The following is a 57,671-nucleotide window of genomic DNA, read 5'->3' as shown; positions in this document are numbered from 1 at the left end:
AACTCCACTTTTGTAAAGGGAGTTAATAATTCAATTGCCATAGGTTAATCTCCTTTACTCTTCTGTAAAAACAGCTTTTGGGAGTATCGTTCTTAGATTTCTTTAACTTTTTTAGAAATCTTGCGATTTTCTTTCTTGCTTGATTGTTTATACAAAATCAAGATGCGGCCGATTTTTTGGACTGTATCCACACCGATTTCTTCTTCCAAGATTTCAGCTACTTCGTGGATATTTTCGTCTGTGTTTTGCAAGAGAGTAACCTTGATCAATTCGCGAGCATCAAGTGCTTGTCGAACGCTGGTTTTGATTTGGTCGTTGAGTCCATTTTTCCCGATTTGGATGATAGGTTTGAGGGTGTGTGCCTGGCTGTTGAGGAAGGCACGTTGTTTTGATGTTAGTGACATATTCTTTCTTCCTTTTTTGATAGTTATTTTAGGTGGTGAGGGACGGTCGGAACTAATTTTTCAATGATTTCATCTTTGAAAAATGGATTTCCTGACCTCACAATTGAGCCTAGGTCTCAATTGTGCCCCTTGCCAATCTAAAGATTGGCAATCACACCAGGGCAATAACTATCTTTTTATGAGCTCACTTTGTTCGCTCGGTGATTTTATTTTAAATAATTGCTTTTCTTGTGACGACGGCGACGCCTTCTGGTGCCCAGACTGCGACTTTGGCGGTGCCTGTTACACGGATCCAGCCTAGGCCTGAGATGACCAGGTCTGTTTTGTCCTTGATGGTAAATACATGTTGGACTAGTTTTGGAAAATCTTCTTTTTCCTTGCTATTTGGTGGTGTGAGGAGGGTTCCAAGGTGCTTGTCGTAAAATGCACTAGCTCCCTCTAGCTTGGTACGATGAAGCTTGAGTTCATTGTCAAAGAAGGCTGTAAAACCTTGCTTTTCTCCTGCAATAAAGTCAAAGCGTCCCAATCCACCTAAAAATAGGGTTTGCTCAGGATTGAGCTGATAGGTTTTAGGTTTGATTTCCTTTTTAGGGCTGACATATTTGAGATTTTTAGCAGTCAAGTAGTGAGCCATCTGGTGACGATGGATAATTCCTGGCGTATCGTAGATATAAGAACCATCATCGAGTGGAATTTCAATCTTATCCAAGGTTGTTCCTGGGAAGCGTGAAGTTGTGATGACGTTCTGGTCACCCGTGATTTCCTGGATGATGGCGTTGATGAGGGTTGATTTACCAACATTGGTCACGCCAACCACGTAGACATCGCGGCCCTTACGGTAGTGTTCAATCTTGTCAATGACTTCCTTAATTGCATGCTTGTTTTGGGCTGAAGTCAGGACGACATCCACAGGGCGAAGACCTTCTTCGTGGGCACGCTCCATGAGCCATTGGCTAATCTTGCCCGGTTTAACAGACTTGGGCAGGATATCGTTTTTATTTCCAACCAAGAGGACATCATTGCCCGATACAAAGCGTGGCAAGCCTGGGATGACAGAGCCATTAAAGTCAAAGATATCAATGACATTGACCACCAAGGCATCGCTATCTCCCACCTCATGCAAGAGTTTGAGGAAATCATCATCCGTTAACTGAACATCAGTGATTTCATTGTAGTGACGAAGACGGAAACAACGCTGGCAATAAACTTCTCCAGTTTCCAAACCTTTTTCAAGTGCTGACTGAGGTGTAAAACCTAAACCAGTCTTATCTTCCGTCTGAATGGTTGCTCCACAACCAATACAGAGAATTTCTTCCATAATTAGATTCCTTTTTTATATGTAATCGGTCCGTATTTTTCAGCGATTTTTCTCATCACACGACGCTCACGAGCTCGGTTAATCTGAGTCTTAATAGAGTCGTGCTGAACCAAGGGTTTAACCAAAATCGAGCGAATACCTGCTCGATGGGCTGCTCGAATATCCGTCATCAGCTGGTCGCCTACCATGACAACTTCGTTCTTTTTATAGTGGAAGTGTTTCATGGCACGGTTAATTCCTAAAGTAAAGGGCTTCAGTGCCCAGTAAACATAGTCAATATCAAATTTTTCAACTGCTCGTTTGACACGTTTGGGTGTGTTATTGGATACTACAATGATACGAATCCCAGCATCCCGAAGGTCATGTAACCATTGCTTCATCTCTACTGTTCCATCTGGATTATTCCAAGCAATCAGGGTATTGTCCAAATCCACCAAAACAGCTTTGATTCCCTGTTTTTGCAGGCTTTGAACTGTCAGATCATAAACTGCTTCCACAGCAAAATCTGGCATGTAATTTTCAATCGCCATTCTGGCTCCTTTTCTTTCTATTTTTTAGTTTCTAGCAATTTTCTTTAGATACTGAGCCAAGATTGCCCATAAAATTAAACTAGCAATTAAAATATATATCCAGGCATTAGGCTCTTCTGTAAATGGCAGAGGGACATTCATTCCGAAAAATCCTGTAATGACTGCAAGAATGGCTAGCAAAACAGAGATAATGGTCAAGGTTGTCAAATTATCATTCAGGTTATTGTTTAGGATATTATTGTAAGATCCTGAGAGTTGTTGTAAAACCTGAGAAATCAAATCTGTCATGGACACCAACTGATGAGCTTCAATCATAGCATCATCAAACTGCTCTCTTTCCACTTCGTTAAAGTTCCGATAAAGCGCATGTCCCTGGATATGCTCCAAGAGGAGGCGATTTTGTTTAGCCGCAGCTGTCAAGTAAACCATACCAGTTTCCAAGTCAGAGAGGGCAAAGAGATTTTTTTTAGTGGTTGTTTGACGCAACAAGGCACTGATTTCATCCTTACTTTTATCCATCTGTTCAATGACAGGATAATAAGCATTGCTGATAAGCTCTAAACCGGCAAATAGAAACTTGTAGATTGAAATGATTTCATGATTTTCAAGATAGCCTAGCATCTGATCAATGACATAAGCGTTCTTATGATTGCTGATGGTAATCATTCGCTGTTTTTCAACGATAAAGGTCATAGGAATGGCTTCATAGTATTCCTTGTCCTTCTCTAAGTCAAGAACGTTATAGATAAAGGTTACTGTCCCGTTTTCACGATTATAATCCATGTGGGCTCGTTCGTTTCTATCCAGCGCATATTCGATGGTTTCTTTATCCAATCCATAGATTTCTGATAGGTCTTCGAGATTTTTAATGATTTCCACATCTAGATTAATCCAGGTACAACCATTTCCTAACTGCTTATCTAAAAACATCGTTTCTCCTTTACCAAACTCTTTCTATTGTACCATAAATCAAGGAAAATTTCAGTTCTCTTCTTTTCTTGAAAAATTGCTAACGACGGTGATATTGCGGTTAGGAACAAAGTGGAGGGCTTGGTCATCACTTCTCAGTTGAGTCGTTCGAATTCCAACACTAACGACTTTTCCCGATACAGTAATAGGCCCATTGGTCAAAACAACTTCATCTCCTACATCCAACTGGCGCTCAAAGAGAATAAAGAAGCCGTTGATGACATCTGATAGAAAGCCTTGTGCCCCCATACCGATAGCCACTCCAGCAATCCCAGCCCCAGCAAGCAAGCTAGAGACAGGCAAACCTAGAATAGATAAAATACAATAAATCAAGAAGAAATAAAGCGTGTAGTTAAAAATATTCTCTAGCAAACGAGAAATGGTCTTCTGTCTACCTGCATCTCGATTTGAAAACTTAAGTGAAGGTTTAACAATCTTTCGTACAGCAACATGGAGGAACTTTTTAGCTATATAGAATAGAAGGATAAGAAGTAGAAGAGAAATCACCTTGGTCAAGAGATTTTCTAAAACAGTTGTTACATCTAATTTATCCAGATAACGTTGAAAAAATTCTTGCATATAAAACTCCTTTTCTATTCATTATACCATAAATCCTTCCTCGCCATCCTTTTCATAAATATTCATTTATTCTAATAAAATCTATAAGACACTTGCTTTTCAAGTATATTTATACTATAATCATAAACAATACACAAAAAGGAGACCTTTATGAAAAGAATTATTCGTGCTTGGAACAAAACAAATCTGATCAAACGGATCGGAATCGGAATGACCTTGGGAGCTATTCTAGGTCTACTCGTTCCTAATCTAACTGGCATTGGTTTATTGGGAGATTTATTTGTAGGAGGACTAAAGGCCATCGCCCCTGTCCTGGTTTTTGCTTTAGTCGCTAACGCCCTTTCCCAACACCAGAAAGGTCAAGATAGCAATATAAAAAAAGTCATTTTCCTCTATTTGCTTGGGACCTTTGCTGCGGCTCTTGTAGCAGTTTTGGCTAGCTTTCTCTTCCCTGTTCAGATGGTCTTGAGTAGTGCTAGTACAGAAGTTACTCCTCCAGACGGCATCGGACAAGTACTCAGTAATCTCCTACTAAAAATAGTAGACAATCCTGTCAATGCCATCATCGAAGCTAACTATATCGGAATTCTCTCTTGGGCTATCGTCTTTGGAGTTGCCATGCGAGAAGCTAGCAAAAATAGCAAGGAGCTACTCAAAACAATGGCCAGTGTGACTTCAAAAATCGTCGAATGGATCATTAACCTTGCGCCATTTGGTATCCTCGGGTTAGTCTTCGAAACCATCTCTGGTCAAGGTATTGCGAGTTTAGCAAATTACGGAATCTTACTCGGACTTTTGATTGCCACTATGGTTTTCGTTGCCCTAGTGATCAATCCTCTGATTGCTTTTCTCTTTATCAAGAAAAATCCTTATCCACTTGTTTGGAAATGTTTGCGTATCAGCGGAGTCACAGCCTTTTTCACCCGAAGCTCAGCTGCAAATATCCCTGTTAATATGAAACTCTGTGAGGATCTAGGTCTTAATCCAGATACCTATTCTGTCTCTATCCCACTTGGATCAACTATCAATATGGCTGGAGCTGCTGTTACCATCAACATCTTAACCCTAGCTGCTGTCAATACCCTTGGAATCTCAGTTGATTTTGCAACAGCCTTTGTACTCAGTATCGTTGCAGCCATCTCTGCCTGCGGTGCTTCAGGAATTGCCGGAGGTTCTCTCCTACTTATCCCGGTTGCTTGCAGTCTCTTTGGAATTACCAATGATATTGCTATGCAGGTTGTGGGTGTCGGATTTGTCATCGGTGTTATTCAAGACTCTTGCGAAACAGCCCTCAACTCCTCAACAGATGTCCTCTTTACAGCAGTAGCCGAATTTTCCTCTGCTCGCAATAAATAATCAAGACAAGCCTATTTAGGGCTTGTTTTGTCTGGTTTCTATCATTCATTTTAGGAAATGTCTCATGTCTATCACTCAACGTACTTTTAAACTCGTTCTGGCAACCTGTTTAGCCTGTGTTCTAGCCTACTTTCTGGATTTATCTTCAGCAGTATCCGCTGGTATCATTGCCCTATTGAGCTTATCGGATACCCGTAGAAGCACCATTAAGCTAGCTCGCAATCGTTTATTTTCAACCCTTCTTGCTCTTTTCATTGGTGTCCTTTCCTTTCATCTGACTGGCTATCACATCTGGAGTTTTGGTCTCTATTTGGCCCTCTATGTCCCTCTGGCCTATAAACTGGGCTGGGAGATTGGCATTACCCCGAGTAGTGTCCTAGTCAGTCATCTCTTGGTTCAGAAGTCTACATCACCAGATCTGCTAGTGAATGAGCTCCTCCTATTTCTGATCGGTACGGGATTTGCCTTGACTGTCAATCTTTACATGCCTTCTCGGCAAGAAGAGATCCATCTCTATCATCTCAAGGTGGAAGAAAAACTCAAACACATTTTACAACGTTTTGAATATTATCTTGGAAAAGGTGATGGCCGAAACCGTGCCCAACTCGTTGAAGAACTGGATCAGCTTCTTGAAGAAGCTATCAAACTGGTCTATCTTGATCACTCTGACCACCTCTTTCATCAGACCGACTATCATATCCACTATTTCGAAATGAGACAGAGACAGAGTCGCATTCTTCGTAATATGGCCCAGCAAATCAACACCTGTAATCTAGCCGCAAGCGAAAGCCTAATCCTTGCCCAGCTATTTGCTAAAATTGCGGATCAACTCAGCCAGACCAATCCTGCCAACGATTTATTAAATGATATTGAAAGCTACCTGCAGGTATTTCGCAATCGCAATCTCCCTAAAACAAGGGAAGAATTTGAAACACGCGCAACCTTACTTCAACTCCTGCGCGAATTGGAAAACTTTATCCAACTGAAAGTTGACTTCTATCAACGCTATTCTGAAGAAAAAAGCAATCTATCATCATAAACAAAACACCTTTCGATCAGCAAAAACTTGCCATTCGAAAGGTGTTTTTCTGTTTCGAACCTAGCTAACTAGTGAATCTTACTGAGTAGCAAAATTGCTATGAATTCCTAATGATAGACTTATCTTTCCCTTAAGAAGTATAGATAGAATTTCTAAACTCATTTGATTCTTTGAGGTAGGCTTTATATATAGCTTTTTTCAACTTCTGAACAGGAGTTTCAATGAAACGGTATTGTTTTTGACTGATATTTCCTGCTTTAATCTGAGCAAGTTCTTCCTTTACCGCTTCTTCCATCAATTGCTTCATTCGTTCAGGACTGGAAATCACTTCTTGCTTACCTTTGTAGTCAATGGTAATCGATTTTAACTTACTGATATTAGCAATCCGTTCATCCATTTGTTCCTTCTTGAATTGAGCATAGGTCTTACCAGCTAAGATCTTTTCAAAGATGTATTGGTCTGACAAGGGACGATTCTCTTTTTCAGCATCTTGCTTGTACTGATTAGAGGCATAAGGAACGAAACCTTCGTAATAGCCTAGACCTGCCATGAGTTCAAAGGCTTGTTTTCTAAAGCTGATATCACCACTCATCCCCTTGTCATTTTCGTTGACACCATAAATCGTATCAAACATATCAACGGTATAATAACCATTGGCATCTACTTTCCCTGTAGCCGTGAATCCTTTAATGATATAGCGATTTACTACGATGTGGTTGTCAATCAAACTATGAACATCTCCTAGCTTGCTTGCATCCGCCTCAGTTAAAGCCTTGATTTCCTCACTCTGGTGAGTTGGTTTGACCGATGGATTTGGATAAGAAACAGGAGTTCTTGAACCACTTGTCGCACTTGGTAAGAGTTGCTTGAAGTAGACTGCCTTATCCGCAGCTGACAATCCTCGACTTGCCTCAGCTTCTAGATAATCTAAAGTATAGAGAACATCGAAACTACCGTGCATATATACTTTCAAATCTGCGGCTGATTTAAAGCGTTCTGGTGTTTTGTTGTAAAAACTTTCTTTGTCACTCTCATCATAGACAAAGTTCAAGTTAAAGTAGGTATCTGTTTCAGGAGTGTAGGAGTTTTCAAAGATTCCACGCGCATAGAATTCTGCTCCTGTACCATCTCGTCGACCATAATTATTAAATAGGACTGTGCGATCCAACAAGTGAGTCATTTCATGAGAATAGGTCGCTGATCCTCGATCGTCCAAAACCCTATCAATAAAGTAGCGAACACCAGCCCCATTAGCCTCAGCACCTACTGATTGAGACGGAGAATACATGCCTAGCGGAGACATGAAGTCCTTTACTCCCTTATCCGCCTCTGATCCAAACTCCTTAGACCAGGTTTCCTTGATGCCTGTATTTTGCTTGCTAGTATACTTTTTCATAGTATCCACAATCAAACGGTTGGTTACTAGTTTTGATTGATTGTCTTTTTTAGTGATTCTATAAAGCGTATCAACATAAGCAGCCTGACGCTCAGCTGTCAATTCAACCAAAGCCTTCACTTTTTCCAATTCAGCCTTATATTGACTAGGATTGCTCTGAGCCAGTGAGGTGTCCATATAAGTTCCGATATTCCCGTAAGAAACGGTTGCCATATTTGTAATAGCATAAATACTTGGTTCCTTGATATTCACTAGTCCTAGAAGGGTAGCCATGTTATATTGTTTGCGATTATCAATCTGTTGAGGTTCTGCCCCATACTTGGCAGGGTCAGAGGTTAATTTCGTGTAGAGACTTACATTTTCGTCTGTTTTTTCTTTAGATTGCTTCTCTACAACGATAGCTTTTGTAGCATCCTTCAACCAAGTATCGCCATCCATACTTGTAAAGGTAGTTCGGTTATAGTCAAGAAAGTCTAATAGGGTTGACTTATCTGTTACCTTTCCAAAGTATTTTTCAAATGTTCGTGGACTATTGACCAGCTTCATCTCATCATAGCTCATTGAACCCAGAGATGTTAGCCACTCTAGTGATGTCACCTTCTTGCCAAAGGAGCTTGGATTGTAGGCAAGAATATCACGGATGTTGGTCTTACCAAAATCAATATTGTAGAAACGATTGATATAGGTCAAACCTAGGAGAATTTTTTCCTTATTAGCTTCTAGATCTGCCTGAACCTTAGATCTGGTTTCAGCTGTATTTCCGAGCACACTCAAGCTATGAGCTACAATTTTTTTAAGGTCTGTATCTATGGTCTTTTTCGTTTCTTCAAGCGCGTCTTTAATAGATAATCTCTCTAGATATTCTTTGCGAAGGACTTCTTTAACCTCTTCATCTGTAATAGTAGGATTTGTCTTTTTAAGTTCAATCTTCTTACTAATCACATCTCGCCCCAGAATATTTGGCCTGAGGGCATTTGTCACGTAAGCATTGGAAAGCAAATCCACAGCCTTCATTCCTTGGCTAGCAGGTCGTACATCGATAGCATTTTCTAACTCCGTATTCACTGGAAGAAGATGTGGTTTGTTTTCTTTGGTTCCCACCAAGATGACATTTGGTTTCATTGCTTTTGTCACAGTACTTGTTTCCGTGTGTGATAGCATTTCACCTGTTTGAGGATTCACTTCATAAACTCTGGTAGTGGTTGTCTCCCCAGGCTCTCCCTGACTTTCTACTTTTTCAAAGTCCTTATCAAGTCTTGGATCCTGACGGCGTTCCTCCTTGATTGGAATTGGTGTCACGACGATTTCGACATTTCCGACTTTCATAACTTTATCAATCGGAACTGTTACTTCTTTTTGGTGATCTCTTTCTGTAACCTGACCTGTCTGAGTATCTACTTGGTAGGTGGTAGTCGTTTTTTCGCTTCCTTCCTTACCGGAAACAGCAACTTTTTCTGTTTGATAAGGAAGTGTTGGGTCCGCTTCATATATCGTTTTATTAGCGATAACCTTCGTTTCCACACTTGGTTTGCTTCCAACTAGAATAATCTCATCTACCTTTTCCACCAAGTTTTTTGATGTACTAGACTCTGTAATCTGGCCACTTGTTTGATCTCTTGTATATCGGGTAGTGGTTTCTACTTGTCCATTGACACCATGAATTTTCGTTTTTCTAGAACCGACCTCTTGACTGTCATCTGCTTGATAAATTGTTTTATATGGGATCGTTTGGGTTTCAACTTTTGGTTGTGGTACAGGCAAAGGCTCTTTTTTAGTCCCTACAAGGATGATTTCTGAAACCGGGGCTCTTGTTATTTCATTAGAAATCAGTTTGCGACTTTCCTTGCCGTTAGGTGTCGTCACCTCGGTTAAGATGGTACGTTCACCATCGACTCCAGCTTGAACAAGTCTAACTTGGTCGTCAGATAAAGTTGAGTCTTCCTTTCGAATAGTCTCATAAGGAACTGACTCTCTTGTTACTTCCAATTCTGGTTTTTCTTCAACAAGACTTGGTACACCTTCACTTGGGATTGAGGTAGATTCTACCTTAGTGCCTACTGCGATAATTTCTGATACAGGGGAGGTGGTGACTTCATTGGAAACTACTTTACGAGTTTCCTTACCATCAACCTTGGTGACCTCGGTTAAGATAGTGCGTTCGCCTGTTACGCCTGATTGGATAAGGCGGATTTGACCCTTAAGTAAGTCTGGATCGTCCTGATGAAGAGTGTCATAGGCAACGGTTTCTGTCGTCACCTCTAACTCTGGCTTAACCTCGACCAAGCTTGAAGTACCTTCACTTGGGATTGAGGTGGAGTCTACCTTAGTACCTACTGCGATAATTTCGGAAACGGGCGCGGTCGTAACTTCATTAGAGACCTGCTTGCGATTTTCCTTGCCATCTACGATCATCACCTCGGTTAAAATAGTACGCTCACCTGATAGGCCTGCTTGGATAATACGAGTTTGACCCTTAAGCAAGTCTGGATCGTCCTGATGAAGAGTATCATAAGCAACCGCTTCTGTCGTAATTTCAAGCTCTGGTTTCACCTCGACCAAGCTTGGAGTACCTTCGCTTGGAATTGAAGCGAATTCTACCTTAGTGCCTACTGCTATGATTTCAGTAACTGGCGCCAAGGTTACAGTATTGGATTTGACTTGGCGGTCTTCCTTGCCATCTACAGTCGTGACTTCCGTTAAGATAGTACGCTCACCTGCTACGCCTGCTTGGATAATACGAGTTTGACCCTTAAGCAAGTCTGGATCGTCCTGATGAATAGTATCGTAAGCAACTGCTTCTGTCGTGACCTCTATCTCTGACTTCTCCTCGACCAAGCTTGGAGTACCTTCACTTGGAATTGGAGTGGATTCTACCTTAGTGCCTACTGCGATAATTTCGGAAATTGGCTCCAAGGTTACAGTATTGGATTTGACTTGGCGTTCTTCCTTGCCATCTACAGTCGTCACTTCCGTTAAAATAGTACGCTCACCTGCGACGCCTGCTCGAACAACACAAGTTTGACCCTTAAGCAAGTCTGGATCGTCCTGATGAATAGTGTCATAGGCAACGGCTTCTGTCGTAACTTCAAGCTCTGGTTTCACCTCGACCAAGCTTGGAGTACCTTCGCTTGGAATTGAGGTGGATTCTACCTTAGTACCTACTGCGATAATTTCTGAAATTGGCTCCACAGTCAAAGTATTGGATTTGACTTGGCGGACTTCCTTGCCATCTACATTTGTCACTTCCGTTAAGATCGTGCGCTCACCTGCTACGCCTGCTCGAACAACACGGGTTTGACCCTTAAGCAAGTCTGGATCGTCCTTATGGATAGTATCATAGGCAACTGCTTCTGTCGTAACTTCAAGTTCTGGTTTCACTTGGATCAAGCTTGGAGCACCTTCACTTGGGATTGAGGTAGATTCTACTTTGGTGCCTACTGCGATGATTTCGGTAACTGGTTCTCGGGTAACACTATTAGATTTGACTTGACGGACTTCCTTGCCATCTACAGTCGTCACTTCCGTTAAAATAGTACGCTCACCTGCTACGCCTGCTCGAATAAGGCGAGTTTCACCCTTAAGCAAGTTCGGATCATCCTGATAAACAGTGTCATAAGCGACAGCTTCTGTCGTAACCTCAAGTTCTGGCTTCACCTCTACCAATCTTGGAGTTCCTTCACTTGGAGTTGAAGTGGATTCTACCTTAGTGCCTACTGCGATGATTTCGGTAACTGGTTCTAAGGTTACAGTGTTGGATTTGACTTGACGGACCTCCTTACCATCTACAGTCGTCACTTCCGTTAAGATAGTGCGCTCACCTGCTACGCCTGCTCGAATAAGGCGAGTTTGGCCCTTAAGCAAGTCTGGATCGTCCTGATGAATAGTATCGTAAGCAACCGCTTCTGTCGTGACCTCTAGCTCTGGTTTCACCTCGACCAAGCTTGGTGCTCCCTCACTTGGGATTGAGGTGGATTCTACATTCTCTACTTGTGAAGAATGAGGTTTTGTATTTTCATTTCTAGAGATTTCTCCATTCCCGCTTACAAAATAATAGCCTGTAAATTCATAACCCTCAATCTTTTCTGGACTAGGCAAAAATTCTCCTGCAACTGTTTTGACAAGAGATGGACGAAGCTCTACTAAGTTCTCCAAGGCAGAAACTGATAGTGCAGTACCACCTACAGCCAAAACTGTCACTAGAAAGAGAGAGGCGCCTTTTCTCTTTTTAATGAGAGTGAGCGAAACTAACAAGATACCTGTACCTAAGACAGGTAGGATAGTATTTGAAAACAAGCCAGTATCAGGTAACTTAGTAGTAGACTTACGGTAGACGAAGTAATAATCCTTACCTTCCTCCACTTGGATAGCATTTTCTTCAAACCAACGTAGTTCAGCCTTCAAAGATTCAGGCAAGTCTTTATCCTCCACATAGTGTGAAACTAGCTGGGGAATCCTTTCCTCTGCAAGTACAGCATTTCCACTTGTACCTACAAAAAACAAACTCGTTCCCAATAAGACGGAACAAGTTCCTACTGCATACTTTCTCAAAGAAAAGCGTTGTTTTGCTTTAAAATGATGTTTTTTCATGACAAACTCCAATTTCGTATCTATTCCTTTTCCCAGTATATCAAAAATAGTAAACGCCTACAAAAGATTTGAATAATAAAATTGCCATATCTAGCTTCTTTATCCATTTTTGAAAGAAAAGCATCCTTATTCTTTGTAAACATTCACAGTAAGAACGTAATTTCCTCCCAGAAGTTCTTCTATTATCTGCTACTTAATAAAAATCTAGTGAATGAAAGTAGGAGGCCGATGAAGCTGAAAGAACCTAAATTTCTAGATTATACAAAGCAAAAACCACAAGTAAACTCAGTTTTACTGACTTCACTTGTGGTAGTTATGTTTTATCAAAATATTTACCGAATCCTAGTAGAACCCCAGAGCCACTTACCTATCTCTTTTTCACCGACATTAGGGAGATATCTCGCAAACTAAAGTAAGTGAGGACCAGCATGGCTACTGTGATAAAGAATTCTGTTGGTAGCTGAAAGATTTGCAGGATGGACAACATAAGCAAAATCACGAGGGAAACGAGACCAAAAACAAGAATTACAATATTAACCGTCCCCTTGATACTTTGAGGTGTCGCAAATACATAGAGTAAGAGTAATAAAATCCCTATGATTAAATAGACCATTTTCTGCTCTTTCTAGCTTTTATTCAGCTGACTTTTTCTTTTTGTTTGCTTTCTCACGCTCTGCCTTGTTAAGGATTTGTTTACGCAAACGGATAGATTCAGGAGTTACTTCCATGTACTCATCGTCGTTCAAGAACTCAAGTGATTCTTCAAGGGTCAAGATACGAGGAGTCTTGATAACCGCTGTTTGGTCCTTAGTAGCTGAACGAACGTTGGTCATTTGTTTCGCTTTTGTGATGTTAACAGTCAAGTCGTTTTCACGAGAGTTTTCACCGATGATCATTCCTTCGTATACTTCAGTTCCTGGGTTAACAAAGATAGTTCCACGTTCTTCGATAGACATAATTGAGTAAGTTGTTGCCTTACCAGTATCGATAGAAACAAGGGCACCACGGTGACGTCCACCAATTTCACCTGGAATCAATGGCAAGTATTGGTCGAAGGTATGGTTCATGATCCCGTAACCACGAGTCATTGACAAGAACTCGGTTGAGTATCCAATCAAACCACGCGCAGGAACGAGGAAGACCAAACGAGTTTGACCATTACCAGTTGAGATCATGTCTAACATTTCACCTTTACGTTCGGAAAGGCTTTGGATTACAGATCCTTGGTATTCTTCTGGTGTATCGATTTGCACGCGCTCAAATGGCTCACATTTGACACCATCAATCTCTTTTACGATAACTTCTGGACGAGATACTTGAAGCTCATAGCCCTCACGACGCATGGTTTCAATCAGGATTGACAAGTGCAATTCCCCACGTCCTGATACAGTCCATTTATCTGGTGAATCAGTTGGGTCAACACGAAGAGAAACGTCTGTTTGCAATTCCGCCTGCAAGCGTTCTTCTACCTTACGAGAAGTGACCCATTTACCTTCCTTACCAGCAAATGGTGAGTTGTTGACCAAGAAGGTCATTTGAAGTGTTGGCTCATCGATGTGAAGAACTGGAAGAGCTTCAACTGCATCTGTTGGAGTAATGGTTTCTCCGACAAAGATATCTTCCATACCAGATACGGCAATCAAGTCACCAGCTTTGGCTTCTTGAATTTCACGACGTTCCAAACCAAAGAAACCAAAGAGTTTTGTAACACGGAAGTTCTTTGTTGTACCATCCAATTTAGAAAGGGTAACTTGGTCCCCAACCTTTACACTACCACGGAAGATACGTCCGATACCGATACGTCCTACGAAATCATTGTAGTCAAGAAGTGACACTTGGAATTGAAGAGGCTCATCAGAGTTATCAACCGGAGCTGGAATGTGATCGATAATGGTATCAAAGATTGGCGCCATTGTCTTTTCTTGATCCGCTGGATCATCTGACAATGAAGATGTTCCGTTGATCGCTGACGCATAAACGACTGGGAAGTCAAGCTGGTCATCATCCGCACCAAGCTCGATGAAAAGTTCCAAGACTTCATCCACTACTTCTGCTGGACGAGCTGATGGCTTATCAATTTTGTTAACCACAACGATAGGCACAAGGTCTTGTTCCAAGGCTTTTTTCAATACGAAACGAGTCTGTGGCATAGTTCCTTCGTAAGCATCTACGACCAAAACAACACCGTCAACCATTTTCATGATACGTTCAACTTCTCCACCGAAGTCCGCGTGTCCTGGTGTGTCCATGATGTTGATACGAGTTCCGTTGTAGGCAACTGCTGTATTTTTCGCAAGGATGGTGATTCCACGCTCTTTCTCAATATCGTTTGAGTCCATTGCACGCTCAGCTAACTCTGTACGCGCGTCAAGAGTTTCAGATTGTTTCAACAATTCGTCAACGAGGGTCGTTTTACCGTGGTCGACGTGGGCGATAATCGCGATATTACGGATATCTTCTCTTAATTTTGTCATGATTTCCTCTATTGTATTCAAAAATTTATTTTCTAACTGAACGATTATACCACAATTTTAAGCAAATGACTTAATTCAAGTAAGTGTAAATGTTTTCAAAAGATCATTATTCTTTATAAATTGAAATACAGTTGAAAAGGCATCTTAAAATAATGTACTAATGTTACGAAAACTAATACAGCTGATGGTTTTCCCATCGGACTTGGCTACTTTTTCTAGCTGGTCATTGACATAGTTGGTGCTATGACCGTTGGCATCTGTTTCTTTTGCCAAGCTACCTGTAGCGTCATAGGCATACTGAGTCACTCCACCTACACATTATCTTAAGTTAAACCTCACTATTTTGCTTACTATTTGAAAATGAAGTTGAGACCGCATCATCTCAACTTCACTTTGTAATTATTTTTTCTTAGTTCTCAAATCCCACTCCGCCTGTAATCTGGGTAATGAGGTCTAAATGTTCTTTGACGGTAACTTATTGCAGAATTTCAGTAATAGTGACTTCTATTTCTGACTTTAAATCATAAAATCCTATATGTACGCTATTCTTGTATATCCAAAACAGGTCTAAATTGGAATAATATTCTTATAGCTCAAATAATTCTTAAATTATTATCCGTCTTGAAGATTACACTCCTCAATGTATTCTAACCATGCATCAATATTAGGTAGAACTTCCCTTTGTTCCCATCCTGAATCAGCAAAGTCATGAATTATATGCACTAGAGTACTATCAACATCTTCAAAACAGGCGATATCATCATTATCACCTCTCCTTGCAAATGGATATAATGTTCGCTCAGGATATCTTGTTTGAAGACCTCTAAATCTCCTAACCGTTTCTTCATCGTTCATCAAGTACCAAACACCAAAATCAACGATACCTTTAGAAACTAAATCTTTTAATTGTTGTGGATAGGAAAAAAAAGAATGATTAAATGTAAATGGCATGAATTAATTCCTCCGTTCTAAGTCGTACGAACCGTATGGATTCAAGGTTCGAAAAGATGATTTTTGCTTACCAACACGTAACTGAACTGCTTCTCCCCAAGTTGAAGGTGTACCAGCAGGAGTTGTAAGTCTATCTATAAATTGTTCTGGAAGAGGATCCGTATATTGATGTACTCTAGCCGTAGCAGCAATCCCAGCTCCTCTAGCAGCTATAACCCTTGTATTATCAATAGTTGTTAACTTACCATCAGGCATATTCACAACATCAATTGCATCTCCTTTCCAACCATTAGATATCATACTAGATTGTATAGAATCGGCTCCATTAACAGAACTTTGACTAAACCTAATGTTGTAGGGATTAATTTGTGATATTTTATCTGATGGTGCTGGCAAGGCAAGTGGTTTACTAGTCGGCCCAGGCAATGCTAGTTGCTGAACAGGGGTTACATCTTTGCGTGGTCTCGTGATCGGTACATCCCCTGATTTCGGCTTCGTCGTCACCACATCAGCCTTAGGAGCCTTCTTAGGAGACACACTACCTGCTCCGTTGGTAAAGGTGTTAAAGGCAAAGTTCATAGCGACTGTTTGACCAGTAATCTTATTGCCTGTGGCCAAATCAATACCTGTATCAATCGCAGTCTCAACCGCAGATTCCACTCCAATCTTGGCAACTTGTCGAACTGCTTGATTGCCAATATTTTGGGTCACATTAGTTGCTAGACCAGCTCCTGCTCCCATCAATTGACCGCCAATAAGACCTGAGATAGCACCCGTTCCTGCTCCTTTGGCAATCGAACCAACCAATTCCCAACCACGTTGGCCAGAACTATAGGCATCATATCCTGAGATGATTGCTCCAGAGGCTGCACCACCGATAGCCATCGCTACGGGGGCTCCAAGACCTCCAGTCGCTACGGTAAGAGCAATACCGACACCGATAGCTCCCGCAGTTACGGCAACCTTCTTCCAGTCGACATTTCTCACGAAATCAACGACTTGATTCTTGATCCGTTCGGCTGTTGTACAAACATGTTTTAAGGTATTCTGCAAGGCTGTTCCCCAGTTTCGGAGGAGATTCTTTCCTTCTCGGATGGTTGGGGAAGAGCTCAAGCCTGTTGCTAGGGCATAGGCAGACCGAACCACTTGTTGGCGCTTAGCTTCTATCTGTGCTGCCGCTTGCTGGTATTTCGTTTGTACATAGTCGCGGGCACTATTGTAGGTCGTTTGAACCTTATTCCACTGTCTGCCAATCCAATTCGATGCACGGTTAACCTGGGTGCTGACCCAGTTAACACCTCTATCAATCTGTCTACCAACCCAATTCGACGCTCGGTTAAATTGGGTGTTTGCCCAGCTGACTCCTCTACTAATTTGTCTACCAGCCCAATTAACGCCTCTACTAATTTGTCTGCCAGCCCAATTAACTCCTGACTTAACATAGTTCCAGCCTTTTTTGATACTGTTCCAGAAGTGTCCACTCGGGTCTGTATAGTTAACAGGGTTGTTCTGCACATAGCTGTAGCTGTTCTGGCTGAGAGGATCTGTGTCCTCACCTGGGTAGCTATCCTCGGTTAAGAAAGTACCTCCTTGACTATCATAATACCTTGCTCGTAAATAGTCAAGTTCAGTATCGTCACGAGCTTCGCCGTTGTAGGCAAATGGATTCCCTGTCGTGTCTGTGCTTGTCTTTCTTGCCCCATAGAGGTTATAGCTGCTTGATGCGACGGCTTGTCCATCCTTGGTCAAGCCTGTCACAGAGCCCAACTGGCATAGGTCACTTCTCCCTGATCCGGTAGGTTACCGAGTTCTGGTGGGTTGACAACGATTCCCTCCTTAGTCACTGTAAGCAACTGATCCTTTAAGTCATAGATGTAACATAAAACTCTCGAAGAAATCCTTCCTCGAGAGTCTTTGCATGTTTCTATCACAACAGAAGAGGTTAATTTAAACAATTAGTACGATTCTAGTTAAGATAATCATGTAATTTAATTTCTCTTTTTAAGTTTTTCAAAAACATTCTAAGCAAATTATTTCTGAGAACTTTTCAATTTATTAACTTAAATAAATAATTAAATTCCTATAGTCTCAGATACTAAATAACAATCACTTTTCCAACTTGAAAATAAGAGGAAATTTCTCAGAAATTACATCTATCCCAAAATTAATACCAATTACTTGATAATGGTGAAAAGTTTTGAAATATACTTGTTGTAATTTTTCTCTTAACCTAGTATTCTCATCTAACCTTTATCACTGTGCAATATCGGACCAAAAAGGAATTTGGGGTAAATTAGATAGATTTGTCTCTCTGCTTACTGTGATTCCATGAAAATAATCAGTTAGGCTTTTTGAATAATAAATGATATCTGAACCAACAATTGAAAATACAGGCGAAATTGGAGTATTACATGATGCAATATACCTATGACCAAAAATGGGCAATAATGTTGGGGAATTCATTAAACGACTTAGTATTTCTCCTTTTGTAAGTTCTAAATTACTTGGAGCTTCTCCCCAATTATCGCTCCAATCAACATATTCTATTTCTTCTGCTATATTTTCTTTTATTACTTGTATATAATTACTCAACACCTTAACATTCTGAGGTGAAAAATCACTCCAATCATACCAGTTTTCAGGAAGTTCCTCCATATTTCCATAAACTTTTTTAAATTCGTCAGGTAAATAAACGCTATAAATTTCTTCTATCTTTCTAAATGTTCTATTATTAAATTTCTTTGACATTATATTCCCCTTATTTTATTCTTATAAAAGTTTGATAGTGATCTTGAGTATACCATATGGATCCATCTTCACCTATAACAATTCTTTCCATTCCTCTTGGCACTCCTTTTTGATATGGATGAACATCGTACTCTTTATAAGTAATTCCATCGGGAAGGAGTTCTTCACCATCTAAAGGCTCATTTTTATAAACTTTTCCTCCTTTAAATCCATCTGGTGGATTACCCTTATTGTTTTTAATCTGTGAAATAGTATCTTCAACATATTGAGGAATTTTATTAACATCTTTGACATCATCTACTTTATCCGCCACACGAGCAGCGTCTGATGCCTTGTCCGCTGCCTTTGCAGCTTTCGAAGCATCTTTAGCTTTATCAGCTGCCTTTGTAGCTTTTGAAGCATCATTGACTGCGTCTACTGCATCGAGTGCTTTTTCAAGTTTCCTTAATTTGCCAGCCTTAGCTATAGGAAAGAAATTACTTGCAATATCAACAGCTAACTCTGCACCTGCCGCCCAACGATTTGCGTCTTCGCCCGTTAGTGGATCTTTCCCTGTAACTAAACGTTCTCCATTATTCCAGCCTATGAATTCAGCTGCTAAAGTTGGAAGTTTAGCTTTATTTTCTTGGTTAAACTTCGCAAATTTTACATTAGAGGCATAGGCATTTTCCTCAGGAGTCATTGGGGGAGCCTTTAGATACTCCTCTAATGTCATCCTATCAATTCGCTCTTTCTGATCCGGTCTAAGTCCATGTCTTGCCGCATCTTCATACTTTCTAAAGTCTGCGACAGATGGAACTTTATTTTCTCCCTTATCGGAGGCACCAGTTGTTTTTGGATCACAGACATGTTTTAAGGTATTCTGCAAGGCTGTTCCCCAGTTTCGGAGGAGATTCATGCCTTCTCGGATTGTAGGGGAGGCCTTAAATCCTATTGCCACAGCATAGGCAGTACGAATTGCTTGATAGTGTAGTTCTTGAATACGAGCTTGTGCTTGCTGGTATTTCGTTTGAACATAATCGACTGTACTATTGTAGGTCGTTTGAACCTTATTCCACTGTCTGCCAACCCAGTTAACACCTCTATCAATCTGTCTACCAACCCAGTTAATGCCTCTATCAATCTGTCTGCCAACCCAGTTAACGCCTCTATCAATCTGTCTGCCAACCCAATTAACGCCTCTACTAATCTGTCTGCCAACCCAATTAACGCCTCTACTAATCTGTCTGCCAACCCAATTAACGCCTCTACTAATTTGTCTGCCAGCCCAATTAAGACCTGACTTAACATAGTTCCAGCCTTTTTTGATACTGTTCCAGAAGTGCCCACTCGGGTCGGTATAGTTGACGGGGTTGTTCTGCACATAGCTGTAACGGTTCTGGCTGAGAGGGTCTGTTTCCTCACCTGGGTAGCTATCCTCGGTTAAGAAAGTACCTCCCTGACTATCATAATACCTTGCGCGTAAATAGTCAAGTCCAGTATCGTCACGGGCTTCGCCGTTATAGGCAAAGGGCTGACCTGTTGTGTCTGTGCTTGTCTTTCTTGCTCCATAGAGGTTATAGCGACTGGATGCGACGGCTTGTCCATCCTTGGTCAAACCTGTCACAGAGGCTGATTGGTTAGTCAAGTAGTTGTAGCTGTCACCTGTTTGGTTGTTGAGGTAGCTGGTTCGACCCTGACCATAGCTATAGGTCTCACGAGCCTTGCCATCATGGTCATAGGTTTCGAGGACTTCTGTATGTTCACGATTGACATCGTTGACATAGTTGCGTTCCTCGTAGTAGTTATAGGTATCCTCTCGTGTGGTATAAGGAATCAGGACATCCTGAACCTGACTGGCATAGGTTACTTCTCCCTGACCAGGTAAGTTGCCAAGTTCTGGTGGGTTGACCACGATTCCTTCCTTGGTTGCTCGATCCTTAGCCACTTTCTGGTGATAGGCTCTAGACACATCGTCAAAGATGCTGTGCCAGATGCTTCCTACTGTCTGTGGTAGGGTGGATAGGGCTTGGAGGACATTCTGACTGAAGCCATACCAGAAGAGGGAGTTTTTCTCCCCACTTGGGGCTGTATATGGCGACTTACGACCTGACTTGCCTCTACCTGCATGCGATGCCTGATCACCAGATTGATCTTCCTTAGGTTTGCGTTGGAAGAGTTGATAAGTGTTCTTGCCTTCCTTGCGACTAGCAGTGAAGACACGGTTATCATCTCCGTCGTAAAGTGCAGCCATGAGAAGACCCTTCTTGTCCTTGATCGCAAGTAAGCGGTTCTCTGTGTCGTAGATGTAGTCTAACTTCTCTGAGTTTTTCTCAGAAGCGATGCGATTGCCATTCTTGTCGTAGGTATAGGTGATAGTGCCATCTGGACCTTCTAGTTTGGTCAAGCGGTTATGGTCATCGTAGGTAAAGTGTATCTGGCTCTCCTTGCCATCGACTGTCTCGGTGCTGGTTAGTTTATTGCCGGCTAAGTCATAGGTGTAAGAGAGTTTAGAGAGTTCCTTACCAGCTCCATCCGATACAGTCATGTTTTCCACTTGACCCAGAGTATCGTAAGTGTAGGTATGGACTAGGGTTTCGCCATCCTGCTTGATGGTTTCTTTGGCAATGTAGCCACCATCATCATACTCATAGCCGTAGCTGGAGATGAGTTTGTCCTGCTTGTCTACTGTGAGACTAATATAAAATAAACTAGGGGAAATTTTCCCCTAGTTAGAAATTGAACCAAGTCACAAATTGTCTTTGTGAAAGTAATTTATATTTTCTCCACTTTTACATCATTTTCAGATAGAATATCCACTAAATATTCTGTCGACATTATGAAATAGTGATGAAGCTTTTTATTAGCTATATTTGCAGAAGCGACCAAATCACCAAACTCTGTATTCTCGACCTCATAGATATAGTTGGTCAGATAAAGTGGTCTGTTCTCTGCCAATCCTTGTTCCCAGTATTTATCTCTTAATTCTAAACTTTCCTGGACTGTTCGGAAAGCCCAGATCTTTGTAAAGGTAAATTTAAATTTTTCTGAATCTTCCAAGTAGACAATTAGAGTGTCCCCATCTATATTTATCTCAATACCATAGTCGCCAAAAGGAATAAAGTCCGGTTTAATTTTCGTCCATTTTTCCATATCATTTCTCCAAGTTCTATTTTCCGATAATTGTACTAAAGTCATGTACATGTTTGATTAGCAAATTTTCTAGTATTGGCTGATATCTAATTTCAAATTTGCAGAAACAAGAATCTCCACTACACTATCTTGAGTTATGATTATATAATGTCGTGAATGCAAAGTTCCTAGATCATAATATGATGTGTATTCCAGTTTTCTCACTAATTGACTATTCTTGACTTCGTAAATGACATTTTGAAAATTATTTTTTTCAAATTTTGTAAACATCTCTTTATCTAGAATTGCAGATAAATACAATTCCCTGCTAAAGACTCGTGCTTCATCATAATAAATACATGATAATTTAAAACGGTTTTGCTCTCCAATCAGCCTAATTTCTTGACCATCTGACAAATTTGTCAACAAGACTTTTAACCTATAGTTATCTACAGAAATCAAACCTTTAAAGACTTCTACCCATTCTTCATTTTTAGTCTCCATATCTAATTTCATATGAAACCCCTCCTTTTGATTGCTTTATTTGGAATTCCAGTGTTGTTCCTAAATCACTTGTACTTCCAGGTCTAACAACAACCTTTGTTCCATCATCTAAAGTACCCCTATACCCTTTACCAAATGAAGTATTAATTTCCGTTACATTTTCTAAGGGTAATGAATTGAAATCTTCAATTGCTTTATTATAGCCTCCATGTGATTTAAAGTTTTTCGTTCCACTTTTTCCTGAAATATCTTCCATTCCCGAAACAAATTTATCAGCAATTTCTTCACTAGTTAGAGCCCTTGTCCCATCTTTAACATCATCTACTTTATCTGCCACACGAGCAACATCTGATGCTTTATCAGCTGTCTTCGTAGCTTTCGAAACATCATTGACTGCGTCTACTGCATCAAGTGCTTTCTCAAGTTTCCTTAATTTGCCAGCCTTAGCTATAGGAAAGAAATTACTTGCAATATCAACAGCTAACTCTGCACCTGCCGCCCAACGATTTGCATCTTCGCCCGTTAGTGGATCTTTCCCTGTAACTAAACGTTCTCCATTATTCCAGCCTATTAATTCAGCTGCTATAGTTGGAAGTGTAGCTTTATTTTCTTGGTTAAACTTCGCAAATTTTACATTAGATGCATAGGCATTTTCCTCAGGAGTCATTGGGGGAGCCTTTAGATACTCCTCCAATGTCATTTTATCAATTCGCTCTTTCTGATCCGGTCTAAGTCCATGTCTTGCCGCATCTTCATACTTTCTAAAGTCTGCGACAGATGGAACTTTATTTTCTCCCTTATCGGAGGCACCGGTCGTTTTTGGATCACAGACATGTTTCAATGTGTTTTCTAATGCCGTATTCCAATTCCGATATAGATTTAGACCTTCTCGGATTGTTGGCGAAGACTTGATGCCTGTAGCTATCGCATAGGCAGATCGAACCACTTGTTGGCGCTTAGCTTCTATCTGTGCTGCCACTAGTTGATATTGATGTTGTACATAGTCACTGGCACTATTGTAAGCCGTTTGAACTTTATTCCACTGTCGACTACCCCAATTAACCGCACGATTGTATTGGGTGCTAATCCAGTTAGTCGCATAGTTGAAAGCACTCTTGGTCGTATTCCAAGCTTTGGAGGCGACACTCTTCACACCATTCCAGGTGTTTGAGGCCACTCGTTTCACCGTATTCCAGGTATTAGAAGCGACTCGTTTTACACCATTCCATGCATTAGAGGCTGTCTTTTTAACATAGTTCCAGCCTTTTTTGATACTGTTCCAGAAGTGCCCACTCGGGTCGGTATAGTTGACGGGGTTGTTCTGCACATAGCTGTAACGGTTCTGGCTGAGAGGGTCTGTTTCCTCACCTGGGTAGCTATCCTCGGTTAAGAAAGTACCTCCCTGACTATCATAATACCTTGCGCGTAAATAGTCAAGTCCAGTATCGTCACGGGCTTCGCCGTTATAGGCAAAGGGCTGACCTGTTGTGTCTGTGCTTGTCTTTCTTGCTCCATAGAGGTTATAGCGACTGGATGCGACGGCTTGTCCATCCTTGGTCAAACCTGTCACAGAGGCTGATTGGTTAGTCAAGTAGTTGTAGCTGTCACCTGTTTGGTTGTTGAGGTAGCTGGTTCGACCCTGACCATAGCTATAGGTCTCACGAGCCTTGCCATCATGGTCATAGGTTTCGAGGACTTCTGTATGTTCACGATTGACATCGTTGACATAGTTGCGTTCCTCGTAGTAGTTGTAGGTGTCCTCTCGTGTGGTATAAGGAATCAGGACATCCTGAACCTGACTGGCATAGGTCACTTCTCCCTGACCCGGTAAGTTCCCGAGTTCTGGTGGATTAACAACGATTCCTTCCTTGGTCGCTCGGTCCTTAGCCACTTTCTGGTGGTAGGCTGTCGACACATCGTCAAAGATGCTGTGCCAGATGCTTCCTATTGTCTGTGGTAAAGCAGACAGGGCTTGGAGGACATTCTGACTAAAGCCATACCAGAAGAGGGAGTGCTGGTCCCCACTTGGGGATGTGTAAGGTGACTTACGACCGGACTTGCCTTCCTTTGGCTTACGTTGGAAGAGTTGATAGGTGTTCTTGCCTTCCTTGCGACTGGCAGTGAAGACACGGTTATCATCCCCGTCGTAAAGCGCAGCCATGAGAAGGCCTTTCTTGTCCTTAATCGCAAGCAAGCGGTTCTCTGTATCGTAGATGTAGTCTAGCTTTTCTGAGTTCTTCTCAGAAGCGATGCGATTGCCATTCTGGTCGTAGGTATAGGTGATAGTGCCATCTGGACCTTCCAGTTTGGTCAAGCGGTTATGGTCATCATAGGTAAAGCCTGTCTGGCTCTCCTTGCCATCGACTGTCTCGGTGCTGGTCAGCTTATTGCCCGCTAGGTCGTAGGTGTAAGAGAGCTTGGAGAGTTCCTTACCAGCTCCATCCGATACGGTCATGTTTTCCACTTGACCCAGAGTATCGTAGGTATAGGTATGGACTAGGGTTTCGCCATCCTGCTTAATGGTTTCCTTGGCGATATAGCCACCATCGTCATACTCATAGCCGTAGCTGGAGATGAGCTTGTCCTGCTTGTCCATGTGACGGAGTTCGGTGAGGCGGTGAGCCTTGTCATAGGTCAAGAAGCTCTTGGTCCCATCTCCTCGAACAACCTCCGTCAGATCCCCTGCTTGGTTATAGCTATAAGTGGTCTTTTGTCCCTTGACATCTGTCACAGAAGTCAGACGATCCAGTTCATCGTAAGTGTAGGAAACTGTGCTACCATCTGGGTAAATCATCTTCGAGATATTGCCATAAGCATCATACTCGTACTGGATCAGGCTACCATCTCCCTGACGAACACCCGTGATCTCGCCTTCTTCGTTGGTCGCGTACTGACTAGTTCCTGTCAGGTCACTCATAGACACCCGACGACCATCCGCATCATAGGTATAGAGGACTTGACCCTCTTGCTTTTCAGAGTACTCCACCTTGAGTAGTTGATCCAGCTTGTTGTAGCTGTAGCTTGTGACCTTGCCATTTCCATTCGTGACCGAAGTGACATTGCCCACACTGTCGTAGGTATAGCTAGAGGTAGAAGCCTTCTCTCCACTTCCTTGTGTCGCTGTAAGCAACTGATCCTTTAGGTCATAGGTGTAACATAAAACTCTCGAAGAAATCAGAAATCCTTCTTCGAGAGTCTTTGCATGTTTCTATCACAACAGAAGATAGCCGTTCAATATAGAGCAACTAAATACTGATAGCCTAAAAATCGGTTAATCTATTCAGAAAAACTGAGTGGCACAATCTCTACATCCCCAAGATTCTCAACTGAGTAACGTTGACTACCATTTTTAAACCAGCGTTCTAGAACGACATCATAGAGCATGAAGTGGGATTTTTCTTTAATCCAAGCTTCATCAATTCCATGAGGTTTTAAATACTCTAACACTTCGTTGGGATTTGTTAGGTAAAAATCAGGTATCGAATCCCCTGTTTTCGACTGACGTGATAATTCTTTATATGCCTCCAAATCTAGTTTTCCCTCATCCTTATGGAGTATATTGTAACTAGCTAAGTCATACGCTACTGACCATTTAGAATCTGAGATTTCGACTGATTGGTTAAGTTTCTTATCATTGTAGTCATATTTTATATAAAGATATCTCCCATCAGATAATAGTTGCTGGTATTCAATAATAAAAGTTTCTTCAAAACCTACAATCACTTTTAAACTTTCATTTTCAGACAAGCCTGCATCAAGTCCTATAGGAATTATCCAGTCTGGATCTCTAAACGATTGACTCCCGTCAACGGCTTTACTAAAATCAGCAAGTCCAGGTAAAATACCACTATGGGTTTCTGCATAGTTCATTTCCAAAAAAACATTACTTAAAGATTCATACACTCCCTTATAATAATTCTTTTGATAGACACGATATAGACCAAACAAAGTTAGAAAAACTAATAAAATTATGAGTACGATTTTTAAAAATTTTTTCATCTACCTTTTTCCTTACTTAAATCTTGGATAAACTGATAAGCAACATTGTTCTTCTCTTTTAACATCTCCATTGCTTGGGTATCATCCTGATGATTGATTCCTGTCTCTTTATAAATTTGCTTTTTAACATACTCCATTCCACCTATATTCTTTAAAAATTCAGATTCCCTTGAATAGCTATTAGTAGAAAGTTGATCATAGTATTGATTAGTGGCTGCAACATAGGATATTCTCTGATTTTTCATGATAGATATAATATTAACCGCATCAAGATCAGCCTTATAATCAGGTATATTCATACTTGGAGGATTACCGATTGTCACATCTCCTAGCCAACCAGATAGGTCATTAGTATGTTGGTGACTATTGCCCCAATATCCTTTTCTAAGCCCTTCAAAATTCGCAAGACGATTTTTATTATCGTATAAATTAGTTGCAGTAGTAATACTTTGATGAGCAAAGTCTATATCAGTTTTCCCTTCATTGGCATCTCTATATTGTTTTACAATACTAGCTCTGACAATCTCATATTTCTCTCCAGACAATCCGAAGCGGTTCATTTGTTCTTCTATGGTGTGATGGGGTTTAGCTCCACCTGTTGAACCTGGTCCAGCAGTTCCATTCCATTTAACAATATCCTTCAAGTATTCTAATACAGAATCGTTCCATTGTGCATTCTCATCATTATAAATAATTCCACCTACTAAACGATTATAGACATAATCGGCATTTCTACCTTCTTTTTTCTCAATATTTTTATATAATTTCCACAATAATTCTGAAGTTTCTTCATCAAAATCATATTGTTTTTTAAGATTTTGCTTAAACTCGTATGCTGAAACACTGTAATCATCAACCGAGTTGGCCTTATTTTCTCCCTTATCGGACGCACCGGTTGTTTTTGGATCACAGACATGTTTCAATGTGTTTTCTAATGCCGTATTCCAATTCCGATATAGATTTAGACCTTCTCGGATTGTAGGTGAAGACTTGATGCCTGTAGCTATCGCATAGGCAGATCGAACCACTTGTTGGCGCTTAGCTTCTATCTGTGCTGCCACTAGTTGATATTGATGTTGTACATAGTCACTGGCACTATTGTAAGCCGTTTGAACTTTATTCCACTGTCGACTACCCCAATTAACCGCACGATTGTATTGGGTGCTAATCCAGTTAGTCGCATAGTTGAAAGCACTCTTGGTCGTATTCCAAGCTTTGGAGGCGACACTCTTCACACCATTCCAGGTGTTTGAGGCCACTCGTTTCACCGTATTCCAGGTATTAGAAGCGACTCGTTTTACACCATTCCATGCATTAGAGGCTGTCTTTTTAACATAGTTCCAGCCTTTTTTGATACTGTTCCAGAAGTGCCCACTCGGGTCGGTGTAGTTGACGGGGTTATTCTGCACATAGCTGTAACGGTTCTGGCTGAGAGGATCTGTGTCCTCACCTGGGTAGCTATCCTCGCTTAAGAAAGTACCTCCCTGACTATCATAATATCTTGCTCGTAAATAGTCAAGTCCAGTATCGTCGCGAGCTTCGCCATTATAGGCAAAGGGATTCCCTGTCGTGTCTGTGCTTGTCTTTCTTGCCCCATAGAGGTTATAGCTAGTTGAAGCGACGGCTTGTCCATCCTTGGTCAAACCTGTCACAGAGCCTGATTGGTTGGTCAAGTAGTTGTAGCTGTCACCTGTTTGGTTGTTGAGGTAGCTAGCTCGACCCTTACCATAGCTATAGGTCTCACGAGCCTTGCCATCATGGTCATAGGTTTCGAGGACTTCTGTATGTTCACGATTGACATCGTTGACATAGTTGCGTTCCTCGTAGTAGTTGTAAGTATCCTCTCGTGTGGTATAAGGGATGAGGACATCCTGAACCTGACTGGCATAGGTTACTTCTCCCTGACCCGGTAAGTTACCGAGTTCTGGTGGGTTGACCACGATCCCTTCCTTACTTGCTCGATCCTTAGCCACTTTCTGGTGGTAGGCTCTCGACACATCGTCAAAGATGCTGTGCCAGATGCTTCCTACTGTCTGTGGTAGGGTGGATAGAGCTTGGAGGACATTCTGACTAAAGCCATACCAGAAGAGAGAGTTTTCTTCCCCACTTGGGGCTGTGTATGGCGACTTACGACCTGACTTGGTATCCTTTGGCTTGCGTTGGAAGAGTTGATAGGTGTTCTTGCCTTCCTTGCGACTAGCAGTGAAGACACGATTATCATCCCCGTCGTAAAGTGCAGCCATAAGAAGACCCTTCTTGTCCTTGATTGCAAGCAAGCGGTTCTCGGTGTCGTAGATGTAGTCTAGCTTCTCTGAGTTCTTCTCAGAAGCGATGCGATTGCCATTCTTGTCGTAGGTATAGCTGATAGTGCCATCTGGACCTTCTAGTTTGGTCAAGCGGTTATGATCATCATAGGTAAAGTGTGTTTGGCTCTCCTTGCCATCAACTGTCTCGGTGCTGGTCAGCTTATTGCCCGCTAGGTCATAGGTGTAGGAGATCTTGGAGAGTTCCTTACCAGCTCCATCCGATACGGTCATATTTTCCACTTGACCCAGAGTATCGTAGGTATAGGTATGGACTAGGGTTTCGCCATCCTGCTTGATGGTTTCCTTAGCGATATAGCCACCATCGTCATACTCATAGCCATAGCTGGAGATGAGTTTGTCCTGCTTGTCCATATGACGGAGTTCGGTGAGACGGTGAGCCTTGTCATAGGTCAAGAAGCTCTTGGTCCCATCTCCTCGAACAACCTCCGTCAGATCCCCTGCTGGGTTATAGCTATAAGTGGTCTTTTGTCCCTTGACATCTGTCACAGAAGTCAGACGATCCAGTTCATCGTAAGTGTAGGAAACTGTGCTACCATCTGGGTAAATCATCTTCGAGATATTGCCATAAGCATCATACTCGTACTGGATCAGGCTACCATCTCCCTGACGAACACCCGTGATCTCACCTTCTTCGTTGGTCGCGTACTGACTAGTTCCTGTCAGGTCACTCATAGACACCCGACGACCATCCGCATCATAGGTATAGAGGACTTGACCATCTTGCTTTTCAGAGTACTCCACCTTGAGCAGTTGATCCAGCTTGTTGTAGTCATAGCTGATGGTTTTCCCATCGGACTTGGTTACTTTTTCGAGCTGGTTATTGACATTGTAGGTATAGGTCTCCTTATCTCCGAGACTGTTCATGCGCTCCACTAGATTGGAAAGCTGGTCATAGCTGTAGCTTGTGACCTTACCATTTCCATTCGTGACCGAAGTGACATTGCCCACACTGTCGTAGGTATAGCTAGAGGTAGAAGCCTTCTCTCCACTTCCTTGTGTCGCTGTAAGCAACTGATCCTTTAGGTCATAGGTGTAGGTCTTGACACGCTTGCTTCCGGATGTGACACTGGTGAGGTTGCCATTGGCATCATAGGTCATGCTTGCGACGCCACCAGCTTCATCTGTGATCTTCGTGAGATGGTTATCGTGGTCATAGCCATACTTAGTCCACTGGCCTGCCGCATCACTTTCTGAGGTGAGGCGATTGAGGCTATCATAGGTTCGTTTGGTCACCTGACCGAGAGGATTCGTCTCCTCAAGGAGATTGCCATTCGGGTCATAGGTATAGGTCGTTTCGCGCTTGCCATTGATAGTTCGTTTGGTCACCTGACCGACGGGATCATAGCTTGATTCCACTGTTCGACCAGTTGGCGTTTTGATCGTTTTTAGTTGATCGAGGGTCGTATAGTCAAAAGTGGTTGTAGCACCTGACGGCTTGGTCAGTTTGGCTAGATTCCCCGCTTCATCGTAGCTATACTTGGTTTCAAGGTCAAGGGCGTTCTTAGCCGTTAAGAGACGGCCAACCTTGTCATAGCTATAGTGATTGCTTCGATCGGATTGGTCTGTCTCTTGCACCAAGTTTCCAGACACATCATAGCTATAGTTTTTTGATAGCCCCTGTGGACCTGTTTGCTTGGTGAGACGGCCCAAGGCGTCATAGGCGTAGGTATAAGCCGCCTCATTTGGTAAGGTGCGTTTGGTCACACGACCATAAAGGTCATTGACATAGTTGGTGCTATGACCGTTAGCATCTGTTTCTTTTGCCAAGCTACCTGTAGCGTCATAGGCATACTGATCCTCTCCACCTGTTGGACGTTTCTTACTGCTGACACGGTTCATACTGTCATAACTGTAGGTCGTTGTATGTCCTTCGCCACTTGTTTCGCTCAAGCGATTGCCCAAAGCATCATAGCTGAAACTTTGCTTGCTTCCTGTTGGAGCTACTGTTTCGATGATTCGTCCTAATGGGTCATACTTAAAGGCTGTCGCTTGACCATTTGGATCTGTATAGAGTACCAATTTTTTATTGGCATCATAACCATAGCTACTTGAATGGCCATTGGCATCGGTCATTTTAGAGAGGTTGCCTAGGACATCATATTCGTAAGTAGAGGTATTGCCATCGGCATCCGACTCTGTCACCACTCGGTTGAGGGCATCGTAGCTATACTTAGTTTCACGTTTCAGATGATCGACGGTCTTAAGCAGATTACCATTTTGATCATAGTGATAGGTCTTTGTCTTACCTTCTTGGTCAGTTGAGCTTGCGACATTGCCCATGACATCATAGGTGAAGGTTTCGCTGGTCTTATCTGCGTAGACCACCTTAGTCAGTTGGTTGTCGCTATTGTAGCTATATTGGGTAACTTCACCCAAGCTGTTGGTTAAAGTGAGACGATTTCCTGCCTTATCGTAAGTATAGGTCTCATTGAGATCCTGATTATCTTTTTTGTTCACTACACGGTTGGCAGCATCGTAGCTGTACTCCGTCACCAAGCCGCTAGAATGCGTCTGCTTGATGAGACGATCAAGGGCATCGTATTCTTGTCTTACGGTAGTTCCGTCTGGAAGAGTCACTTCTTCCAATTGAGCCGTTGAAGTATAGGTCATCTTAGTGACATTGCCATTGGCATCGGTGACTTGGGTCGGATAGCCTAGTTCATTATAGGTGTACTGAGTCTTGCCACCCAAGGCATCTGTCAACTCTGTCAACTGTTCCATCTGGTTGTAGGCCATCTTAGTGACATTACCTAAACCATCTGTAATACTGGAAACTTGATTTTGGCCTGTATAAGTCGTGCTAGCAGTATAGCCTGCCGCATCTGTTAGGCTATTTTGATTGCCATTGGCATCATAGGTCATGCTGGTGCGGTGACCCAAGGCATTGGTCGTTGCGATCAGACGCCCTGCCTTGCTATATTCATAAGTCGTTTCTTTTCCAAGGGCGTCTGTCATGGACAGAATATTCCCCATCGCATCCAACACATATGAAACACTGCTACCATCTGGGTAGGTAACACCTGTCACATTTCCTGCAGCATCATAGGTGTAGCTGGTAGTCTTTTTCTCTTTGGTTTCACTGAGTTTATTACCGACACTGTCATAGGTGTAGGTCACTGTCTGACCTGCTTCATCGGTGTAAGATAGCACACGACCCATGATATCATAAGTAGTCTCTGCCTTTGTACCGATTGGGTAAGAAACTGAGGTTATATTTCCTGCTGCGTCATAAGTATTTTGAGTAACTTGACCTAAAGCATCTGTGATGGTTTTAACGGCATTGTTTCTATCATCATAAGTCAAGCTACTGCTATTACCTGCTTCATTGGTTCGAGTGACAATTCGACCCAGCGCATCACGAGTAACGGTAGTCGTTTGACCCGAAGCATTGGTTTCTGTTAGGAAACGACCCTTACTATCATAGGTATAGCTAGTAGTGTGTCCTTCTGCATCAGTCACGGAAAGCTGGTTTCCAACACCATCATAAGTGTAGCTATAGGTTCCACCTTCTCCATTCGAAGCACCGATTTTACGTCCAAAACCATCATAGGTGAAGGTAGTCGTATTACCATTGCCTTCTGTCACAGCTGTCACTTGACCTGCCTTATCAAAAGTATGGCTCGTCCCAACACCATCGGCATCTTTTTCGCTCAGCTTGCGACCTTCTGCATCATAGGTAAAGGTCTTGGTCCCACCGAGAGGATTCGTAATGCTAGTGACTTGATTGTGTGCATTATAGGTAAAGGTTGATACGCCTCCCAAAGGATTAGTGAGGCTTACCAGATTCGCACCTTCATAGGCAAAGGAAGTTGTATGCCCCGCCGCATCTGTTGTAGACAAGATGCGCCCTTGCTGATCGACAGTATAGGTAATCTTAGACCCATCTGGCAATGTTGTCTGGATTAGATTGCCATTTGCATCATAGGTATGAGCTGTTGAGGCACCACTAAAATCGGTCAAGGATAGAAGATGGTTCTTCTCATCATAGCTAGAAGTTTTTACCGCACCATCAAAACGCGTTTCTGTCAAGGTGTTTCCATTGCTGTCATAGGTGTAGCGAGTTGTTTGCCCCGCTTCATTCGTCACGCTTGACAGACGGTTGTTTTCATCATACGTTTTTGAGACACTAGTTCCATCGGCATAGCGAATGCCAGTTGTGCGATATTGCTCATCGTAAGTATATACGGTTTGATTGCCATTTCCATCGGTAGTGATTGTCTGACCTTCACTATAAGAAAGAGTTGAAACAGCACCTGCACCATCTATTTGCTTGATGACACGATTTTCCTCATCGTACTCGTTTTGGATAACCTTGGTCCCATTTCCATCATACCAGGCTGTCATACGTCCCTTATCGTCATATTCATAACGAGTAGGAACTCCCGTCGCATCCGTATAAGTAATTAAATGACCATTCGTGTCGTATTCATAGGTCAAAGTTGAGCCATTAGGGATTTGAATCGCACCAATATAGCCATCTGTATTATAGGTGATACTATAAACCAAGCCTGTAGGAGAGGTAATCTTGGTCAGCTGGTAATTTTCATTATAATCAAAGCTTGTTTTATTACCTTTTTCATCCGTCTGGCTCGTTAAGAGTCCGTGATAGTTAAAGGTTTTCTCTTGATGATTGTGATCAACAATTCGGTATTCCTTTACATCATAGTCTTCTTTTTCGTCTCCGCCAAAGTCACCCTTCTTCGTTTCAACTGTTTTTACTTCGAGAGTGAGGTCATAGCCACTTGGAGCACGATATCCATCTCCATCCTTCGCAAACTTCAGGATGGAACCGTCTGTACGAGTATAGTAGATATTTTGATCTTCATCGCTTGATAACTGTTCATTAAAGGCAAATGACCAACCACGTCCAAAGAGACTATTGATGCCTGCTGCTTTAGAATTATAGGCGCGAGTAATTTCAAATTTACCGTCAACATCAGTGATAGAAACATCTGTTCGATCTAGGTAGAAATTCCCCGTGTTTAGATTGATTGGCTCAAATCCAAATTCACAGTGAAGGCCACGCCCCATTAAAAGCCTGTCTATTTCCGCCTTGGTGTTGGATGTCAAAGCTGGTGGATTATAAGGTTTGTCGGCATTCTTTCTTGGATTACGAATAAAAAGGGTGTTATTTTGCACAAGCATCATATCTTGGATACGATTATCGTAAGCAAGTTGATTGAGTGGTACTCCATAGTATGCCGCAATCTTTGGAAGGGTATCAAACTGGGTAACTTTGTAAATCAAGAATGTATCACTTGATTTTTTACCACTAGTTTGACCATCCTTTTTACTCTCTGCGTCAATCGTATAAACCTTGTTTAGTTCAGGTTCTGTAAAAGGCACCTGAGTCTGCCAGTTTGAAAGCTTGTCTTTATATTTGGTCGTTCCTTTTTCAAAGGCTGCATCAAAGGAACTACTATCTGGGTATTTGTAAGAAAAACTTGCAGAACTTTGACCCTTGTAGTCTTTCGCAGTGTCACTTAGGTTATAATCAACCTGAGCTCCCGGCGTTGTCAGACCATCCGCAAAGACACCCTGGAATTGCAGTTTTCCTTTCTTATCTGTTTTCACCATGGTCCGAAGATTGATGGTTGTGTTCCCTATTGGATAATTGACATCAACTGGATCTGGAACGGACCAATTAATCGTCAAACTTGGAGCCTTGTCTGGAGTAAACCCAATCTGTCCTGCATTTTCTGCCGTCGCTTCGGTTGTATAGAAAGCACCACCATCTGAACCTTCGTCAGTTGCAGCTACAACTAGACCATAATTTGGTTCCAAACCTTGAACCCATGCGTTTACAGTCTCCCGGATATCAAAATTATGCATCCCAATCTTCTTACCACTAGTCGCATTTTTTCCTGCGATTTCCATATCAAGGCCCACAGAAGTATCCCATGTGAGGTTATTGATATCAAAGTCTTGTTTCAAGCGATAAGCTGCAAACTGGGTTGATTGAGAATCTGGTGCCGTATATTCATAGATGTTTAGACTCGCACTATCAATACGCGCTTCCTTAGGAATACTCTTTTGAAAATCGTAATTAATCTTAAAGTACATCCTCGCGCGTCCGACATCACGAACACCTGGAACACCAGCCATTCCCATCATCTCAGCGGTCATATATCCAACATAACCATAGGCATAACCTTGATATTGCCCATGTACAGATGAGGTAACAATGTCAAGAATTTTTTCTCGTGGAACTGTTACAGTTGGGTCTATCCGAACAGGATACTTACGTTCAGAAGCAGACAACCACTCTTTACTAGCTGTGACTGTCACTTCATGACGCCCATCCCCTTTTTTCAATCCAAGGGTTAAGGCATTACTTGTAGCGCCTACACTATCCACCATCATTGGGGCAGTTAGTACAAAGAGGATCTTCGTTTTCCCCTTTTCACGGACAAGGATTTGATTGTCTTTCAAAGAAACATCATACTTAGATGCATCCAAACCATAAGTAAAGGAGTTCTTCCCACCCCACTCGGCTAAAATGATTTCTTCTTTGACTCCATTAGACTGTACCGTATATTGCACATCTGTTTTGCCATCAACGTTATTGTATAAGATCGCATTCTTTTCTACAGTTGCTTGTTCATATGTTTTATCAAGCGGATACAAAGAAATTTTATCATCCTTATGTGTAATATCAATGGGAGTCTCTTTCTTAACTTCGCTCGGGAGAACCACACCTACTGGAGATTCTTTTGGTAGATAATAATGCTTCCCATTAGCATGATAAGAATAAAGAGATAAATCTACAGGAACTTCTACCCCTTCTTTATCAATATATGTTTTGATATCACTACCAATATGCGTCACAAAGTGAGTTTCATCCACCCGAAACAGTTGTTCTTGCCCACTAACCGCTACTGGTGCCCCGTATTATTTTTTCAGTTCTGCCTCTGCCTTACTCTCTTCATTGACTACTTTGGGCTGTTGAAGGGCATCTCCACCATCTTTTGCTGGTTTTGATGAGGTGTCAACACTTGTCGAACCTTCCGTATTTGCATTTTCAGAACTAACAGTCTGGCTACTCGCCTCTGTAACAGCTTTTTTATAAGCTTCCTCAGCCTGGCCTTGTTTAATTGCTTGGTTTATTTCTTCCGCATAGATCAACGGCATGTTAGAAACAAACAAACTCAGCAATAATAACCACTGTATGGACTTACGCAGTCTTTTCATCATCATTCTCCTTTGTAAGATAAATAAAATAATAAAGTGTAAAAATTAAAATAAGAGCATCGCCGATGGATAAAACGAAAGAACCTAGTATTGGGAACCAAACAGCAATAGCTAAACAAAAGGCGACAATAAGCATGGATACCAGAACAGGTAGTCGCAATTGATCTACCCTACTTTTAATTGGTAAAGCTTTGTAAATACTAACCAGACTATAGGATAAGATTACTTTAAGAAAAGTTTGTACAATTGTAGTAAATGCCCAGATAGCAATCTTGACATGGCCATATTCCAAACTTGTATGATCGTATAAAACTTGACCCAAACCTCCGATGAGGATGCCACATAAAATTGCACTAAACAAGTAAATCAGAATAGTGTGATTTAAACGTTTATCTGATCGGTACTGCCTATAAAACCAGATTGTTATTGGAAAAATAAGAACTGTTCCTATTATTAAAAATAGTAGGCTGAATAAGGTTAGAATGAGTGATAAACCTTCCTCGACTATCACAGGGGAAATCGCACCTGTAAATAGAAGGCGTTGCCCCACTCCTAAAAACAGTAAGCCAGTAGCTAGTCTCCAAAACCTTGAGAGTCTTAATATTTTCATTATTCACTTGTCCTTTCTTTAACACTTTTTAAACGAGCAGTAACCACAAATCGTTGATCATTTCCAGTAGCATCACAGGTTGATAAGATTAAAAATCGATCTTTTTGAGGATCAGTAGCAATCTGACGATAGAATCCCCCATAGTCTGATGTTCTTATCTGTAATGTTTCTAAATAATATCTGAGGCCTTCTCGACTTCCTAATTTGAATGTATGAAAAAGATGATCATCTGTATAAGAGTGAGCTGCCATCACCTCATATTCAAAATGTTGAGTCAAGGTGTCAATCGTAATACGTTCATGCTCCTTAAAAAAAGCTGGCTTCGCAAAATAATCTAAAGACCCAAACATCGAATCATCTAACATAGCATGTCCGTAGATAATCGTGACAGGATCTTCAAATGTTTTTTTGTTAACCAGCTCTGTAAATATAGCGCCATAATAGGTCTCTTCACCATCTATATCATGAGAAAGGTAATAAGCATCATCCCTTGGATGCTGAGCAACCGGGTAATCTATTCGAGTCCCTTCAACTGTTAGCCAAGCAAAGACATCTGGATTCTGATGAAACTTCTTCTCAACTGCGTTTTGAGAATGTTGTTCCACAGCCATCTGTTCAAAGCCATCTAAGACTTTTAAACCTAAAAATAACACCACAATTATTATAATTAGTGATAAACTAAACTTCAAAATTTTCATGTGCTCGCTCCCATACTATCATTGTATCAGAAATCTGTATGCTTTGTAAATCCATTTTTTGTATAAAACGCCTTTTTGTTACAATATTTAGGAATTTTTGTATTCCCCTATTGTAAAATGAAGCCTAACAGAAAAGATAGGTTCATCTAATATACTAGAATTACAAAACTCTATAATAAACGATGGATATGTTTATTTTTTATTCTGATCAAAATTATTCATACAAATTCTGATTTCAAATTTATGCATCAGTATGCATCAGAAAGGATTGAAGCTTTTTGAAAGAATTCGTTACATTGACCCACTCAAAAAAAGAAATCCAAAAGATTCCTAGCTATAAATCTGCCAAAAACTATCGAGCTAGTCCAAATAACTTAAAAGATTCTCGATAACCATATGGACTAATTTGTCACGCTTGGCTTGACATTGCAAAAAAATTTCTTTCTCTTTTCAAAAATCCCGACTTGTGATAAGATAGGCTGGTATGCGTTTAGATAAATTATTAGCCCAGGAAAAAATCAGCCGTAAGGCCATGAAACAAGCTCTTTTGAAAAAAGAAATTTTAGTTGATAAACTCCCTGCTAGTTCCCTTGCACAGAATGTTGATACCGGGTTGCAAGAGCTGATTTTCAAAGATAGAAAAATCCAAGTATATGAACACACCTACCTCATGCTCCACAAGCCAAACGGAGTCGTAACTGCAAGCAAGGATAAAAAACTCCCAACGGTCATGGACCTTCTTCCTCAGCATCTCCAGTCTGACCAACTCTACGCCATCGGCCGTCTGGATCGGGATACGACGGGTCTCCTTCTCTTAACGGATAATGGACCTCTAGGTTTTCAACTCCTCCATCCTCAATACCATGTCGATAAAACTTACCAAGTAGAGGTCAATGGGCCACTAACTCCCGACCATATTCAAGAGTTTAAAGATGGGATTGTCTTTCTTGATGGAACTATCTGTAAACCTGCTCAACTTGAGATTTTATCCTCAAGCCTTAGTCTCAGCCAAGCCACTATCACCATCTCTGAAGGAAAGTTTCATCAGGTCAAAAAAATGTTCCTTTCTGTTGGAGTCAAGGTTACTGCTCTTAAACGCACCCATTTTGGCCCTTGGAGTCTTGATGACAATCTCCAAGAAGGCGACTATCGACATCTAAACTCACAAGAATTGGCAATCATTCGTGACTTTCTTAGAAAAAGTGGTTAAAAAATGAGGTTGGGACAAAAGATCCCGACCTCACTTTTTATTAGCAATCAAACTTTGACGCGGTTGCTGATTGAACTTTTTGTTCGTCTTTTAGACTCCAAAAAGCTCCTAATCATCCTCGCGGGACTGGGACTACGAAATCGAGACTTTGTCTATCGATTTCTGTCCCACCGCCATTTCTTATTTTTCAACTTTTACTTTCCCTGTCCAAGAATCCAATCCGTAAGAGAGGATATAGATTTCTGAGAAACCTTGTTTTTTCAAGAAAAGTGCTGCATTTGTGACACGTTGCGCACGTTGGTTTTCATAGAGAAGGACAGGTTTATCCTTGCGAAGAGCTGCAAGACTTGTCTTCAATTGATTTGAAGGGATATTACGAGCTCCGAGGATATGTTTTCTGTGGAAGTCAGCTGGATCACGCAAGTCGATCAACTGACCTGTACGAATCAAAGACTCAAACTCTGCATTGTCTACAATTTTCGCTGCACGACGAATGCGAAGATAGTTGTATCCCATCCATGCCAACATCGCTACAATAAGTCCCCATAATACCCAAGTTACCATATTACCTAATCTCCATTTTTTTCTAAATAGTCTAATTCTAGTTTGTGCTCTCTGCGAAGAACAGCCTCCGCTTCAAGATAGTCCAGCTTGTCCATCAAGCCTGCATCATAGATTCGCGATAACTCGATCTTCATCAGTTCAATGTCATAGAGACGTTTTCCCATATAGACAATGATACCAAACTGTTTGAGAAATTGTTGCACATCGTAGAGTGTTTTCATAGCTTTCATTTTAGCAAATTATCAGAGTTTTTTCAATAGTTGCCATGGAAGACTATTTTTACTGCTTACTAATGTTCTTGATACTCCGATATAGAAGATACCCAACAACCATCCCAACAAAATTCTGTAACAGATTGTGAGGGACATCTAACCAGGCTTGCCCCCAACCTTTCATCCAAGCAGTCGCACATGCATATCCAGCTACCATGATGATAGTCGCCAAAACTAATCCAAGCCCCTGCCATTTTCCTTTAAAACCTGCAAAATATCCCTGCAGACCATGGAAAAGCAAGCTGAAGAACATCCAGTGAGGGTAACCTGAAATCAGGTCAATGAGGAAACCTCCTAGACCCCCAACGATGGCTCCTTCACGGCGCCCATAATAAAAAGCGGTAAAGAAGATTCCTGCATCTAAAAGAGTTAAGATTCCTGCTTGAGTTGGGATTTTTACAATATAACCTAAAACTACTGATAGAGCAGTTAGTATAGATAATAGGGCGATTTTACTTGTTTTGGTTTGCTTCATATTGTCTGACTCCATATTGATCTGCTTGTGCGATGGCACGGTAAACAAAGGCTTTAGAACTCTCAACTGCTGGTAAGAGCTCCTCTCCTTGTACTAATTGACTGGCAATGCTCGATGCAAAGGTACAACCTGCACCAGCATTTTGACCTCCTAAGACTGGATTTTCTAAAATGGTAAAGTCATGACCATCATAAAAAACATCCACAGCCTTATCCTGACTGAGGCGATTCCCACCCTTGATAATGACTGCTGGTGCACCCAAGTCATGTAATTTTTGAGCTGCAGCCTTCATATCTTCCAGACTTTCAATCTTTTGGTCTGCAAGCAACTCTGCCTCAGGAAGATTCGGAGTAATCACTGATACATAAGGGAAAAAGCGAATCAACTCTTGACAGAGCTCACTAACTGCAACGTCGTGCGTTTCCTTACAAACCAATACAGGGTCCAAGACTACTGGAACTCCTGAACTTTCCTTAATGAAATTCAATGCTTTTTCAGCAACACCGACTGTCGGCAAGAGACCAATCTTAATCCCTCCAAAGTCTACACTTTTCAGGCTATCCAACTGTTGTTGGAAAATAGTCTCATCTGTCGGGAAGACCTCAAAACCATTTTCCGTCAAAGCAGTTAAACAAGTCATGGCTACAAAACCATGCAAGCCATTCAAGGTGTAGGTCGCAAGGTCTGCTGCCAATCCACCACCACTAAAAATATCATTTCCTGAAAGTGCTAAAATACGATTATTCTTCATAACGAATCTCCTTCAAATACAAACCATTGGGTGCTGCAGTTGGTCCTGCCAACTGTCTGTCTTTTTTCTCCAAAATCAGGTCAATCTGTTCAATCGGCATACGGTTGTTACCAATTTTCAGAAGGGTTCCGACCATATTTCGAATCTGCTTATAGAGGAAGCCATTGCCAGAGAATGTAAAGGTCAAAAACTGCCCTGTTTCATCAACCCTAAGACTAGCTTCCGTGATCGTCCTAACCTTATCCTCCACACTAGTACCTGATGCCGTAAAACCAGTAAAGTCATGTGTTCCCTCTAGTTTTTTTACAGCTTCTTGCATCCGCTCCACATCGAGTGGATAGGGATAATGAGTCGCATAATGGCGACGCATGGGATTTTTAGGACGTCCTCTATCTACGATAAACTCGTAGGTCTTGCTATGCTTGACATAACGGCAATGAAAATCGTCAGCCACTATCTCAATCGAAATCACATCGATATCTTCAGGACTTTGGGTATCAAGAGCAAAACGAAGTTTTTCCTCATCCATCTGATAGGGAAGATCAAAGTGAATGACCTGTCCTAAAGCATGAACGCCACTGTCCGTTCGCCCAGCTCCATGAATGGTAATAGCTTGTCCCTTATTTAATTTTGTTAAAGTTTTTTCAATTTCCTCCTGAACACTACGAGCATGAGGTTGCCGCTGAAAACCAGCAAAAGCGTAGCCATCATAGGAAATTACAGCTTTATATCTAGTCATGTATCTATTTTATCAAGAAAATTTCTCTGCAACAAGTTTGAAAACCAAAAATTGTAAGGGGACAGTTCCTCGAAGTTATTTATGTTCTATCTGACCTTTTTCATGATGTATTTTCGTATAGGTACTTCAACCATTTGAACGATTTCAAATCCTTCTTTTTGGTAAAGATTATAAGCTGTTTGATTTGACTCAAAAACCGTTAGGGAAATACTTTCTATTTCTTCATTTTCAAACATTTCTTGAAGAAAGTATTGAAAAGCTTTTCGGCCTATTCCTTTTCCCTGCTTCTGTGGAGCTATGAGAAATCTTCCAATATGAAGATTTTTATCTTCTAATTTGATTTTCTGGATGATACCTACAAACTCTTCTCCAGTAAAAATGGAAAAAATTCCTTCCAGCTTTTGTAAGGATTGGGCAATCAAGGGATAAGAAATCTTTGGTCCCATCCATTGCTTCTGAAAACTTTCTCCCAAAGCATTAGACCACTGACAAATGAGTTGGGCATTTTCTAACTGAAGTCCTTTTTCAAAGTGAATTTTCATATTTGTTCTTAAAACTTCTCCTACATCCAACTATTATACTCTTTCTCTTATTTTTTCCGAATAAATAAGTATGATTCATCTTTACTTTTTTCTTGTTGGAACGATTCTTGCTTCCTTTCTAGGCTTAGTCATCGATCGCTTCCCTGAACAATCCATAGTTTTTCCTGCTAGCCACTGTGATTCTTGTCAGACTCGTTTGAGACCACTGGATTTGATTCCAATTGTGTCCCAGATATTCAATCGCTTTCGCTGTCGCTATTGCAAGTCAAACTATCCTGTCTGGTATGCTTTCTTTGAGTTGGGATTGGGACTGCTCTTTCTAGCTTTTTATTGCAGTTTTTTAACGTTGGATCAAGTCATCCTAGTCACTGCTGGCTTGACTTTGAGCATCTATGACCTTCGTCATCAAGAATATCCCTTGCTGGTCTGGCTAGTTTTTCACTTAATCCTCATGGTTTGCTCTAGTTGGAATCTAGTCATGGCTTTCTTCCTAGTTCTTGGAATCATTGCTCATTTCATCGATATTCGCATAGGAGCCGGTGATTTTCTCTTTCTAGCCTCTTGTGCACTCGTCTTTAGCATAACGGAGATACTCATCTTGGTGCAATTTGCTTCCACAACTGGCATTCTAGCCTTTCTCCTACTAAAGAAAAAGGAAAGACTTCCTTTTGTGCCCTTCCTCTTACTTGCTGCTTGCGTGATTATTTTTGGGAAGCTACTGCTTCTCGGATAAAGTCAGCGATTTCTGCTACTTGTCCTTCATGCAGAGCCTTAACAATCTTCGAACCAACGATAACACCGTCTGATACAGCATTGAAGCGTTCTACATCAGACTGTGTGGATACACCAAAACCGGTCAAGACTGGAATGTCAGCCACTTGATGAAGTTGAGACAAGTGCTTGTCCAAGTCATCTCGGTAATTTCCTGATTTCCCTGTGACCCCATTGATAGCAACGGCATAGATAAATCCTTCTGCCCCTTCAATGAGTTCTTTTTGACGGTCAATTCCTGTTGTCAAACTAACTAAGGGAATCAAAGCAATGTCTGTACCTGCCAAGAAGGGCTCTACAAAATTAGCATGCTCATGAGGGAGATCCGGAATAATCAAGCCCTTGACTGCTGTATCAGCAAGATCTTTAACCAATTTCTCCACACCATACTGAAAGAGGGGGTTAAAGTAGGTCATGATGACAAGCGGAATTTCTGTTTCAATGGTTTTCAAAGTTTCAACCAAAGCCTGGGTAGAGGTTCCGCGAGCTAGACTGCGCAAGCCTGCTGCTTCGATAACAGGACCATCTGCAACCGGATCCGAGAAAGGAACTCCTACCTCAATGGTAGAAACACCCAAGTCTTCTAAAAAGTGAATTGTTTCACCGAGACCAGCCAAACCTTTTTCATGGTCTCCAGCCATGATATAGGGAACGAAAATTCCCTTTCCTGCTGCTTTAATTGCATTCAATTTTTCTGTTAGTGTCTTAGGCATGAGCTTCTCCCTTCTTTGCTGCGTCTGCTTCCAAACGGTCTTTAACTTGAACTACATCTTTGTCCCCGCGACCTGATAGACAGACAATCATAGACTTATCTGGGCCAAGTTCTTTGGCTAATTTCACCGCAAAGGCGATAGCGTGACTAGACTCCAAAGCTGGGATAATCCCTTCCACACGAGACAAGAGTTGAAATCCTTCCAAGGCTTCCTCATCTGTCACAGGCACATAGGTCGCACGCTTGATATCGTGGTAGTGAGAATGTTCAGGACCGATACCTGGGTAGTCCAAACCTGCTGAGATAGAGAAGGCTTCTAAGATTTGTCCATGGGCATCTTGGAGAACATCCATGAGAGAACCGTGAAGAACTCCTGGGCGACCCTTGGTCAAGGTAGCTGCGTGATGCTCTGTATCCACACCAAGTCCTGCCGCTTCAGCTCCATACATAGCTACAGATTCATCTTCCACAAATGGATGGAAAAGCCCAATAGCATTCGAACCACCACCAACACAGGCTACTAGGGCATCTGGTAAGTCTTTCCCAGTCAAGTCACGGTACTGTTGTTTGGCTTCGCGTCCGATAACACTTTGGAAATCACGAACAATTTCTGGGAAAGGATGAGGTCCCAAGGCAGAACCAAGGATATAGTGAGTGTCATCGATATTTGCCACCCAAGAACGAAGGGCTGCATTGACTGCATCCTTGAGCACGCGCGAACCATCTGTTACAGCTTCCACCTTGGCTCCCAAAAGTTCCATACGGAAGACATTGAGGGCTTGGCGTTTAACATCTTCCTCACCCATATAGATAGTACATTCCATGTTGAAAAGGGCTGCAGCAGTTGCAGTTGCTACACCGTGCTGACCGGCACCAGTTTCAGCGATAATTTTCTTTTTGCCCATACGTTTAGCCAGAAGAACTTGGCCCAAAGCATTGTTAATCTTGTGGGCGCCTGTATGGTTGAGGTCTTCACGTTTGAGGTAAATCTTGGCTCCGCCGATATGCTGGGTCAAGTTTTTTGCGTAGTAAAGAGGTGTTTCACGTCCTACATACTGGCGCAAAAGTTGGTTTAACTCCTCTTGGAAACTTGGATCTTCCTGACTTTCACGATAAGCCTCTTCTAATTCCAATACTGCTGTCATCAATGTTTCTGGGACAAAACGTCCACCGAATTTCCCGTAAAATCCATCTTTATTTGGTTCTTGATATACCATGCTTAACCCTCTCTATAAATCTTCTAATCTTTTCATGATCTTTTTGTCCGTCTGTTTCTACTCCGCTTGATACATCTACTGCAAAGGGAGAGAAATGCTGAATTGCTCTTGCTACATTGTCCTCATTTAGCCCACCTGCGATGAAGGAAGGCTGGGCTAGTTCTGTCGTATCCAGTCGGCCCCAGTCAAATGTCTGACCACTTCCTGCCACAGGAGCATCAAAGAGTAGATAATCTGCCTGAGAACTTGGCACGTGACCATCTCCATCCACCTGCACTGCCTGAATGCTGGCACAAGGTAATTTCTCAAACAAATCATCTGCCACCTGACCATGAATTTGTACCATGTCCAAGCCAACCTTTTCAATCGCTTCTAGTAATTCCTCTCGACTTGGTGAAACAAATACGCCAACCTTTTTTACATATGTAGGAATGATCTTAGCCAGCTCTGTTGCTTGGTCCAAGGTCACCTGTCTTTTACTGTGTGCAAAGACAAAACCGATGTAGTCTGCTCCAGCTGACACAGCTGTTTCTACCGCCCCTTTGGTTGATAGTCCACAAATCTTAACCTTTGTCAATCTGCAACTCCTTGATTCTCTGAGCGACATCTTCTGCCTGCATGAGAGCTGTTCCAACCAAAATTCCGTTAAAGTAGGGTGCAACACGTTTTGCATCCTCCTCTGTAAAAATGGCAGATTCAGAAATGTAGAAGCAATCGTCCTTAAAGTATTGGGCTAAGTCTACGCTGGTCTGCAAGTCAACTTCAAAGGTAGTCAAATTGCGATTGTTGACACCGATAATTTGTGCCCCCAGGCGGTGAGCAACTTCTAGTTCAGCCAGATTATGAGTTTCCACTAACACTTCCAGACCAAGATCTGTCGCGTAGTCGTACAGTTCCTTGAGGCGTTCTTCTGATAAAGCCGCTACGATGAGCAAGATAACTGTCGCACCTGCATTGCGAGCACGGATGATTTGCTTTTCATCGATAATAAAATCCTTGTTTAAAGTCGGAATCTGTACCTGACTGGAAATCTCACGAAGATAATCCAAATGACCCTTGAAGAAAACTTCATCTGTCAGAACAGAAATCATAACAGCGCCGTTAGCCTCGTAAGTCTGGGCCTGTTGAACGATATCCACATCCAGGTTGATATCACCCATACTTGGACTCGCCTTCTTGACCTCTGCAATAATTTGCAAACGATCCTGATGTTTTTTCAAATATTCAGCTAAGCGATAGCTTTCACGCAAGGGCTGAAGTTCCTCTAGCTCCATCTTTTCAACTTCACGCGCCTTCTGCTCTAAGATACGTGACAAAAATTCCTGACTCATTTTTGGTACTCCTGTAATAGTCGAAGTTTTTCAAGGGCCTTACCACTAGCAATCACTTGACGTGCCATTTCAACTCCGTCCTTGATACTGTCTGCTTTACCATTGGCGTAGAATCCTAGACCAGCATTTAAAACGGTTGTTTCCAAGAATGAACTTGGTTCGTTATTAAGAACGCTAACAAGAATGGCTGCATTTTCATGAGCATTTCCTCCACGAATGTCTTCAATAGCAATGCGTTCCATTCCCAAATCTTCTGGAGTAAAGGTTGATAAAGTAATTTCACCATTTTCAAGAAGGGCAATACTGGTAGTTCCATTCAAACCAGCTTCATCCAACCCTTCTGGACCAGCTACTACAATGGCACGTTTGCGACCCATGTTTTTCAAAACCTGAGCAGTACTTTCCAGAAGTTCAGGACGACTGATTCCTAGAAGCTGTGTTTCCAAAACCATTGGATGGATGAGCGGACCTGTCAAATTCATGATGGTTGGAATTCCCAACTCCAAACGAGCTGGCATGATGTATTTCATGGCTGGGTGCATGTTTTTGGCAAAGAGAAAGACGATTCCAGTTTGGTCAAATACCTTACCCAATTGTGATGGTTTAAGGTCAATATTGATTCCCAAAGCTTGCAAGACATCTGCTGACCCAGATTTAGAAGAAATAGAGCGATTTCCATGTTTGGCCATGTGGATTCCCCCACCTGCCAAGACAAAGGCTGCAGTTGTAGAGATGTTAAAGCTAAATGACTTATCTCCACCTGTACCACAGTTATCCATAGCATCTTGAATGTTGGTTGGAATGTGTTGAGCATGTCCTCTCATAACTTGAGCGAGGGCTGTTCTTTCTTCAGGTGTTTCTCCCTTCATCTTGAGAGCTAACAGTAGAGAAGCGATTTGTGCTTCTGTCACTCGCCCTGTTACGATGCGTTCGATCACATCTGTCATTTCAACACTTGATAGGTCTTCAAAGTTCGCTAATTTTTCAATAATTTCTTTCATTTTGTCTTCCTCACTTTACAACTTTCTCGATAAAATTCTGAATAGAAGATAGGCCATCTGGCGTTCCAATACTTTCTGGATGATACTGCAAGCCATAAATCGGCAAGGTTTTGTGTTGAATCCCCATAATAGCTTGGTCATCTGTCGAACGAGCTGTCACTTCAAACTCTTCTGGCATCTCTTCAATTAAAATACTGTGGTAACGCATGACTGGACGATTGTCCTCAATCCCTTGATAGAGAACGGATGGAGTCTCAAATAGAATCTGGCTTTGTTTACCGTGCATAACTTTAGGAGCCAAGCCTAACTTGCCACCAAAGACTTCTGCGATGGCTTGGTGCCCCAAACAAATCCCTAGAATAGGTTTCTTACCTGCAAAATCACGAATCATGTCTTCCATTTTCCCAGCATCAGCTGGCCAACCTGGACCGGGAGAAAAGACTAGTCCATCTGCCTTTGTAGCTTCTTCATAAAGGTTTGGATCATCATTTCTCAAAACTTCAACAGGAGCGAAATTCCCGATGTATTGAGCTAAGTTATAGGTAAATGAATCATAATTATCAATCAATAAAATCATGGTCTTAGTTCTCCCATTCTAGTCATAGATTTAGCTTTGTTAATGGTTTCTTGGTATTCATTCTGAGCGATAGAATCATAAACAATTCCTGCCCCAGCCTGTACATAGGCTCTTTTATTTTTAAGAATCATGGTTCGAATTGCAATGGCAAAGTCCATGTCTCCAGTTGCTGATAGGTAACCGATAGCCCCTGCATAGACGCCTCGCTTCTCTGTTTCCAACTCATATATGCGTTTCATAGCACGAATCTTAGGGGCCCCCGATACTGTTCCTGCCGGAAGAGTCGCCTTCAAAGCATCCATGGCAGTCAGTTCTGGAAGCAAATGACCTTTAACAACGCTAGTCAAATGCATGACATAGCGGAAAAGTTCCACTTCCATATACTTGGTTACTTGGACACTTGCTGTTTCAGCAATTCGACCGATATCATTGCGTCCTAGGTCCACTAGCATTCGGTGTTCTGCCGTTTCCTTTTCATCAGAAAGTAGATCACTTGCAAGTGCTGCATCTTCCTCATCATTGGTACCTCTAGGTCGCGTACCTGCAATCGGATTGGTTGTCACGATGCCATTCTTGACGGAAACCAAACTCTCAGGACTGGCACCGATAATTTGATAATCTCCAAAATCGTAAAAGTAGAGGTAATTTGATGGATTTGTCACTCGGAGATTTCTGTAGAAGTCAAAAGGATTTCCAGTTACTTCTGCTGAGAAACGCTGACTGAGCACGCATTGGAACATATCTCCATTGCGAATCAAGTCGCGAGCTGTTTCTACCATCTCTTCAAATTTCTGAGGTGCAATATGTGGTCTAAACTGAAGTGGAGAAACGTCCAAATCTTCAAATTCATTTGGAGCAGGGATTTTTAACTCCTCTAAAACTTGATCCAAAGCTGCTTCTAGTTCTTCATTGCTACGATCACTGTAAAGAGCATCCTCGATGATATGAATTTTTTCTTTCTTGTGGTCAAATACCATATAACTCTCGTAAACAAAGAAATGCATATCTGGTGTCCCAATCGTATCCTCAGGAAGCTGACCAATTTCTTCATAGAGAGAAATCATGTCGTAACCAACAAAGCCGATGGTTCCACCACCAAAAGGTAGGTCTGAATGGTGCTGGCTCTTATAAGTCACCTCATAAAGGAAATCCAAGGGGTCACGATCAATCACCTGCCCATTTTGATATAGGACTCCATTTTCGAACTTAATCTCAAAAACTGGATTATAAGCCAAAATAGAAAATCGAGCATTTTCCTTTTCTCTTGGGATACTTTCAAGTATAACCTTGTGTTGTCCATTTAAGCGCATATAAGCCAAGATTGGTGATAAAACATCTCCATGAATGATTCGTTCCATTGTAATTTCCCTTTCAGTTCCTTATTTTATGGTCTTTAGTGTTAATTTTTTATCTTTTTTCTATTTCCCTTAAATAGTGCGGACGGGAGGTAAAATTATCCAGTGGATGATTTTAGAAAACCATGAAATGAAAGACCTAATTTTTGAGCTCCTCGCTCATTCATTTCTAGGCTCAGGCTAAAATAGTTCCCCGAACTATTTTACTCTCAAAAATTCCGTCCTAGAGAAGCAGCTTTGCTTCTCTAGGATACCACTATGGCGGGAAATAGCGGTTCAATGCTCACTTCGCTCGCAAATATTTTATAGAAATCTATCTAGTGATGAAGCATAATTTAAAACTGATAGCCATATCTACGAAAAATATATAAAAATCCCCACGCAAAATAACTTGCGTGAGGACGAAATTCGCGGTGCCACCTCAATTATAGGATTTCTCCTATCTCTCATGCCTGTCTCAGATAGCTCCTGTAACAGGTTGTGCGATAAAGGGCACTCCCTTGAGAATTATGTTTTCTTCTCTCATTTTAGATGGACCCAACCTTACAGATTTCTCTGCTTGTTTTCAGCAACCACAAGCTCTCTGTGAGAGAAATCTCTGTATATTTTCCATCTTTTATTTTTTTGCTTCAAGGTAGTCTGCAATGGCAGCTACGTCCTTGTCTCCACGACCAGAGACATTGATGATGATAATCTCATCTTTACTTAGTTTTGGTGCGCGTTTGACTGCTTCTGCAATAGCATGGGAGCTTTCAATAGCTGGGATGATTCCTTCAGTCTTACTAAGTAGGAGCAAGGCTTGGACAGCTTCTTCATCAGTCGCTGCAACATACTCTACACGACCAGAGTCTTTAAAGAAGGCATGTTCTGGTCCAACCCCTGGATAGTCCAAACCTGCTGAGATAGAGTAAACTGGCGCGAGTTCTCCATCTTCCTTAAAGACTGCATAGGTCTTCATTCCATCGACAATTCCGACACTACCCTTGGTCATAGTTGCTGCGTGTTTGTCGGTATCTAAACCGTGACCAGCAGCTTCTACCCCAACCAATTTAACTTCTTCATCAGCTACATACTGTGAAAAGGCACCGATGGCATTAGAACCACCGCCCACACAGGCAATAACGTAGTCTGGCAGTCGTCCTTCTTTTTCCAAGATTTGACGACGTGATTCTTCACTAATCACTTTTTGAAACTCATGAACAATGGTTGGATATGGGTGAGGTCCCACAGCAGATCCCAGAACATAAAAGGCTTCAAGGTCATTCATCCATGCTCCAAAGGCTGCATCAACAGCATCTTTGAGGGTACGAGTCCCTGTTTCAACTGCGTGAACAGTTGCTCCCATCATCTCCATACGGAAAACATTAAGACGTTGGCGTTCCACATCTTCTGCCCCCATGTAGACATCACAAGCCATACCAAACTTAGCTGCAGCTGCCGCCGTCGCAACCCCGTGCTGACCAGCTCCTGTTTCTGCGATTACTCGTTTTTTGCCCATGCGTTTAGCAAGAAGAATTTGTCCTAAAACGTTATTGAGTTTGTGAGATCCAAGGTGGTTAAGGTCTTCACGCTTGAGATAAATCTTAGCTCCACCTAGATGCTCTGTCAAACTTTCTGCAAAATAGAGCGGTGTCTCACGACCTGAATAATCCTTCAAGTAATGGCGAAACTCAGCTAAAAACTCTGGATCATCCTTGTACTTGTCAAAAGTCACTTCCAATTCATCTAGTAAAACCTGAATTGGTTCTGGTACAAAACTACCACCAAATTGTCCAAAATATCCTTTAGTTGTCATAAATTTTTCCTCTTTTCTACTGTTTCCAAGATATGAAAAAAGCCCACACACGGAATCCACTTCCATGTGAGGGCGTTTGTAACGCGGTACCACCTCATTTGTAAAGAGAATATCCCCTTTACATCTCTGCCTTGTCTATCAACAAGTTGCACTGTAAGGTGTGCGCACCGAATTTTCATTGTTTCAAATTCATTTTTTCAAATCAGCCCAATTTCACTACTTTCAAACACCTGTTCACAGTAACCACAGGCTCCCTGAAGATCAAAAATAATTACTTTTCTGATTTGTTGAGTTAATTATATGTTATTGCTTTTTCTTTGTCAACCGTTTTCATTCATTTTTTACTAATTATTTTTATTAGTTTTTTGTAGAAGCAAGAACTTCTTCGGAAACTCTAACAAAAGTCTCAATGATATAGTCTACTTCTTCATCCGTTAATTTCGTGTGAAGTGGCAGTGTAATTTCGTTTACAAAGAAAGCATAAGCTCGCGGATAATCAGCCATATCAAAACCAAGATTCTTATAGGCTGTTAAAAGCGGAAGCGGTTTGTAGTGAACGTTACTTGCGATTCCTGCCTTGGCCAATTCTTGAATAATTTGATTGCGTTGTTCGAGATTTGCTCCTTCTACATGGGTGATGTAAAGGTGACGACAAGATTCAACAACATCTGTCTTATGAGCCAATGGGTGAATCCGAGTTCCTGCAAATCCACGGTCATAGCGATCCACGATATCCTTACGACGTTGTAGTAAGCCAGGATAACGATCTAGCTGAACTAGACCAAGTGAAGCCATGATATCTGTCATATTGCACTTGTAGGCAGGAGTTACGATATCGTATTCCCATGAGCCTAGTTGCATCTTGGCAAGAGCATCTTTTGTTTGACCATGAAGGGAAAGAATCTGGAATTCTTTATACATTTCTTCATCATCAATAGCTGGATTTGCTTTCCAAGTCGCACTTCCCCCTTCTGCAGTTGTAAAATTCTTGACTGCGTGGAAAGAGAATGATGTAAAGTCAGCGATTGAACCAGCTGCTTGTCCCTTGTAGGTTGAACCCAAAGCGTGAGCACTATCAGATACAATCACAATACGGTTAAAGGCTTTTTGCCACTTAGTTGAAGCAACAAACAAGTCACGTTTCTTTTCCACAACTTGGAACAAACGGTCATAGTCACAGATAATCCCTGCAAGTTCAACTGGGATGATGACTTTAGTCTTCTCAGTGATAGCTTGCTCAAGCTTGTCATAGTCCATTTCAAAGGTATCTTCTTGGATATCAACCATCACTGGTGTCGCACCTACGTGAGTGATGACGCTACATGATGCTGTATAGGTCATAGCTGGAACGATGACTTCATCCCCAGGTCCCACTTCAAGCACGCGCAAGATCAATTCAAGAGCTGCTGTTGCAGAATTGAGGCAGACTGTCTTAGGTGTCTGTGTATAGATAGACAGACGACGCTCCAATTCTTTTGTCTTTGGACCTGTTGTGATCCAACCAGAACGAAGGGTATCTGCTACCTCAGCAATTTCAGCTTCGGTAATATCGGGTGGTGAAAATGGAATATTGTAATTTGGCATTGATTTACTCCTTTTACTGTATTCACTCTTGTGATTACTTATTTTAAAACTTCAAATACAGTCTGGAACATGATTTTGATATCCCCGAAGAAATTAAAATCACGTAGATAGGCTAGATTATAGTGCATCTTTTCTGGAAGGACTCTTTCGACATAAGCTTGGTCAACCGTCATGCCTTTTGCAGTCATTTGACTGATAATGGCATCCTCGTCCTTATAGTTAATGCTGGCAAGCGATGTAATCCCTGCTGGCAAGAGCAAGGTAGCCATCATTTCAGGACTATACTGCTCTGTGTAGCGTGGTACTTCTGGACGAGTTCCCACAAAGGACATCTCTCCTTTGAGAACATTGACCAATTGTGGAAGTTCATCCAAACGAACACGGCGAATGAAATTTCCAACTTTAGTGATGCGGCTGTCATTGGCAGAAGTTACTAGACTTCCTTTCTTATCCGCATCGGTCACCATGGTCCGGAATTTCCAAATCTTGAAATGTCGGTTGTACTGGGTTACCCGCACCTGCTTGTAAATAACTGGACCTTTGCTATCTAGCTTGATCCAAATGCTTAGAATCAGAAATACGGGTGAAGTCAAGATTAACAAGACCAAGGCTAGAAACAAGTCTAGACAACGCTTGAGAATCAGTGAACCTTTTCTTCCAGAGACGAGCTGGTAGTATGGTTTTACCTCGCTCAATTGCATCTCCTGAGGTAGTTCATCCCATTTCAGCATGCACATTCTCCTCTGTTTTTTATATATAATCTTTATTAACATCCTACATTATACCACAAAATGAAAGAGGCGGTGCAAGAAATCTGTATTTTAAAGGAATTCTTCCTTAGGATAGAGCTCCTGCTTGTAAACTATACATCTTGTGATAGGTACCTCCCAGGGCTAAAAGTTCCTCGTGTGTGCCGCTCTCGATAATTCGTCCCTTGTCTAGAACATAGATACAGTTAGCATCCTGAATGGTAGAAAGACGATGGGCGATGGCAATGGTCGTCCGGCCCTGTCTCATCTTGGCTAGGGAATTTTGGACCAAGGCTTCTGTTTCAGAGTCAATATTAGCTGTCGCTTCATCCAAAATCAGAATTTTCGGTTGACTGGCAACAGTTCTAGCAAAGGCAAGTAGTTGACGTTGTCCAGTAGAGAAACTCGAACCACGCTCAGATACAGGGGCATCATAGCCTAATGAAAGATCCCGAATGAAAGAATCTGCATCGACAAATTCTGCCGCAACCTTAACCTGGTCATCGCTGATATCTTGGTACATAGCGATATTGGACTTGATGGTCCCATGATAGAGGAAAGGTTCCTGTAGAACCAGACCGATATTTTTTCTCAATTCCTCTTGGCTATACTTACGAATATCCACTCCATCTAGGAGAACTCGACCAGACTGAAATTCATAAAAGCGCATGAGAACATTAATGATAGAAGATTTCCCAGAGCCAGTATGCCCGACAAAGGCGATGGTTTCACCTTTATTAACCGTAAAAGAAATATCATCGAGAATCTGGTGTTTTCCATCATAAGAGAAGGACACATGTTCAAAACGGATATTTCCTTCTCTAATCTCCGCTTGTGCATTTTCTTGGGCCGGTTCATAGTTGGATTCATCGATGAGTGCAAAGACACGACCTGCTGAAACCATGGATGTTTGAAGGGTAGAAAAGTTCTGTGTCACCTCGATGAGGGGATCAAAGAGACGATTGATATACTGGATAAAGGCATACATGGTTCCTGCCGTTATTCCTAGATAGAGACCGCGATAGCCAAAGTAAGCCATCAAAACCGCATATCCCAACAACTTCAACAAACTCATAGCTGGACGTAAAAAGAGAGAATCCAAGGCTACTGAACGGTTAGCGTAGACTAGGTGTTCCTGGTTTATCTCATCAAACTCTTCTTGCAGGCGTTTTTCTTGGTTAAAGGCTTGAATAATACGAATTCCTTCGATATTTTCTGCCAGCTTACTGTTAATATCTGACAGTAGACTTCTGGTTTTTTCAATGACCTTGACCGATTTTTTACGGTAGAGATTGACCAAAAGGAAAATCAAAGGCAGGAAGAGCAAGACTAAAGCAGTCAGACGATAGTCCAGAACTAACATGGTATAAAGAGTCGTCACGAATATAAAAACTGCCGAGATAAAGCTAGATAAGATACCCGAAAACATATCACTGATAGTCTCGGTGTCATTTGTCAAACGAGAGACAATAGAGCCTGCAGGCGTTTTATCAAAGTAAGACATGCCTAGCTTCTCCATATTGGCAAAGGCATCACGTCGGATATCTCTAACGATGCTGTAGGACACGCGCGCAAAAAGGAGATTCCCCACATATTGGACAATAGTTTGAAGAATGTAGAGACCATAGTAAACTAGCAAAACTGTAACAGCAAGCTGATTGAGATTGTTTAGATACTGGTCGATAAAGTGAGAAGCTATCAGGGGGATAATACTCTTAACAACAGTCGTCGCGAGGAGAAAAGCAAGGGCTAAAAAGGTGAGGAGACTATAGGGCTTAAGATAAGACAACAAACGCTTCAATACAGACCATTGTTCTTGTTTATTCCGCATCTTCTTCTCCTTTCATTTCTAACTGTTGAGACTGGTAGGTTTGGGCATACCAACCATCCAAGGCTAGTAAGTCTTCATGCCTACCTCGTTCAATGATGCGACCATTTTGCATGACCAAAATCAAATCTGCATGGACAACTGCACTGAGACGATGGGCTGTGATAATGGTCGTTTTATCTTTGCGAGTTTCCTTGAGATTATCGATGATAGCGAACTCTGTCTTGGCATCTACAGCTGACAAGGAATCATCTAAAATCAAGATATCAGGATTTAAAATCATAGCCCGACTCATAGCCAGACGTTGCTTTTGCCCACCAGATAGACTAACACCTTTTTCCCCGATAACTGTATCAAATCCCTCAGGCATGGCTTGAATGTCTTGATAGACTTGAGCCAACTTAGTTGCTTTCTCTACTGCAGAGAAAGGTAAGTCAGAATTTCCAAAGCGGATATTATCTAGGATAGAGCTAGCAAAGAGAAATTGGTCCTGTGGAACGTATCCCATCAAACTACGTAAGTCGGCTAGGCGATAGGCGCGAATATCGTGACCATTTAGATAAATAGCCCCTTGGTCAACATCATACTCACGTAGGAGCAATTTAATCAAAGCAGTTTTCCCTGAACCCGTCTGCCCAACCAAGCCCAAGGTTTGCCCTTTTTCGAGACTAAAATGGATATCTCTCAGCGTCTCTTCGTCTTCAAAGGCAAAACGATCAATAGCATATTCCAAGCGCCCATTTTCAATCCCATCAAGTGGAGACTCTGGGTCTTTGACAGGCGATTCTTGAGACAAGAGGCTCTCAATTCGTTGATAAGAGACCTTCCCTCTTTGAGTAATATTAAAGAGGAAACCAATCGCCATCAAGGGCCAGACCAACATATCCAAGTAAGAGATAAAGGTGACCAGATTTCCTACAGTTACCTGTCCTGCTTGCACCATAAAGGCACCGACTAAGAGAGTTAAGGCATAGGAAGAACCAACAAAGAGTAGAACCATGGGGTCAAAGAGACTATCATATTTCATGGTTTGCAGATTCTTTTGGAAGGTCAAGTCATTGACTTCCTGGAAAGATGCCAACTCATCGGATTGATAACCAAAGGACTTGGTTACCTTGATACCTGATACAGACTCCTGAACCTTATTATTAAGTTCAGAAAAGGCTGCTTGTGATTCTCCGAAAGCCTTATGGGTCTTTCTCCCCAGACGACTAGTCCCATAGGCCATAAACGGCAAAGGTAGAATAGCAACCAAGGTCATCTGCCAAGAAATGCTAAAGAGCATAGTCAAGAGAGTCACCAAGGCTGTGATAGAGGCATCCACTGCCATCATGACACCACCACCTGCTAAACGAGTCAGAGCATTGATATCATTGGTTGCGTGAGCCATCAAATCCCCAGTTCGATAATTCTGATAAAAAGCAGGCGACATTTTTGTAAAATGCTCAAATAGTCTTGAACGCATGATTTGTCCAAGTCGGTAGGAGGTTCCTAGGATATACATACGCCAAACGTAACGCAGATAATACATCCCGAAAGCTGCCAGCAGGAGATAAAAGAGATGGAGCAGGAGCTCATCTTGTGTTAATCGTCCCGAAGTAATGGCATCGATTACGCGCCCCATGACCATAGGTGGGATGAGGTTTAGTACAGAAACCAAAACCAAAGCTACAATTCCAACTAGGTAACGGCGTTTTTCTAATTTAAAAAACCACCAGAGTTTTTGGATGATGGACATAAAATTCCTTTCTAATAACAAATGGAAACCTGAGGCGACTGCCTCAGGTTTTTCCTATTCATAGGTGATGACACTAACTTAAACTTTGTCATATTCAGCGATAAAGATACTCAAAGGAGTAACATTTCATTTATTTTCAATCCTTTACATAAATCATTCTCTATTATATAGGAATGACCTGGATTTTTCAAACTATACGCTGGGGAAATACTTCTTTTTCTGGTATAATATTGTCTATAATCTGAATGAAAAGGTAAACATTATGAAACTGATCTCATGGAATATTGATTCCCTAAACGCTGCACTCACGAGTGACTCTGCGCGTGCGAAATTATCACAAGATGTCCTCCAAACCTTGGTAGCCGAAGACGCTGATATTATCGCCATCCAAGAAACCAAGCTTTCAGCTAAAGGTCCTACTAAAAAACACCTCGAGGTGTTGGAAGAACTCTTCCCTGGATATGAAAATACTTGGCGTTCCTCTCAAGAACCTGCTCGTAAAGGTTATGCTGGAACCATGTTTCTCTATAAGAAAGAACTCACTCCAACTATCAGCTTCCCAGAAATCGGTGCACCTTCTACCATGGACTCTGAAGGCCGTATCATCACTTTAGAATTTGATACATTTTTCGTGACTCAAGTTTACACACCAAACGCTGGTGATGGACTCAAACGCTTGGAAGATCGTCAAGTCTGGGATGTCAAATATGCGGAGTACTTGGCTCAACTAGACAAGCAAAAACCTGTCCTAGCAACCGGGGACTACAACGTTGCCCACAAGGAAATTGACCTTGCCAACCCAGCCAGCAATCGCCGTTCACCAGGTTTCACAGACGAAGAACGTGAAGGATTTACAAACCTTTTGGCCAAAGGATTTACAGACACCTTCCGTCATGTCCATGGAGATATTCCTGAACGCTACACTTGGTGGGCACAACGCAGCAAGACTTCAAAAATCAACAACACAGGCTGGAGAATCGACTACTGGCTCACAAGTAACCGTGTAGCAGACAAGGTTACCAAGTCAGATATGATTGATTCAGGCGCTCGCCAAGACCATACACCGATTGTCTTGGAGATTGAACTATAAGGAATTTTTTTATGAACTACAATGCAGTTATTCCCGAGTTTATGGTATCAAATATAGAACAGTCCCGTTCCTTCTACTGTGATTTACTGGGTTTTACGATCGAATATGAGCGACCAGAAGAACACTTCCTCTTCCTATCTCTTGAAGATTGCCAGCTAATGCTAGAAGAGGGGACAAAGGATGAATTAGCTGAACTGACCTATCCCTTTGGTCGTGGAGTCAACATTTCCTTTGGCATAAAGGATGTTCCTCGACTCTATCAGAAAGTAATCGAGTCTAACTATCCTATTCATCGTCCTTTGACCAAAAGAGAATTTCGTGTTGGTGAACAATATATCTATCCTCATGAATTTGCAGTTTTAGATCCAGATGGCTATTTTTTAAGATTTAGTGAATAGAATAATAAAGCATTAGAGGGGGAATGTAATAAAAAAAGAGGCATGAGCCTCTTTTCAGAACGAAGACAAACGTCATTTTTGGCGTTTGTCTTTTTCTCTTTTCAAAAATGGTTTGTCTCATCATCTGATATTCCATTCAAAAATCTGTATTTGAGAAAAATAAAAAGGGATATTCCCTATC

The 57,671-nt window shown here is 41.7% G+C and carries 46 protein-coding genes and 2 other annotated features (1 of these 48 running past the window's edge); of the genes, 6 read left to right on the top strand and 40 right to left on the bottom strand.

Features of this window, described 5'->3' with window-relative positions; translation table 11 throughout:
* The 6 genes from QM928_RS06590 to QM928_RS06565 form a co-directional block, all read right to left on the bottom strand.
* Positions 1-41, bottom strand: partial view of a nicotinate-nucleotide adenylyltransferase gene (locus tag QM928_RS06590; RefSeq protein WP_414294812.1) — the beginning only. Its footprint begins 589 nt before the window's first position; the window shows 41 of its 630 coding nt (coding positions 1-41); its start codon is at positions 39-41; the stop codon falls past the left edge of the window.
* A 51-nt stretch (positions 42-92) separates the two neighbouring features.
* Positions 93-404 (bottom strand): ribosome assembly RNA-binding protein YhbY, encoded by a 312-nt coding sequence (yhbY, locus tag QM928_RS06585; RefSeq protein ID WP_000060171.1) that lies wholly within the window; start codon positions 402-404, stop codon positions 93-95.
* A 211-nt stretch (positions 405-615) separates the two neighbouring features.
* Positions 616-1,722 (bottom strand): ribosome biogenesis GTPase YqeH, encoded by a 1,107-nt coding sequence (yqeH, locus tag QM928_RS06580; protein WP_414294813.1) that lies wholly within the window; start codon positions 1,720-1,722, stop codon positions 616-618.
* 2 nt (positions 1,723-1,724) lie between these two features.
* The gene (locus QM928_RS06575; protein ID WP_045763162.1) at positions 1,725-2,252 is read right to left on the bottom strand and encodes a YqeG family HAD IIIA-type phosphatase; all 528 of its coding nucleotides are present in this window, start codon (positions 2,250-2,252) and stop codon (positions 1,725-1,727) included.
* 24 nt (positions 2,253-2,276) lie between these two features.
* Positions 2,277-3,182 (bottom strand): magnesium transporter CorA family protein, encoded by a 906-nt coding sequence (locus tag QM928_RS06570; RefSeq protein WP_373114625.1) that lies wholly within the window; start codon positions 3,180-3,182, stop codon positions 2,277-2,279.
* A gap of 51 nt (positions 3,183-3,233) precedes the next feature.
* Complete coding sequence (locus QM928_RS06565) at positions 3,234-3,800, bottom strand: mechanosensitive ion channel family protein (protein WP_248035264.1); 567 nt, start codon at positions 3,798-3,800, stop codon at positions 3,234-3,236.
* 150 nt (positions 3,801-3,950) lie between these two features.
* Here QM928_RS06565 and sstT point away from each other — a divergent pair, with 150 nt between their 5' ends.
* Both sstT and QM928_RS06555 read left to right on the top strand, forming a co-directional pair.
* The gene (sstT, locus tag QM928_RS06560; RefSeq protein WP_414294814.1) at positions 3,951-5,156 is read left to right on the top strand and encodes a serine/threonine transporter SstT; all 1,206 of its coding nucleotides are present in this window, start codon (positions 3,951-3,953) and stop codon (positions 5,154-5,156) included.
* A gap of 64 nt (positions 5,157-5,220) precedes the next feature.
* The gene (locus QM928_RS06555) at positions 5,221-6,195 is read left to right on the top strand and encodes an aromatic acid exporter family protein (RefSeq protein ID WP_414294815.1); all 975 of its coding nucleotides are present in this window, start codon (positions 5,221-5,223) and stop codon (positions 6,193-6,195) included.
* A 130-nt stretch (positions 6,196-6,325) separates the two neighbouring features.
* Here the strand turns inward: QM928_RS06555 and QM928_RS06550 are convergent, their stop codons facing one another.
* From QM928_RS06550 to QM928_RS06475, 16 genes are all read right to left on the bottom strand, one after another.
* A complete protein-coding gene (locus QM928_RS06550) occupies positions 6,326-12,178 on the bottom strand; it encodes a G5 domain-containing protein (protein ID WP_414294816.1) in 5,853 nt (1,950 codons plus the stop codon).
* Positions 12,179-12,545: 367 nt separating this feature from the next.
* Complete coding sequence (locus tag QM928_RS06545) at positions 12,546-12,791, bottom strand: DUF3165 family protein (RefSeq protein ID WP_311522530.1); 246 nt, start codon at positions 12,789-12,791, stop codon at positions 12,546-12,548.
* Positions 12,792-12,810: 19 nt separating this feature from the next.
* Positions 12,811-14,652 carry a translational GTPase TypA gene (gene typA / locus QM928_RS06540; RefSeq protein ID WP_375555277.1) on the bottom strand — a complete coding sequence of 614 codons (1,842 nt, stop codon included), beginning with the start codon at positions 14,650-14,652 and terminating at the stop codon, positions 12,811-12,813.
* A gap of 144 nt (positions 14,653-14,796) precedes the next feature.
* Positions 14,797-14,958, bottom strand: coding sequence for a hypothetical protein (locus QM928_RS06535; RefSeq protein WP_083301275.1), 162 nt, complete (start codon positions 14,956-14,958; stop codon positions 14,797-14,799).
* A 306-nt stretch (positions 14,959-15,264) separates the two neighbouring features.
* On the bottom strand, positions 15,265-15,603 hold the full coding sequence (locus tag QM928_RS06530; RefSeq protein WP_153225051.1) for a hypothetical protein: 339 nt from the start codon (positions 15,601-15,603) through the stop codon (positions 15,265-15,267).
* A 3-nt stretch (positions 15,604-15,606) separates the two neighbouring features.
* Entirely contained in the window at positions 15,607-17,361 is a 1,755-nt protein-coding gene (locus QM928_RS06525) for an RHS repeat-associated core domain-containing protein (RefSeq protein WP_414294817.1), read from the bottom strand.
* Positions 17,362-17,856: 495 nt separating this feature from the next.
* Positions 17,857-18,351 (bottom strand): hypothetical protein, encoded by a 495-nt coding sequence (locus QM928_RS06520; protein WP_000037407.1) that lies wholly within the window; start codon positions 18,349-18,351, stop codon positions 17,857-17,859.
* Between the two features lie 10 nt (positions 18,352-18,361).
* Entirely contained in the window at positions 18,362-20,878 is a 2,517-nt protein-coding gene (locus QM928_RS06515) for an RHS repeat-associated core domain-containing protein (protein ID WP_414294818.1), read from the bottom strand.
* A gap of 227 nt (positions 20,879-21,105) precedes the next feature.
* Positions 21,106-21,483, bottom strand: a complete 378-nt coding sequence (locus QM928_RS06510; RefSeq protein ID WP_153225807.1) for a hypothetical protein — start codon at positions 21,481-21,483, stop codon at positions 21,106-21,108.
* A 69-nt stretch (positions 21,484-21,552) separates the two neighbouring features.
* Positions 21,553-21,978: a hypothetical protein gene (locus tag QM928_RS06505; RefSeq protein ID WP_153225808.1), complete on the bottom strand. Its 426-nt coding sequence runs from the start codon at positions 21,976-21,978 to the stop codon at positions 21,553-21,555.
* Positions 21,956-25,096, bottom strand: coding sequence for an RHS repeat-associated core domain-containing protein (locus tag QM928_RS06500; protein ID WP_414294820.1), 3,141 nt, complete (start codon positions 25,094-25,096; stop codon positions 21,956-21,958). Before QM928_RS06500 ends, QM928_RS06505 begins: the two co-directional genes overlap by 23 nt.
* Positions 25,097-25,242: 146 nt before the next feature.
* A complete protein-coding gene (locus tag QM928_RS06495; protein ID WP_414294821.1) occupies positions 25,243-25,965 on the bottom strand; it encodes a TipC family immunity protein in 723 nt (240 codons plus the stop codon).
* Positions 25,962-35,138, bottom strand: coding sequence for a DUF6531 domain-containing protein (locus QM928_RS06490; protein WP_414294822.1), 9,177 nt, complete (start codon positions 35,136-35,138; stop codon positions 25,962-25,964). Before QM928_RS06490 ends, QM928_RS06495 begins: the two co-directional genes overlap by 4 nt.
* A 45-nt stretch (positions 35,139-35,183) precedes the next feature.
* Positions 35,184-35,486 (bottom strand): hypothetical protein, encoded by a 303-nt coding sequence (locus QM928_RS06485; RefSeq protein ID WP_414321993.1) that lies wholly within the window; start codon positions 35,484-35,486, stop codon positions 35,184-35,186.
* Positions 35,467-36,093 (bottom strand): hypothetical protein, encoded by a 627-nt coding sequence (locus QM928_RS06480; RefSeq protein ID WP_248035281.1) that lies wholly within the window; start codon positions 36,091-36,093, stop codon positions 35,467-35,469. The genes QM928_RS06485 and QM928_RS06480 overlap by 20 nt, the downstream gene beginning before the upstream one ends.
* The gene (locus tag QM928_RS06475; protein WP_248035283.1) at positions 36,093-36,791 is read right to left on the bottom strand and encodes a class B sortase; all 699 of its coding nucleotides are present in this window, start codon (positions 36,789-36,791) and stop codon (positions 36,093-36,095) included. Before QM928_RS06475 ends, QM928_RS06480 begins: the two co-directional genes overlap by 1 nt.
* 484 nt (positions 36,792-37,275) lie before the next feature.
* Between QM928_RS06475 and QM928_RS06470 the strand changes: the two genes are divergently transcribed.
* On the top strand, positions 37,276-38,001 hold the full coding sequence (locus QM928_RS06470) for a 16S rRNA pseudouridine(516) synthase (RefSeq protein ID WP_414294824.1): 726 nt from the start codon (positions 37,276-37,278) through the stop codon (positions 37,999-38,001).
* Positions 38,002-38,181: 180 nt separating this feature from the next.
* Here the strand turns inward: QM928_RS06470 and QM928_RS06465 are convergent, their stop codons facing one another.
* The 6 genes from QM928_RS06465 to QM928_RS06440 all read right to left on the bottom strand — a co-directional run bounded on the left by QM928_RS06465 (position 38,182) and on the right by QM928_RS06440 (position 41,344).
* Entirely contained in the window at positions 38,182-38,565 is a 384-nt protein-coding gene (locus QM928_RS06465; protein ID WP_049548145.1) for a rhodanese-like domain-containing protein, read from the bottom strand.
* Positions 38,566-38,570: 5 nt separating this feature from the next.
* Positions 38,571-38,795 carry a YqgQ family protein gene (locus QM928_RS06460; protein WP_000646475.1) on the bottom strand — a complete coding sequence of 75 codons (225 nt, stop codon included), beginning with the start codon at positions 38,793-38,795 and terminating at the stop codon, positions 38,571-38,573.
* A 49-nt stretch (positions 38,796-38,844) separates the two neighbouring features.
* Positions 38,845-39,312, bottom strand: a complete 468-nt coding sequence (locus QM928_RS06455; protein ID WP_153225495.1) for an ECF transporter S component — start codon at positions 39,310-39,312, stop codon at positions 38,845-38,847.
* Entirely contained in the window at positions 39,290-40,063 is a 774-nt protein-coding gene (locus tag QM928_RS06450; protein ID WP_248035981.1) for a bifunctional hydroxymethylpyrimidine kinase/phosphomethylpyrimidine kinase, read from the bottom strand. Before QM928_RS06450 ends, QM928_RS06455 begins: the two co-directional genes overlap by 23 nt.
* The gene (gene truA / locus QM928_RS06445) at positions 40,053-40,802 is read right to left on the bottom strand and encodes a tRNA pseudouridine(38-40) synthase TruA (protein WP_371608470.1); all 750 of its coding nucleotides are present in this window, start codon (positions 40,800-40,802) and stop codon (positions 40,053-40,055) included. Before truA ends, QM928_RS06450 begins: the two co-directional genes overlap by 11 nt.
* Before the next feature lie 86 nt (positions 40,803-40,888).
* The gene (locus QM928_RS06440) at positions 40,889-41,344 is read right to left on the bottom strand and encodes a GNAT family N-acetyltransferase (RefSeq protein WP_414294825.1); all 456 of its coding nucleotides are present in this window, start codon (positions 41,342-41,344) and stop codon (positions 40,889-40,891) included.
* Between the two features lie 70 nt (positions 41,345-41,414).
* On the opposite strand from QM928_RS06440, the gene QM928_RS06435 reads away from it, so the two are divergent.
* Positions 41,415-42,077 carry a prepilin peptidase gene (locus QM928_RS06435; protein ID WP_414294826.1) on the top strand — a complete coding sequence of 221 codons (663 nt, stop codon included), beginning with the start codon at positions 41,415-41,417 and terminating at the stop codon, positions 42,075-42,077.
* On the opposite strand, the gene trpA is transcribed toward QM928_RS06435, so the two are convergent.
* The 12 genes from trpA to QM928_RS06375 form a co-directional block, all read right to left on the bottom strand.
* On the bottom strand, positions 42,046-42,828 hold the full coding sequence (gene trpA / locus QM928_RS06430) for a tryptophan synthase subunit alpha (RefSeq protein WP_414294827.1): 783 nt from the start codon (positions 42,826-42,828) through the stop codon (positions 42,046-42,048). The two genes, QM928_RS06435 and trpA, sit on opposite strands and share 32 nt — an antisense overlap.
* Positions 42,821-44,044: a tryptophan synthase subunit beta gene (gene trpB / locus QM928_RS06425; protein WP_414294828.1), complete on the bottom strand. Its 1,224-nt coding sequence runs from the start codon at positions 44,042-44,044 to the stop codon at positions 42,821-42,823. Before trpB (QM928_RS06425) ends, trpA begins: the two co-directional genes overlap by 8 nt.
* Entirely contained in the window at positions 44,022-44,621 is a 600-nt protein-coding gene (locus QM928_RS06420; protein WP_414294829.1) for a phosphoribosylanthranilate isomerase, read from the bottom strand. The genes trpB (QM928_RS06425) and QM928_RS06420 overlap by 23 nt, the downstream gene beginning before the upstream one ends.
* Positions 44,608-45,375 (bottom strand): indole-3-glycerol phosphate synthase TrpC, encoded by a 768-nt coding sequence (trpC, locus tag QM928_RS06415; protein WP_414294830.1) that lies wholly within the window; start codon positions 45,373-45,375, stop codon positions 44,608-44,610. The genes QM928_RS06420 and trpC overlap by 14 nt, the downstream gene beginning before the upstream one ends.
* Complete coding sequence (gene trpD, locus QM928_RS06410; protein ID WP_414294831.1) at positions 45,372-46,376, bottom strand: anthranilate phosphoribosyltransferase; 1,005 nt, start codon at positions 46,374-46,376, stop codon at positions 45,372-45,374. Before trpD ends, trpC begins: the two co-directional genes overlap by 4 nt.
* A gap of 10 nt (positions 46,377-46,386) precedes the next feature.
* Positions 46,387-46,953, bottom strand: a complete 567-nt coding sequence (locus QM928_RS06405) for an aminodeoxychorismate/anthranilate synthase component II (protein WP_414294832.1) — start codon at positions 46,951-46,953, stop codon at positions 46,387-46,389.
* A complete protein-coding gene (gene trpE / locus QM928_RS06400) occupies positions 46,950-48,311 on the bottom strand; it encodes an anthranilate synthase component I (RefSeq protein WP_414294833.1) in 1,362 nt (453 codons plus the stop codon). The genes QM928_RS06405 and trpE overlap by 4 nt, the downstream gene beginning before the upstream one ends.
* Positions 48,312-48,702: 391 nt before the next feature.
* Positions 48,703-48,934 (bottom strand) — a binding site (T-box leader).
* Complete coding sequence (gene trpB, locus QM928_RS06395; protein ID WP_320694004.1) at positions 48,925-50,103, bottom strand: tryptophan synthase subunit beta; 1,179 nt, start codon at positions 50,101-50,103, stop codon at positions 48,925-48,927. It overlaps the preceding feature by 10 nt.
* Positions 50,104-50,168: 65 nt before the next feature.
* Positions 50,169-50,400, bottom strand: a binding site (T-box leader).
* A 60-nt stretch (positions 50,401-50,460) separates the two neighbouring features.
* Positions 50,461-51,687 (bottom strand): DegT/DnrJ/EryC1/StrS family aminotransferase, encoded by a 1,227-nt coding sequence (locus QM928_RS06390; RefSeq protein ID WP_414294834.1) that lies wholly within the window; start codon positions 51,685-51,687, stop codon positions 50,461-50,463.
* A 38-nt stretch (positions 51,688-51,725) separates the two neighbouring features.
* A complete protein-coding gene (locus QM928_RS06385) occupies positions 51,726-52,418 on the bottom strand; it encodes a sugar transferase (protein WP_006149937.1) in 693 nt (230 codons plus the stop codon).
* A gap of 106 nt (positions 52,419-52,524) precedes the next feature.
* Complete coding sequence (locus QM928_RS06380; protein WP_414294835.1) at positions 52,525-54,267, bottom strand: ABC transporter ATP-binding protein; 1,743 nt, start codon at positions 54,265-54,267, stop codon at positions 52,525-52,527.
* Positions 54,257-56,002, bottom strand: a complete 1,746-nt coding sequence (locus QM928_RS06375; RefSeq protein ID WP_414294836.1) for an ABC transporter ATP-binding protein — start codon at positions 56,000-56,002, stop codon at positions 54,257-54,259. The genes QM928_RS06380 and QM928_RS06375 overlap by 11 nt, the downstream gene beginning before the upstream one ends.
* Before the next feature lie 262 nt (positions 56,003-56,264).
* Here QM928_RS06375 and QM928_RS06370 point away from each other — a divergent pair, with 262 nt between their 5' ends.
* Both QM928_RS06370 and QM928_RS06365 read left to right on the top strand, forming a co-directional pair.
* The gene (locus tag QM928_RS06370; protein ID WP_414294837.1) at positions 56,265-57,092 is read left to right on the top strand and encodes an exodeoxyribonuclease III; all 828 of its coding nucleotides are present in this window, start codon (positions 56,265-56,267) and stop codon (positions 57,090-57,092) included.
* A gap of 11 nt (positions 57,093-57,103) precedes the next feature.
* Entirely contained in the window at positions 57,104-57,490 is a 387-nt protein-coding gene (locus QM928_RS06365) for a bleomycin resistance protein (RefSeq protein ID WP_414294838.1), read from the top strand.
* Positions 57,491-57,671: the final 181 nt, after the last annotated feature.

Origin of the sequence: Streptococcus infantis, assembly GCF_047460405.1 — a bacterium.
GTDB lineage: Bacteria > Bacillota > Bacilli > Lactobacillales > Streptococcaceae > Streptococcus > Streptococcus infantis_Q.
This window is presented reverse-complemented; position numbering and strand designations above follow the sequence as displayed.

Coding starts and splice junctions, on each gene's coding strand:
- QM928_RS06505 (WP_153225808.1), bottom strand. CDS start 21,978: ATGAAATTAGATATGGAGACTAAAAATGAAGAATGGGTAGAAGTCTTT.
- QM928_RS06495 (WP_414294821.1), bottom strand. CDS start 25,965: ATGAAAAAATTTTTAAAAATCGTACTCATAATTTTATTAGTTTTTCTA.
- QM928_RS06475 (WP_248035283.1), bottom strand. CDS start 36,791: ATGAAAATTTTGAAGTTTAGTTTATCACTAATTATAATAATTGTGGTG.
- QM928_RS06550 (WP_414294816.1), bottom strand. CDS start 12,178: ATGAAAAAACATCATTTTAAAGCAAAACAACGCTTTTCTTTGAGAAAG.
- QM928_RS06365 (WP_414294838.1), top strand. CDS start 57,104: ATGAACTACAATGCAGTTATTCCCGAGTTTATGGTATCAAATATAGAA.
- QM928_RS06555 (WP_414294815.1), top strand. CDS start 5,221: ATGTCTATCACTCAACGTACTTTTAAACTCGTTCTGGCAACCTGTTTA.
- QM928_RS06480 (WP_248035281.1), bottom strand. CDS start 36,093: ATGAAAATATTAAGACTCTCAAGGTTTTGGAGACTAGCTACTGGCTTA.
- QM928_RS06575 (WP_045763162.1), bottom strand. CDS start 2,252: ATGGCGATTGAAAATTACATGCCAGATTTTGCTGTGGAAGCAGTTTAT.
- QM928_RS06380 (WP_414294835.1), bottom strand. CDS start 54,267: ATGCGGAATAAACAAGAACAATGGTCTGTATTGAAGCGTTTGTTGTCT.
- QM928_RS06440 (WP_414294825.1), bottom strand. CDS start 41,344: ATGAAAATTCACTTTGAAAAAGGACTTCAGTTAGAAAATGCCCAACTC.
- QM928_RS06405 (WP_414294832.1), bottom strand. CDS start 46,953: ATGATTTTATTGATTGATAATTATGATTCATTTACCTATAACTTAGCT.
- QM928_RS06565 (WP_248035264.1), bottom strand. CDS start 3,800: ATGCAAGAATTTTTTCAACGTTATCTGGATAAATTAGATGTAACAACT.
- QM928_RS06390 (WP_414294834.1), bottom strand. CDS start 51,687: ATGCCAAATTACAATATTCCATTTTCACCACCCGATATTACCGAAGCT.
- QM928_RS06450 (WP_248035981.1), bottom strand. CDS start 40,063: ATGAAGAATAATCGTATTTTAGCACTTTCAGGAAATGATATTTTTAGT.
- QM928_RS06455 (WP_153225495.1), bottom strand. CDS start 39,312: ATGAAGCAAACCAAAACAAGTAAAATCGCCCTATTATCTATACTAACT.
- QM928_RS06520 (WP_000037407.1), bottom strand. CDS start 18,351: ATGTCAAAGAAATTTAATAATAGAACATTTAGAAAGATAGAAGAAATT.
- QM928_RS06545 (WP_311522530.1), bottom strand. CDS start 12,791: ATGGTCTATTTAATCATAGGGATTTTATTACTCTTACTCTATGTATTT.
- QM928_RS06375 (WP_414294836.1), bottom strand. CDS start 56,002: ATGTCCATCATCCAAAAACTCTGGTGGTTTTTTAAATTAGAAAAACGC.
- truA (WP_371608470.1), bottom strand. CDS start 40,802: ATGACTAGATATAAAGCTGTAATTTCCTATGATGGCTACGCTTTTGCT.
- trpC (WP_414294830.1), bottom strand. CDS start 45,375: ATGAGTCAGGAATTTTTGTCACGTATCTTAGAGCAGAAGGCGCGTGAA.
- trpB (WP_414294828.1), bottom strand. CDS start 44,044: ATGGTATATCAAGAACCAAATAAAGATGGATTTTACGGGAAATTCGGT.
- QM928_RS06465 (WP_049548145.1), bottom strand. CDS start 38,565: ATGGTAACTTGGGTATTATGGGGACTTATTGTAGCGATGTTGGCATGG.
- QM928_RS06530 (WP_153225051.1), bottom strand. CDS start 15,603: ATGCCATTTACATTTAATCATTCTTTTTTTTCCTATCCACAACAATTA.
- QM928_RS06435 (WP_414294826.1), top strand. CDS start 41,415: ATGATTCATCTTTACTTTTTTCTTGTTGGAACGATTCTTGCTTCCTTT.
- QM928_RS06370 (WP_414294837.1), top strand. CDS start 56,265: ATGAAACTGATCTCATGGAATATTGATTCCCTAAACGCTGCACTCACG.
- yqeH (WP_414294813.1), bottom strand. CDS start 1,722: ATGGAAGAAATTCTCTGTATTGGTTGTGGAGCAACCATTCAGACGGAA.
- QM928_RS06515 (WP_414294818.1), bottom strand. CDS start 20,878: ATGACTGTATCGGATGGAGCTGGTAAGGAACTCTCTAAACTCTCTTAC.
- QM928_RS06470 (WP_414294824.1), top strand. CDS start 37,276: ATGCGTTTAGATAAATTATTAGCCCAGGAAAAAATCAGCCGTAAGGCC.
- trpE (WP_414294833.1), bottom strand. CDS start 48,311: ATGGAACGAATCATTCATGGAGATGTTTTATCACCAATCTTGGCTTAT.
- sstT (WP_414294814.1), top strand. CDS start 3,951: ATGAAAAGAATTATTCGTGCTTGGAACAAAACAAATCTGATCAAACGG.
- QM928_RS06485 (WP_414321993.1), bottom strand. CDS start 35,486: ATGATGAAAAGACTGCGTAAGTCCATACAGTGGTTATTATTGCTGAGT.
- QM928_RS06460 (WP_000646475.1), bottom strand. CDS start 38,795: ATGAAAGCTATGAAAACACTCTACGATGTGCAACAATTTCTCAAACAG.
- trpD (WP_414294831.1), bottom strand. CDS start 46,376: ATGAAAGAAATTATTGAAAAATTAGCGAACTTTGAAGACCTATCAAGT.
- trpA (WP_414294827.1), bottom strand. CDS start 42,828: ATGCCTAAGACACTAACAGAAAAATTGAATGCAATTAAAGCAGCAGGA.
- QM928_RS06385 (WP_006149937.1), bottom strand. CDS start 52,418: ATGCTGAAATGGGATGAACTACCTCAGGAGATGCAATTGAGCGAGGTA.
- trpB (WP_320694004.1), bottom strand. CDS start 50,103: ATGACAACTAAAGGATATTTTGGACAATTTGGTGGTAGTTTTGTACCA.
- QM928_RS06510 (WP_153225807.1), bottom strand. CDS start 21,483: ATGGAAAAATGGACGAAAATTAAACCGGACTTTATTCCTTTTGGCGAC.
- yhbY (WP_000060171.1), bottom strand. CDS start 404: ATGTCACTAACATCAAAACAACGTGCCTTCCTCAACAGCCAGGCACAC.
- QM928_RS06570 (WP_373114625.1), bottom strand. CDS start 3,182: ATGTTTTTAGATAAGCAGTTAGGAAATGGTTGTACCTGGATTAATCTA.
- typA (WP_375555277.1), bottom strand. CDS start 14,652: ATGACAAAATTAAGAGAAGATATCCGTAATATCGCGATTATCGCCCAC.